Origin of the sequence: Sandarakinorhabdus rubra (assembly GCF_010994245.1) — a bacterium.
Classification (GTDB): domain Bacteria; phylum Pseudomonadota; class Alphaproteobacteria; order Sphingomonadales; family Sphingomonadaceae; genus Sandarakinorhabdus; species Sandarakinorhabdus rubra.
Map to the genome: position 1 here is coordinate 1 of NZ_WMHO01000001.1, position 56,847 is coordinate 56,847.

Consider the following 56,847-nt stretch of genomic DNA (forward strand, 5'->3'; position numbering starts at 1 on the left):
TTTGCCGCCGATGGCCGGCCGCGCAGCCTGGCCGAGGTGCATGATCTGGTGGCGGGCCGCATCCACCGCCACGGGGCCGGCACTTCGCCCGGCACGCTGCTGCCGCAGACCGGCAATCCGCTGCCGCCCGCTCAGCCGCAGCCTGACCTGGCGGCGGCGCGCGCCCGCATGGCCTATCTGATGCTGGCAGCCATGCAATGAGCGCGCTGGTTGCCCGTCTGCCTGGCGGCCTGTCGGGGCGCGCCACGCTGGTGCCGCTGGCGGTGCTGGTGCTGCTCGGCCTGATGGTGGTGCCGCTGCCGGCGGTGCTGCTCGACATCTTCTTCATCGCCAGCATTGCTGTTGCGCTGACCGTGCTGATGGTGGCGGTCAATATCCGCCAGCCGCTCGATTTCTCGGCGTTTCCGACCGTTCTTCTCTATGCGACGCTGCTGCGGCTGGCGCTCAATGTCGCCTCCACGCGCGTCGTGCTGGTGCATGGCCATGAAGGCACGGCAGCGGCCGGCCATGTGATCGAGGCGTTCGGCAGCTTCCTTGTCGGCGGTGATTTCATCGTCGGCATCTTCGTCTTTGCGGTGCTGATGATCATCAATTTGGTGGTCATCACCAAGGGGGCGGGCCGCGTATCGGAAGTGGCGGCGCGCTTCACGCTGGATGCGCTGCCCGGCAAGCAGATGGCCATCGATGCCGATCTGAACGCCGGCCAGATCACCGCCGACGAAGCCCGCGCCCGCCGGCTCGAAGTCACCACCGAGGCCGATTTCCACGGCGCCATGGACGGTGCCTCCAAGTTCGTGAAGGGCGATGCCATCGCCGGGGTGCTGATCCTCGCCATCAACATCATCGGTGGGCTGATCCTAGGCACCGTGTCGCACGACATGGCCATTGGCGATGCGGCGCGCACCTATCTGCTGCTGGCGGTGGGCGATGGCCTGGTCGCACAGGTGCCGGCGCTGCTGCTGTCGATCGCCGCTGCCATGGTGGTGACGCGGGTGGGCAAGAGCGAGGATCTCGCCGGCCAGGTCGGCAGCCAGATCGGCCGCGCCGCGCCGTGGCTGCCGGTGGGCCTGATCCTGGCGCTGATCGGCCTTTTGCCCGGCATGCCATTGCTGGTGGTGGCGCCTGCCGTGGGGCTGGCGCTGTGGCTGGCGCGGCGCCGCCCGGCGGAAACGACAACCACGGCCGAAGCGGACTCTGCCCCGGCAAACGACAGCGGCCGCATCGATTGGGCCGATGTGGCCGACACCGCGCCGGCCGCGCTGGAGATCGGCTTCGGGCTGGTGCCGCTGGTGGAAGATGTGCGCGGCGCCCCGCTGATGGCGCGCATCACCGCGGTGCGTCGCCAGCTTTCGAAGAACCTGGGCTTTGTGCTGCCGCAGGTGCGCGTGCGCGATGATCTGGCGCTGTCGCCCTTCCAGTATCGCATCACGCTGGCCGGCGTGGTGGTGGGGGAGGACGAGGTGTTCCCCGACGATCTGCTGGCGATCGCCGCCGGCCCGCTGGCCACCACGGTGCCGGGCCGCGACGCCCATGATCCGGCCTTCGGCCTGCCAGCGCGCTGGATCGATCCTGCCGACGCCGATCTGGCCGAAGCCGCCGGTTACACGGTGGTCGATCCTGCAGCGGTGATCGGCACGCACCTCAATGAACTGCTGCAGGCCCACGCCCACCGCCTACTGGGGCAGGACGAGGTGCAGGCCCTGCTCGACACGCTGGCCGATGCCGCCCCGGCGCTGGCCGCCGCGCTGACGCCCAAGCTGCTGCCGGCCTCGGTGGTCACGCAGGTGCTGGCCCGGCTGCTGGAGGAGGGGATTTCGATCCGCGACATGCGCTCAATCGCCGGCGCGCTGGTGGCGGTGGCGCCCAAGAGCCAGGACCCGGTCGAACTCGGCGAGCTGATCCGCCCGGCGCTGGGCGGCGCCCTCGTGCAGGCGCTGGCCGGGGTGAAGGGGCCATTGGCGGCCGTCGCTATCGATCCGGGGCTCGAACATCTCCTCGTGCAGGCGGTGCGCGCCAATCCGGGGGCGGCGCATCCCTTCGATCCGGCGCTGGTCACCCGCGTCGCCGAGGCGGTGGCAGCGGCCACGACGGGCCTGCTGGCTGGCCCGCGCAAGTTCGCCATCGTCACCGTGCCGCCGGTGCGCCGGGCGCTGTGGCAGCTGCTGCACGCGCGCCTGTCCGGCGTTCCGGTGCTGGCCTTTTCCGACATTCCCGAAACCCGCGACGTGGAGGTGCTGGCCGTCATTGGCGCCCCCGCCAACAATGAAGGAGCTGCCTGATGGACGCCCGTCTTGGCCTTGATCCGGCCCTCTATGCCCCGGCCCGGCTGGCCCAGGTCGATCCCGAACGGCTGATCTCCAGCCACACCGCGCTGGTGCGGCGCATCGCCTGGCATGTCCATGCCCGCGTCTCTGCCGCCATCGACATCGAGGACCTGGTGCAGATTGGCATGATCGCCCTCATCGAGGCAGCGCGCGGTTTTGAAGATCGCGGCCATGCCGCCTTTGCCACCTATGCATCCGTGCGGGTGCGCGGCGCGATGATCGACCAGCTGCGCAAGGGCGCCACGATGGTGCGCTCGGCGATGCGGCGGAAGCGCGAATGGGGCCAGGTGCGCGCCCGGCTGGAAAACCAGCTCGGCCGGCAGGCCAGCGAGGCCGAGATGGCCGCAGCGCTCGACCTGCCGCTGGCCGAGTACCGCGCCGCCATCGCCCAGACCCAGGCGGTGCAGACCGACCGGCTCGACGATGTCTATTCCGATCACAGCGACTGGTTCGCCAGCGACGATCCCGACGCGCACGACCATCTGGAGGCCGATCACCGCCGCCGCGCCATCGCGGCCGCCATCGCCGAACTGCCCGAACGCGAAGCGCAGGTGCTGCAGCTCTATTTCGTCGAGGAGCTGAACCTCGAGGAAATCGGCCAGGTGCTCGGCGTTGGCCCGGCGCGCATCTGCCAGATCAAGAAGGCTGCGCTCACCCGGATGCGCGGCAAGCTCACCGGCTGGGCTGACGAATAGGGCGGTTGCGGGCCACCTGATCGCTTGGCAGGCTTTCTGCCATGGTCGATCTCTCCTCCCTGCGTTCGGTGCTGTATCTGCCGGCGAACCGTGCCAGTGCCATCGCCAAGGCGCGCACGCTGCCGGCAGATGCCGTCATTCTAGATCTGGAAGATGCGGTGCAGCCGGATGCCAAGGCGGAGGCCCGCGCCGCTGCCGTGGCCGCCGCGCTGGAGGGTGGCTGGGGGCAACGGCTGCTGTTCCTGCGCGTCAACGGCATCGGCACGCCTTGGCACGCCGACGACATGGCCGCAGCGCATGTCGATGGCTTTGCCGGGGTCGTGGTGCCCAAGGTCGATACCGCAGCCGAAGCCGCCGGGCTGGTGGCGCGCGCTGGCGGCCGGCCGGTGCTGGCGATGATCGAAACGCCGGCCGCGGTGCTGAATGCCGCGGCCATTGCCGCCGTGCCGGGGATCGCCGGGCTGGTCGCCGGGATGGCCGATCTGGCCAAGGCGCTGCGCTGCGGCAGCGACCCGGCCCGCATCCCGTTGCTTTACAGCCTGTCAGCCATCGTGCTGGCGGCACGGGCAAGGGGAATCGCCTGTTTCGACGGCGTGTTCACCGCCTTTCGCGATGTGGACGGCTTTCGCGCCGAGGCCGCGCAGGCCAGGCTGCTGGGCTTTGACGGCAAGACGCTCATTCACCCCTCGCAGGTCGAACCCTGCAATGAGGCATTCTCGCCCACAGCCGACGAAGTGGCGCGCGCCCATGCGATGATCGCGGCCTATGAGGCGGCGCTGGCCGAAGGGCGCGGCGTGGCGACGCTGGACGGCGAGATGGTGGAGGTGCTGCACGTCGAGCAGGCCCGGCGCCTGCTGGCGCGCGCCTAGGCGGCTTTCGCTCCGCACTTGTGGCAGAAGGGCGCGAAGCTGCCCTTGCGCGCATTGCACGCCGTGCAGGCTTCATAGAGGCCGATCCCGCAGTGCGGGCAGAAATCAATGTCGGGGTTCTTGAGGTCCACGGGCCGCTCGCAGCCGGGGCAGACGCCCTTTGCCAGCCGGGCGAGAGCCTGATCATAGGCCAGCACCTCGCGGCGCACGAGATCGGGCTGGGCCTCGATGGCGCGCTGCCGGGCGAGATAATCCTGCAGGCCCAGGATCGCCCAGCGCCCGACCAGCAGCGTGATGATGACCCCGACTCCATAGCGCACATAGCCGCCATAGCTGGGCAGATAGGGCACCAGCTCGACGAAGAAGGCGAACAGCGCGAACAGGATGAAGCCCCACACGAACGGCCACCAGCGGCTCTTGCGCTGCCGCTTGAACAGGAAGCCGGCGATCACCAGCAGCGGCAGGGTGACGGCGAGGCGATACAGGAACACCCTGAGTTCGGAGGCCTGCAGGGCTCCCTCCAGCCGCTCCTGCGCGGCCTCGCGATAGGGATCGAGCGCGCGCGCCAGCCGGGTCTCGGCCTGCTGCGCATCCAGCACCGCCTGGCGCTGCGCATCCACGACGCGGGTGGCGGCGGTCTCGGCGGCCTTCAACTCGTCGAGCTGGGCCGTGCGGTTCTTTAGCTCTTCATCCTGCTCGGGCCGGCCGGTGGCGGTGCGGGTGGCCACCCAGTTGTCGAACGTCTCGCGGGCGGCGGCATAATCGCGCGCCGTGCCCTGCCGTCGCAGCTCGGCCTGGTCCAGCGCGGCCTGGGCGGTCTGCAGCGCCTGGGCCGCGGCGGCGCGCTCGACCTCCAGCGGCTTGGACGCCGGGTCCATGAACTGGTCGAGCGACAGCTCGGCTTCCACCTGCGGTAGATCGCCCACCACGGCGTTGCCCAGCCCGATCAGGAAGAAGGCAAAGGCCAGCGCGATCAGCCACAGCGCCCGGTTGAACCATTTTTCCGAGAGGCGAATGGCGCTGTTCATGGGCCACAGGCTGGCGCGGGGGCCACGCCCTGTCAAATCCGGCGATTTGCGCTTGGCAAAGCCGGCCCGATTGCCTAACCGGCGGCTCCGGCTGCTGGGGCGTCGCCAAGCGGTAAGGCAGCGGTTTTTGGTACCGCCATTCCCAGGTTCGAATCCTGGCGCCCCAGCCAACCTCCCTTCCAAGATATTGATAAGCAAGGAAGTTCGTTCCCATTTCCGGGGCTTGGCTGGGACTCTGTTACAGTGGACTGTAACAGAAGGGCGCAAATCTCAGGCATGCGGGCGGTTCCAAACACCATCCGGCGGGGCGGCGTTTTCTACTTCAGGCGCTCGATTCCGCGTGACCTGAGAACCCTACTCAACCGCGCCGAGCTGTGCTGTAGTCTCAGGACGTCGGACATCGGGGCCGCCCGTGGCCTGTCCCGATCCCTCTATCTGCGTTCGGAGGAACTGTTTGAGATTGCAAGGTCGTCACCCATGCTGAGCGAAGCCGACCTCGCGCGGATCGTGCAAGAATTCTACGCACGCGTCCTCGATCAGGACAACCAATGGCGGCTGGCCAGCGCTGGTCCGCTGGACGAGAGCATGCGGCTGGCGCTCGTTGCCAGGTACTCAGAACTGGCGGAGAGTACGCGCAAGGACCTCGCCAGAAGCAATTTCGGGGCCGTTGACGAGATCGGCCAGTGGATGATCCAGAAGCACGGGCTGTCGGGCAAGCTTGACCGAAAAGATGAGCGGCTGGTCCGGCAGGCCCTGCTGCGGGCCGGCATTGACCTCGCCGAGGCAGTTCGTGCCCGGTTCGAAGGGGACTTCAATTTCGAACCGCGCGACAAGCTTCTGAAGACGGCGATCGAGAATGCCGCGGCGGCGCCGCACCCGCAGCCCGGCATCAAGCAAGCTGCTGAACCAAAGCCGCCTCAACCAGACACTCCAATGTTCTCAGCCGTGGCGGAGGAGTTCCGCCAAACCCAAGCGCGCCTGAAGGTGTGGGAACAGCAGACAGCACTTCAGGCCCGCAAGACCTATCAGCTCTTTGCCGAGATGTGCGGGGACAAGCCGTTGTCGGCCTACACCAAGCAGGACGCGACACGCTTCAAGTCGGTCCTCCTCGAGCTGCCCGACAACTACAGCAAGGCCGTCCAGTATCGCGGCATGACCGCAGAAGAGATTGCCAACGCCACCCGATCCCAGGACTTGCCGAGAATCAGCCCACGCACGGTCAAACGTCATCTCACGGCAATGTCCGCCCTCTGGGACAGTGGGATCGAGAGCGGCGAGCTCTCAGCCAATATCTTCAGAGGGTTCAAGCTCCCGGCACAGAAGCGGGCCCAGGACCAACGGTCTATGTGGACGACCGAGGATCTCGATCGCCTGTTCGATACGCCAGTCTGGCAGGGCTGCCAGTCCGCTGCGAGGCGCTCCAAGCCAGGCAAGCACATTATCCGTGACGAGAAGTATTGGCTGCCCCTGATCGCGCTCTATTCCGGCATGCGCCAGGAGGAGATCTGCCAGCTGCATCTCACCGACATCCGCCAGATCGACGGCGTGTGGGTGTTCGACATCAATGCGGCGCCGCCCCGCCAGCTGAAGAACCAAAACGCGGTCAGGATTGTCCCGGTCCACAAGGAGCTCATCCGGCTGGGCCTTCTTGGCTACGTGGAAGACCAACGCAAGGCAGGCCATGACATGGTCTTTGACCGACTGACGCCTGGCGGCGCGGACAATCGCCTCGGGCACAATTTCACCAAGTGGTTCACCCGCTATCGCCGTGAAGTTGGTCTCTACGAACCCAAGCTGGACTTCCACTCGTTGCGACACAGTGCAACGACCTTTCTGCAGCGGGCAAAGGTGCCGGTGGCATTAATCGACGCACTCACCGGTCACAGCACTCCTGGCGAGACGGCGCGCTATAGCAAGGGCTATGAAGTGATTGATCTACAGGAAGCGATCGATAAAATTGATCCAAGACTAAGTTCGAGTACTGGACTGCGTGAGCGAATTACTCTGAAGGTCTGAATCGCTCTGGGGGTTGCGTCAAAATTGACTTGACAGCAGAGTCTCGATCCATTAAATTTAAAATTGCTACTGCATCCACTGTCTGAACTACAGTCTTGCTGAAAACTGCCTAACTATCCTTCCATCTAAATAAAATACTTACTGTCTCTTCCCCCTTTGGGGAGATTTGTAAGAGGCGGAAAATGAAATTTGATAAGCTACCAACAGCTGAGCCCAGGCCGGGTGACAGTGCTGCAATGCTCGAAGCCATCAAGGAGCTGGAGAGGCAAGGGGTCGACGTGCGACGCCCTCTCGGCAGCCCGTATCAGCTCAAGGTGGCTGCCGACTTGAGCTACTTCCCCGACAAGGGAACCATCTATCAAGACGGCGCCCGAGGGGCCATGCCTCAGCGCGGTTTGCGTTCTCTGATCGACCTGCTGAAAGCAGAAAAGCAAGGCGGGAGTAGTGTCCAGCTGTCGTTGAAGGGTTAAGTGATTTTGACGACCCCTAAGGCAGGTTTGCGAACGATGCCCGAGATCCCCTCCATCGCGGATGTCCAACGCAAGGCTTCTGCGTCTGCTTTCGGTCAACCGCTCGTCACCAATGTGCTGCGCGGCTTGGTTGCGGAGGCCATTGTTGCATTGGCTTTGGAGCCGGAATGGACCTGGTGCGGCGGCGATTATGCAAGTTGGGACTTCGTCAACCAAAACGGGCTCAGGCTGGAGGTCAAACAGTCAGCCGCGCGGCAGAGCTGGGCCGTCGGTAAGGCAACCACGGCGTGCTCGTTCGACATCGCGATCCGTACAGGTCGGTATGAAGAGACAACCTGGGTGCCAGAGGCAGGACGTGCTGCGCACCTTTATGTCTTTGCACATCACCCCGTTGCTGAAGAGACCGCCGACCATCGCGACCCCGCCCAATGGGATTTCTATGTGGTAGCGACGGATCGCCTGCCTGCCACGAAGCGTCTCACACTGAAGCGGCTGCAATCGCTGACTGAACCTGTAACCTTTGAGAAGCTGGCTGAAGCCGTCTGCCGGGTGGCCGCTCCCGCTGGACCGTGACGGGGTGGGAGATCATGCGCAGCAATGCAATGAACCCCGACATTCAGTTCCTGAGCTTCGGCACCAATGAGGCTTGGCAGGTTGGGACGTGGGCCGATTGTTCTAGTTAGCCTGCAAGCGGTCCAGCGCCGAACCTTTCCCGATGCCGAGCCACATATTCCGGCCGTGGGTGCAGGCGCCGGTCGTTTGGTAGCCGTATCCTCTCACCAGCGGCAGGAAATAGCTTCCTGAGCTCCCCTGGCACCTTGTTGTGCGAGACCAGAAGGCCAAGGTCTTCACTCAGGCTGATCAGGTGGCGATCGAACAGCCAGTGTGCTGTCGCTGACAATGCGATCCCATTCTGCACCACGTCGGGTCCGCCATCTGACACCGGCCAGATATGAGCGGCCTGTGCTTCGGCCTTGCCGCCACCATTGACGATGCGCAGTCCGGTGACCGCGCAAGTCTTGTCATACGCATCAAGGACATGCCCCCGGAAGGCCGCATCCCTGATCTTCCTGTTTACCAGCATCTGCTCAATCCGCCGTTCTGTCAGGGGCTCAGCCAGCAAGGCCGCCGTTGCTGGGTCAAGGCGCTGCACTTCCAGCTCCAGCCGAATGGCGTTTTCGGGAGCGAGTGTTTCATCCAGACCAGCCGCCACGATCGCTGCAAAATCTTCCCCGTCCACCGCCCTGACCGACAGTCCGCGCAGAGCACGGCCCGCAAAGCCTGGGTTTGCCAGCTCGCGCAAGAACCGTTCCGCAAACCGCCCGTTGTTATCTCTGTAGGGGACTGGCCGATCAAACTCGAGGAAGTCGGTCATCCGGGCATAAAAGTGACCGCGTACCGCCGGATCAGGATCGACCCTGTCTACCCGCGCAGCGCCGATATAGGCCATCCGGCCGCCATCAGCGCGGGTTTCTCGGTAGATCACCCAGTCACCGACACTGCGCTGCACGCTGGCGATATACTGGCTTGGAAAATGGTAGCGCAGTCCGATTTCATCATCATAGGCGGAGCGGCCGCTGATATCGAAGATTGCTTTCATGCTGCAATGCCAGGGCATTATGCCGTGGCTGTCAACAGCGTGCCAATTCAAGCCGAGCGGTGCCGATCCAGCCGCGTCTGAACGGCCCAATGTGCGGGCTCATAGTTCGGGCATCATCCTTGCGCATTCCGTGAATTCTCCTGGCCTCTCGTCACTGCAAGGCTTGGAGACCTCATGCTCAACAAACAGCCCAAAGACCCGATCAGCCCGCTGCCCCTCATTCCCCAGGATCTGCTGAAGAAGCACCGTGTGCTCGAGACGTTCGACACGCGCTTCCGCGCCTGCGCCCGGCTTCTTCAGGCCCTGTGGCGCGAGAGCCAGGGCTTGCCCATGGGGGTCTTCGAGCGCCCCAAGGCAGCCTCCCGGCGGATCGGGTCCCTGCTTGGGGCCACGGCTGCACGGGCGGGCCGGAACTTCCTGACGCCCGCCGTCGCACATCTTGTGCGCCATGAGGTGGCCTACCAGGAACCCGGAGCACTCATTGCCCAGGAGCGGTTGTACGGGAACCTGCTGTCCTCGATGCCGCTCGCCTTCAATCTGTTCTCGCCCCTGCGGTTCAACCTTGACCGGGCCACCAAGGTCATTCGCAGCCTGATGCCCGACCTCGATCTCAAGTGCGTTTCGGCCGTCTGGTTCGAACACTCGCCGGGCAGGTTGGACGTTGACCTGACCGGGGACCGCAGCGCCTTCGACGTTGCGATAATCTACGAACGCTCGGACGGCCGAAACGGCTTCATCGGCTTCGAGGTGAAATACTCTGAAGCCATGGGCGACAGCGGCTCGGCAGAGCGCCATTCCCGTTATGACGATCTCGCCGACGCATCCGGTCTGTTCAAGGTCCCGACGTCAGTCGTGCTACGCGTCAACCCTCTCCAGCAGCTGTTCCGCGAACATCTGCTGGCGCAAGCGGCTCTGATGCGTGGGGATTGGGCGGAGTCGACATTCGTGTTGGTTGCCCCGCGTGACAACCTGCCGGTTCAGAACGCAGCCAAGCTTTACGCGGCCCATCTGGTCAAGCCGGTGCCGGGGCAGGTGGCTTTCGTGAACATCACCCTCGAGCAGTTCATCGAGGCCATCGGCTGGGCCGGTGATGGCGACTATGCCCTGGCGCTCTATGAACGTTACTGTGACTGGGCCCGCGTCCGGGACGCCGTTGAAGCCGCCCTGCGCGCCAAAGGGCAGCAGTGGCAGCTCAAATCCGTGCGAACGGCGGCTCCGCTCCAGCTCGTTGCGAGGGCCGCGTGATGGCACGGCCGCACTTCCTGACCGAGGAGCAGTGGAACCTGCTCCTTGCCAACGGCAAACGTTCCGTTGCGGGCGACGACCTCGACCCCGCGCCAGTTGTGAAGCTCTTCACGCCTGACGCGGGCGCGACCTGGCTGCTCACCGAAGTCGACCCCGATGACGAGGATATCGCGTTTGGCCTGTGTGACCTTGGACTTGGCTGCCCCGAATTGGGGAGTGTCAGGCTCAGCGAGCTGTTGTCCATGCGGGGCCGGTTCGGGCTGCCGGTCGAGCGCGACCTTTGGTTCAAGTCCGACAAGCCAATCTCGGTGCATGCCGACTTGGCCCGCCAGGCGGGGCGCATCTGCGACAGCGACCAAGCGGGGCGCCACCTCGAATTCCTCGACATGAACAAGATCCAGGAAACCGGCGGGCGCTGGCCGCGGCGTAAGCGCCGTTCCATCGTGCCAGGACCAAAGCCGGGATCTTCCGAAGCTTCGTGATTGCTCGCTGCTCCGCTACGCAGCTTCAGCAGGCAGCACCGGGGCGATCCTGTGCAAGCAGAAGCCATCCTTGCCGACGGCCCGGTTTGCCAGATCGATCACGTGATCATGGTGGCTGAAGACGATCACCTGACTGGTTTGGGCCACCGTCGACAACGCCTGGAGCATTGCACCCGCGCGTTCATCGTCAGCCGTGATGAGGAGATCATCGCAGATCAGGGGCAGGGACCCGGTGCCGGCACGTTCCTCGATTGAACCCAAGCGCAACGACAGGAACAGCTGGTCTCGGGTGCCCTCGCTCATGCCCTGAGCATCGACCTCAGCTCCATCAGCGCGGACGCCAACGATGGTCGGGCGATCATTGCTGTCGTAAGCAATCCGCAGGCCCGCAAAAGCCCCACGAGTGACCTGAGCAAAAAGATTACCCGCACGCGCAATCAACGGTGCTTGCCGGGTCGCCCGGTGCTTGTTGATCAGCCACCGCAGCAGTGCCGCAGCGCTGGCAGCGTGAATGAACTTCTCTGCTTCCGCCGCCAGGGCTGCGCCCGCATCCGCGACGGCTTGCTGTGCTTCGGCTGCAGCGCTCGTGATGGCCGCGTCGTCCATTTGGCGATCGAGATCGTTCAACTCGCGGCCGATCGTCTCTCGCTCCGAATTGATCTCCGTTCGACGCTCGGCAATCGCCTTTAGCCTTGCGGCCGCATCATCCTCGCCCATGGCCGCAACTTCGGCCCGCAGCTGCTCGAGGTCAGCGCCAGGAGCGAGCTCGGCAAGCTCTGATTTGGCCGCTGCCTCAAGCGCCTTGAGCTCTGCCTGCTGAGCATGTGCCAATAGCATGTCATCCAGGGCGGCTTCGTCCCGAACCCCGGCCAATTTCATGAGGTTGGTGATGGTACTTGCCACCACTGTCAGGCGGCGTTTGGCATCCGCCAAGTCATCCTCATGGCCCTTCAGATCGACCTCAAGCTTGGCGAGCGACTGCTCCGCCGCAATCGCCTTTGTCAGGTCGTCTGCCAGCTGACGGGCAGCAACGGCTGGATGATCGGAGGCTTCTCTGCCAAGGTTTATGAGCAGCGCCGCGACATCCGCGCAAAAGCTGTCGGTCAATATGGTCATGCTGTCTACTTGGTGGGCCAGCTGCCCACGCTTGATGATATCGGCAGAGACAGCTTCAAGAGCAGCGCTGGCGTCTTCCAAACCGCGAAGTCCAGCCGTTTCAGATAATGCGCCTTCCTGCAGAAGCGACGAGACGGTGGCTTTTCGCTCTGCCTCGGCCTTCTCGAGATCGCCCTTTTGGCGGGTCAGTGCTTTGGCGCGTTCGGCGTAGGTGCTGAGCTTTGTCGTTAGCTCTTTGCGTTGACTGTCGATCGCCTGGAGTGATGTCAGGCGGCGCTGTGCTTCGGCAATCAACGCCGTCCCTTCACCTAGCACCTCTGTGCCACTGCCGCGTAAGGCAGCAGCGAGGGCCGCGGTCGCTGTTGTCATTTCCTGCTGCAATCTCTCCAGGCTGCGCTTGGCGACCGCAGCCGTATCGATGGCTGCCAATGCCAGTTCGCGATTTGCCAGCCAGGTCGCAAAGTCTTCAGGCAGGATCGGCTCTGCGAACCCGAGTTTCTTGAGGGCCTTGGCCCAGCTTTCTTGCTCCCGTTCGAGCGACTGGCGATGTTGCTCGAGCCGTTCCTCAGCTTGCGTCTTGAGCGTCGTGGCTGCCTTAATCGCAGCTGTCATCGTGGCATGGTCTGCAACACGAGCTGCTTCCGCTGCCCGCCGGTCGACGAGCATATCGCTCTGGGTGATGGTTGCAGCGAGAGCATCGCCAGCCGCCGGGTCATCGCTCGAGCGTTCACGTCCCAGGCGGTGGCGCACATCCTGGAGTGCTGCGTCGCGCGCACCACGGGCCGCCGCAATCGCATCGGCGGTTGGAAGGGTTTCGCCAGCTTCGAGGGTCTGTAGACGCCTCTCGGCGTCAACCAGTGCTTGTTGTTGAGCTCTTATCTCTTTCTCTTCTGCCGCAATGCCGGCCTGGGCGTCGGCCAGAACCTTGCGGACACGGTTGAGCTCGCCTTGCGCTGGCAAGATCATGGCTGCGAGCGCTTCTGCGTCCCCTTGCCAGGGCTGAAGCTTGCTCAGCTGTGCCCTTGCCTTTGTTGCCTTCTCCGCAGCATCGGCTTGTTGCAGCTGCAGATGCTTGGCGCCGTCTGAGGGGTAAGAGCGCACAGCCAGCTCAAGCGCTTCGAGGCCCATGACGGCAGGTAAACTGTCCAGCTGCGCTTGAACCTCATTCTGGTCCGCTGTCAGGCTGGCCAAATCGCGTTCGTAGCGAAGCCGGTCTTGCTTTGCATCTCGCTCCGCGCCCAAGTGATCCATCACCCGGCGGCGCCAGCCGGGCGACGGCAACGGCGCGTCTTTTGGCAGCATGGCGTCTACCCGTGCAGCGGCGATGCGTTCATCGCAGGACTTCAACTCCGCCTTGCGTCGTTGAAGATCCTCCATGGTCTTCTCGTAAACAGGGCGCCGCTCGCTCAGATCCTCAATCCGCGCTCTCGCCGCCAGCAGCTCCTTGGGCAGCTGAATCGCATCGATCGCGTCCTGCGCTTTGTCGCGAGCAGTCTCAGCCTTCACTTTGAGTTCTGTCGCGGTGTTCCGTTCCGCCCGTGCGGCCTGCAAGGTACGGCCCGCATTTTCGGGTAGGGCAGGGACGTCTCCCATTTGGGCCAGGGACAGCTGAGCCGCTTCCAGGGTGCTGAGCGGGCGGCGCGCCCTGCCAATCCGCTGGAGCTTCGCCTGTTCCGTATCGAGCTCCTTCGCTTCCTCAATCAACGCCTCGCGCCGGTCGACAGCCTTGCTGCGTGCCGCCTTCAACTCTGCCAGCTCACTGTCGCTGAGTGCACTCTGTTTGACCTCGCTTGCGGCATCGCTGCGCTCACGCATCAGTTTGTTGATCACCGGGTTCTGACCGGCTGGCTTGAACAGCGAACTTGCCAGCTCTTCGAGTGAAGTAAGTTGACTGCCGATGTTGGAAAGGCCTGTCCCGGCCTCCAGCACGATCCGTGCTGCATCGTCCTTGCCTTGCAGGATGGCTTCACCCCCCGCACGCAGCTGCGCATGATCGAGGCCGAACATTCGCTCGAAGACGCTGCGGTCAATGCCGGCAAGCAATGGGAGCAATGGATCCTGTGCAAACGGCGTGCCGTCAGGACGCAGGAGGGTGTCCTTGTTGCCCTTGCGCCTTATCACATCGAGCCTGGTGCCATCTCGCTCAAGCACCGCCCGTAGCCGCAACTGGCTGTAGTCATATCGCCAGGCATGGGGCGTCTGGCCGGCGATGCCAAAGAACAGGTCGCTGATCGCCGCCAGCAGGGTCGACTTGCCCGCTTCATTCGGGCCAACCACCAGGTGGAGGTCCGGCTTACCGGCTCCGAAATCGAGGTACCGATCCGCAAAGCCACCGTAGCGGATCAGTTCCAGTCGGGAGAAGCGCATCAGTCCTTCCCCCCAACGATTCGAGTTTCCACCGCCGCCAGTGCCGCCTGCAACAGCGCCTCATGGTCCTTGCTCTTCGCTGCTGAGAGCAGAGGTGATGCGTCACCCTCGAGGCTGAGGATGTCGGCAGGCAGCTTGGACATGAGCGGCGCCACCGCATCTGCGATGGCCGCCAGGCAATCCGGATCATCTCCCGCACCGGCAAGCAGCTCGGCAATCTCGGCAGGCAGGCCGCTTGGCCCTGCCTCGTCCCCGCTATCCTCAACCCGAATCCGCTCAACCCAGATATTGTCCGCCACGGCCTGACTGTGGCTGCGCACCTCAGCGTCGAACCATCCCGGATCGCTCGCCAGCTGGCGGGCAAGGGGCCCGTTGGCCGTAATGGTCAACCGCGCCGCCGTTGGCCGGTCACCGACGTTGGTGAGCGCCTCTCTCAACTTGCTCTGGATCTCGGCCAAGACGTCTGCGGTGTTACGGGCACCCATGGCGTCAACAGCCGCGTGAGCCCACCGGACTTCATCGCAGGCCCGATGTTCAACGCTCCTGACCTCGCCCTCTTCAACCTTCACCACCACGGCACCCTTGGCACCGGTCTCCCGGACATTGCGGCCCTGGGTGTTGCCTGGATACACAATCCACGGTTGCTGCGAACGAATGGCGTGCTCGTGGACATGTCCCAGCGCCCAATAATCATGGCCCGCCGCCTGCAGTTCGCCGACCGTGCAGGGGGCATAAGAGGCATGGCTGGGGTGCCCTTCGAGCGCTGTGTGGAGGATGGCCAAGTTGAAGAGGCCCTTCTCAGGCGGCTTGTAGGTTGAAGCGATGTTCTCGAACGTATGCGCCTCTTTGTAGCTCCGGCCGTGAACCGCCACGCCTAGATCATCGAACTTGACCGTTTCGCACTTGGCGTTGTTCAGTTTGTAGATCCCCTCAGTCGGCGTGAAATGCTTGCTGATCCGGCTTTCAGCGTCATGGTTGCCGAACGCGATCACGGCTCTGATGCCCGCTCGGGTCAGCCGCGCCAGTTGAGAGAGAGCAAACTGGCCGGTGGATTGATCCTTCCAGGAGCCATCATAGAGGTCACCTGCAATCACCACGAAGGCCGCGCCTTCCTCGATTGCGAGGTCCACCACATTGCTGAAGGCGCGGCGCGTGGCCCCGCGCACGAGCTGGGAGAAGGCCGCGTCCTTCTGCGCCAATCCATTCAGCGGGCTGTCGAGGTGGATGTCGGCTGCATGGATGAAGGTGAAGTCCTTATTCATGCTGTGCATCTTATCCCAAAGGTTGGCGCGATAAAGCTTCTAACGGGCAGTTCCAAGACGCGGTAGAAACAGCTACGGATAGAACCGGCGAGTAGCGGCAGTTTTCAATTATTCGCTTGTAGATGCCTTTAGCCTATTTATCTGCTCGAGCGTCATTTCTAACATGCAGGCTTGATAATTCACCTCGCCGCCAGGAGCTGAATCGCTGACTTCTTCAAACCGACACCAGTTCTCCCTGAACGTTAGCCAACTGCGTTGCCCAACAACTAGCCTTGCTCGCGCGGCCTGATCACTCCTTGAGCGGAGGATGCCATATACGCGATTGAGAGTCTTATCTTGCCTAGCGAGTTCGTCGGCGTAGCAAGCTGCCCATTGAATGTCCTTGCCTGCCCCGAAATTAACTGACTCCATACAGTCATCGAACATCTTCGACGCTTTCTGGCTGGCTCCACCTGTCTGCGCAATTGCACCCATCGGAGATGTCAAGGAAACGGCAACAACTAATAAAGGAACCAATTTTCTCATGACGCGCCCCCCTCGTTGTAATGAATTAGCACTCAAGCAAAATAATCAGAACCGTGGGTCCGAATAAATACTATTAGCATCCGCTCACGGGAGAAATTGAACTAATGAAAACGCCGTTTTCACGGGCTTCTGTCTGGACAATTGCATCTCCGTTGCATGCCTTGGATCCGGCACGGTAACGATAGCGCACATAATATCCACCCTCTGGCTGCTGCGATATTGAAACAAGCTTGAGCGGTTCGCTCAGGGCGCCATAAAAATCGCTCAGCGCGTCAGGCCGAAACGCAGGCCTGTTTCGCTTCTCAGGAATAATGATTTGCGATGCAGAAAACCCGTCAGCCCTTTCAAGGGCTAGGTAGAAATGTCTTACAACATCTTCTCCTTGGTCACGCAAAGGAAGCTGATTTTCAGCTTCATTGCCTGTAGAGGCGGCCTGCGTATCTGGCGTGAAAATGTCAGGGTCCATTTGATCAGTAACGGTATCCTCTTCCTCGTCGAGGCCCTTATTATCAGGCGCACTGGTAAGCGCCCCACTTTCATTGGCTCCATCGCCTATAGACCTTTGGAGCGGCTTCTCTCCCCTCGATAGCATCCCGTTGATATCGTCAGGCAGGAGATTTCTGACGTCATAGCCAAATGCTATCCTCCAATAGACACTGGAGCAGCTAATAAATGGGGGAATGTTCGGGTATTTTACCTTGACTACCTCTTCTGCAATTTCGCCTTCGCCCGAACCGCTGACAGACATTGCGGCAGCACCAATGCGGACGAGCACATTTGCATCGTCATTCAGAGCAATTTCACGAAACACTCTTTTTTCAGTTGCAGCGCATGGGCCCGATGTCGATTCGGCGAGAATCGGGTAGCCGACAAGCATCAGCAACAAGACTAGTGCACTCGAAAATATGGCCTGCACGATCGTCGATTCCCGTACAAATTGCCTGATCGTAGCTTTGGCCGCATGTGTCGCTGCATAATACGACTCTCAATAGGTCCAAAGACTGACGATTGGCGTTCTATATGTTGATGCTAAGATATCAGCAGCGCTTCCTGCAAGCGCCGATGTTTGAATGCAAATTTCGAGCTAAGTTGCCATCTTGGTGGGGCGTCTCAGCTCGCTGCGGGTGTGCTGAGAAGAGAATGGGAGCTTTTTCCGATGACCAGCCTGGTATCGCTGCCGCGGGTGCACGTGCCGATCAATCGGCCGGAAGACGTCATCCCTCATTTGGGATCTCCGACCCATTGGCAGCCCGGCCGGTCCGCGAAATGTGTCGCTGACAGCTGGTTCGGTTCAAACGCCATTCCGGCATCTGTGACGGCTGTGCTGGACGGTGACCCCGTGTTCCGGTCAGCAACATTGCTCGATGCCTTCCTTGAGCGCGGTGTTGACCTGGGTGACGGCGCAAGGCCCAGTCAGACCGATCTGATGGCGATTGTTGGGCTGGAGGATGGCATTGGCATCCTGGCGGTTGAAGCCAAGGTCGATGAACCATTTGGGCCAACCGTCCGGGAGTGGCTGCAAGCAAAGGACCGCGACGCCAGTCAGAAGTCTGAGCGCTTGGCAAGCCTATGTGCTCTGCTGGGCCTCAAGGCGGCCGACGTAGGTCAGCTGCGCTACCAGCTTTTGCACCGGACTGCGTCTGCTGTGCTCGAGGCCCGTCGCTACAGGGCCGGCCATGCCGCCATGCTCGTTCAAAGCTTCTGCCCCAAGGGCAGTTGGCACGGCGATTTTGCGGCCTTTGCGTCAGCGATGGGGATGGGCGAGGTGCACAGAGGGTCAATCAGTGCACCCAGAGACTGCGGCGGAGTGCAATTGCGCGTCGGCTGGGTTTCGGATCCTGTTGTGGGGCCATTTGTCCGGCTCAAGACCCCGCGAACCGTCAAGAGCCTGACCGAGCTGGGTCGTGAACGATTGTCGAAGTCGTTCTTCATGCGGGACATGCTCTATTCGGAAGTGGCCGCAATCCATGGGCTGAACAACGCGCCTGATGACCCACAGCTGGCCTTGGCGGCGGGCAGGGGGCTTTGCGAAATGCTGCTCGAGCCTCTCCAAGATCATTGGGGCCGGATCGCCATCCGCTCCGCATACCGCTCCTGCGAGGTGAATGGCTTCTGCAACGAGATGCAGCGGGCAGGAAAGGCGGGCTACACCTGCGCGTCCAACGAAGCCAACTATGCCAGCCATATTTGGGATCGGCGCGACGCCGATGGGTTCATGGGCGCGACCGCATGCGTTGTTGTTCCATCGTTCTGGGAGGCGCATCGGTCGCCAGGAGATTGGCGCATGTTGGCGCGATGGATCCACGAGAACCTGCCCCACGCGGGGTTATTCTTCTTCCCGACCTATTGGGCATTCAACATCAGCTGGTCGGAGAATCCGATGGCCGCGCGGACGATCAACAGCTACGCTGAGCCGAAGGGACTGTGGGTGCCAAAGTGACAGGCGATAGTCGACAGTCAGTAACTGCATGACATTTGGCCTGGAAGCCCACCCAGTAAGCTTGGAAACTGAGAGAGTTGACGCCTATGATGGGTCATCGCATTCTCTAGAAATGAAACTTCTCGATGAAACCGCGGCCTTGGACGAGGTGCGTAACCTGCTGGCCCAAACCCAGACAGCGCGCCTGGCGGTCGCATTTTGGGGCAAAGGGGCGATTGAAAGGCTCGGCCTTAGTCGTGAGGGGCTCAAGGCCGAAATTCTTTGCAATCTCGATTCTGGCGCCTGTAATCCAGCCGAGTTGCGTCGGATCCTGGGTTTGCCTGACATTACGCTCAAGTCGCACCCATCGCTCCATGCCAAGGTGTACTGGACGCCGTCGGCAGCGGTGTTGGGTTCATCCAATGCCTCTGCCAACGGCCTTGCCCTCGAAGGCCAACAAGCAACTTCATGGCGAGAGGCAAACATTCGGCTTAATGATCCCGAGGTCTTGGGCGAGATTGCAACCTGGTTCGACGGCCTCTTCAACCAAGGTTACGAGATTGGTGAGGAACACCTTGGGCGTGCCGAGCTGATCTGGAATGCGCGCGCCAGATCCGCGCCATCTGGTACCCCGCTCGTTTCCGATTTGCTGACTGCTTACGACAAGGCGCCGGCACACCCAGCGTGGTCGCAAGTCAAATTGGCTTACTGGAAAGATTATCTGGCGGAAGAGGACCAAGCTTGGCTCGAAGCCGAACACCGCAATGGCAGCTTGTCTTCCGCGGTTTCGGCCTATGGCGAGTGGAACGACTATATCTTTCCTAACGATTGGGTGCTGGATTTCGATCTCCGTGGGAGATCACCGAAATTTGGAGGTATTTGGAGCGTCCTTGCAGCTGAAGCTGCTCGGGCCGGCATGCGCCTTGTCCGTCCGGTCAAGCAGATCGAATTTGCAGCTTTGGGCGGCTTAACCCTCGCAGAAAAAGATGCGGCTCGCTTGGCCAAGCTGGGAGAAATTGTCCTCGCGCAACATTCGGTGGATGGCCGCAACGCAGTAATTGATCTGTCCACCGCTGTTGGCTTGATGCAGGCGGTTCAGGTCAGGCCGAACGAGAAGGCTTTCAGGGCCGCTATGGAGCAACTTTACAAGGATGCGCGCAAGATCGGTTACCGGTCTCCAGCCTTCCGTAAAATGCTTGACCAGCACGGCGGCGTTGATACCGCCCGGCGACTGATCCGAGGCCAAGCGACATCGGGCTTCGCAACCTTGTTGGAAAAGGGGCGGCTTGATCTTTCTGCAGAGGCGCTGATCCTCCAACCTAGATGGCGAGAGCTATTCTACCCTGAAGAGCTTGCAATGGCTGAGAAGCGCTTGCGAGAAGTCGGCTATTTTTCGAAGCCCTAGTGCGTCTTACCAAGCGTGTTTGATTGTGTGAAATCATTACACTTTTTCAGTCAGTTATTCGAACCTTTTCGTCAAGAATAGGGTTGATTTTTGGTCCCAGCCTTTGCCCGCAGCGCTTCGTACAGCTGGCCCGGCCCAAGCAGAATGTCCTTCAATCCTGCCCTTACCTTCAGACTGTCGATTGCCTTTTGGCTCATCTTCTGGTGCGCATCCATGGCATCAATGATCGCGCTCAACAGCTCAGTGTCGAGGGTAGGGGAGGCGGTGAACTGGGCTTCACTGTTCGCCATGGCCTGCTGCTGGAGATCAGCTGACTGCAGCACCTTCCCGCGGATAACCTCCATCACGTAGACGACCTGATCTTCATCCGTGGTTTCGTTGCCGAACAGGTCATTCACGCGCTGCACGATCTCCCGGAGCAGCACCTTTTGCTTCTCTTGCACAGAGCCCGATCCGACTTCTCCCACGGGTGCAATCTTCTCGGCTTCGCCCTCACCAAGTGCCAGGTTGGCTTTACCGAGAGATTTCACGGCGTGATGTGTCAAGGTGATCTGCGATAGGTCGACCGTGTCCCGCTCGCGCCCGAAATCCAACAGGCGAACCAGCTGCTTGTAGAACAGGAAGCGCTTCTCGATGTCGGTGTTCCCATAGTCGAACATCTGGCTCAGGAAAGCGTAGAGGCGGTTGAAGCCGCCAAGATCGCTCTTGAAGAGCGTAAGCGCCTCCATCTCGTCCTTGGCCTCCTGGGCGGCCGCATCATCCTTGGACGCCACGGCGGCCAGCCGCTTGGCCTTTGCTGCCGAGAAGCGCTTCAGCAGGCGGTCTGCCACCGGCGCCAAGGCCGCTTGTAACTGTCCCTGGGTCGAAGTCGGATCCATGACGACCTTGACGACCGCCTCAACCTCAAACGTGTCATACCACCCGCCACCATCCAGCTTGGCGCGCAGATCGTAAATGATGTTGGGGTCGGTTACGCCCTCGAGCTCGGCCGTCTCGTAATAGGTCCGGAAAGCCGCCAGCACTTCCTCGGCACTGTTGGCAAAATCGAGAATATAGGTGGTGTCCTTGCCCGGATGAGCACGGTTCAGCCGCGACAGGGTCTGCACTGCCTGAATGCCGGCCAACCGGCGGTCCACATACATGCCGCAAAGGAGTGGCTGGTCAAACCCGGTCTGGAACTTGTTGGCGACCAGCAGCAGATGAAACTGATCGGTGTCAAAAGCCTTGCGAATATCGCCGCCCTTGAGCCCAGGGTTCAGCTGGGTGTTCGTCTCGGTGAACGCATCGGGGCCGCTGTCCGGATCATTCACCTCCCCGGAGAACGCCACCAGGGTCCCGAGCTTGTAGCCCTTGTCCTTGATGTATTTGTCGATCGCGAGCTTCCAGCGCACCGCTTCCTTGCGGCTGCTCAGGACCACCATCGCCTTGGCCTTGCCGTCGAGGAGCGGCGCCACCGTTGAGCGATAATGCTCGACAACAATCTGGACCTTCTGCGCGATGTTGTAGGGGTGCAGGCTGACCCACTGCATGATGCCTTTGAGCGCAGCGGAGCGCTCGACCTGCTTGTCATTGAGTTCTTGGCCGCCGTGCGCCAGTTTGAAGGCCAGTTTGTAGGGCGTATAATTGCGCAGCACATCCAGGATGAAGCCTTCCTCGATTGCCTGCCGCATCGAATAGACATGGAACGGCTGGGGCAGGTTGCCCTCGCCAGGGGGGAGAGACGGGTTGGGAACGCGGCCGAACAGCTGCAACGTCTTGGCTTTGGGCGTCGCCGTGAACGCCACATAGGTGATGCCCTTCTCGCCGGCACGCGCCGCCATCTGTGCAGCCAGCAGGTCCTCCGTGTCGACCTCACCGCCATCCCTCAAGGATTCCAGCTCTTCGGCCGAGAGCACCTCTTTCAGCTTGGCTGCCGCCTCGCCCGTCTGCGAGCTGTGGGCTTCGTCGGCGATCACGGCAAACCGCTTGCCCTTGGTTGCCGCCAGCTCCTGGACAGCTTGCAGTGCAAACGGGAAGGTCTGGATCGTGCAGACGATGATCTTCTTGCCGGCTGCCAGCGCGTCCGCCAGCTGACCGCTCTTGGCGGCACCATCGTTCTTGATGGTCTCCACCACGCCAGTGGTCCGCTCGAAGTCAAACAGGGCGTCCTGCAGCTGGCCGTCGATCACCCGGCGATCGGACACCACAATCACGCTGTCGAACAGCTTCTGATTGTCGGCGTCGTGCAGCTCCGACAGGAAATGCGCCGACCATGCGATGCTGTTGGTTTTGCCGGACCCAGCGGAATGCTGGACCAGGTATTTGCCCCCAGGCCCTTCAGCCAGAACTGCGGCTTGCAGCCGGCGCGTCGCGTCCAATTGATGGTAGCGCGGGAAGATGATCAGCTTGATCGCCTTCTTGGCGTCCCGCTGTGTGACCAGATAGCGCCCGAGCAGCTCCAGCCAACTGTCGCGGGCCCAGACCTCCTCCCAGAGATAACGTGTGGGGTGCCCAAGCCCGTCCTTGGGGTTGCCCTTGCCGCCACCATCGCCCTTGTTGAACGGCAGGAACATGGTTGCCGGACCGGCCAGCCGGGTTGTCATCATCATTTCGAAGTTCGACACCGCAAAATGCACCAGCGCCCCAGACGGGAACGTCAGCAGGGGCTCTGGCTGTTGCCCCTTGGGATTGGGGTGCCTGTCGAACTTATATTGGTTCACCGCATCTTCGACGCTCTGGGTGAAGTCCGTCTTGAGCTCAACGGTCGCTACCGGGATCCCGTTCAGGAACAGTACCAGGTCAATGCAGTTCTCGTTGGACAGGCTGTAGCGCACCTGCCGAACCACGCGCAGGCGGTTGGCTTCATAGCGGCTGACGATTGCCGGGTTGAGGCCTGAAGCTGGCTTGAATTGCGCGAGCGCGATCCGTGACTTCACCCCAATGGTCTCGAACCCGTGCCGCAGGACATCGAGGGTGCCACGGTCGTCCAGAGACTTGCGCAGCCGATCGAGCAAGGTGGCTTCGGCGGCTGGACCATGGGCCTTCTGCAGCGCCTCCCACGCCTGAGGCTGGGTGGCCTGCAGCCACGCCACCAGATCGGCTGGAAACAGCGCTCGCTTGCGATCGTAGCTGGCGGCATCTCCCGGCGCATATAACCAGCCGTTTGCTGCCAGATACGCGCAGACCTCGTCCTCGAAGCTGATTTCCTTGTGGATGCTCATTTGCGTAGAGCCTGAATGCGGGGCCGCATCACCCGGTCAAGACGGATCATGGCATCAATCATGCGATCTTGAATGCCTGGCCACTCGGTGGGGTCGGACCGGTAGCCTCCATCTTGCGGAAATGAGATGCCACGGCCCAGCACACCCTGTGTTTCAGTCCATTCCAATGGCGAACCAAACTCGGCTTCGATGGCGTCCTTCTGCTCAGCCAGCTTGTCGAAGGCTGCTTTATCGTTGGCGATCCAGATGTATACGCTGTTGTTATACTGCCGCGTGGCATAACTGATCGAGAAGCCTGCAACGCCAATGCTGCCGCTGAGCCATGTGTCTTTCGTCGGTGAGCGATTGGCATGCACCGAATGGCGACCCTTGGCCCGTGACAGCAGGCCTTCCCAGAAGCGATAGCGCAGGTCATGACGCTCAACCCGGTCCTTTCGTTCCGCCTGTCGCTTTGCGCCGATCTGGGTCTGGAACTCTGTTGCCTCGGGCAGGGGTATTAACTGCTGGATGTCCATCAGCACCCGGCCGTCTTCCAACCGGTAAGGCTTCAAGCGCACGCAGCGGATATCAATCTGCCGCTCACGCAGCCAAATCACTGATGTCGTCAGTTCCTTGCTGAAATCCGCCGACGCCAGGATGATCCGTGTGTCCTTGGCGAAGTCGTCTTCAACCGGTTCGGGCCAGTTGAGAAAGGCTAGGATTTCCGAACGGGCCGCGTCGTGGTCGATGGTGCCCTTGCCGTTCTGCACGCGAAAGCGACTGTAAGCTTCAACAGCCTGATCGAAGGTCATCGCCGACACCATTGCCGCATATCGGAGTGCCTGCAACTCCATGTGCCCGCCGTCGTTGGTACGCTTCAATTCAACCACAACCAGATTGGCGTCTGTGTCGAGACAAAGCAGGTCTATGCGGCGGCTGCTATCCTGCCAGTCGCTGAATTCCTCGGCCAACACCATCAAACCGTCTTCCAGGCATTCGATACGGTCCTTGAGCAAACGCTGGATATCGCCGCGCTCGCTCAAGCGCTCCGTCTCGAAGCTGGTAGCGCTGACCGGCGTCAGACTGTCCTGGCGGACTTCGTAGATCGGCATGTGGTTCCTATGCGTCTTTCTTTGGCCGCAGTCCCAGGTTGGCCAGCGCAGCGGCCACCTCGGGTTTCATGGTCCATTTCCAAGGATGTTCCCGCTGGTCGAGATCGGCGAGGATGCCGCTCCAGAACGGCGTGTTGTCTTCCCCGTAAACTGTCGGCGGGGGCAGATAGGCCCGGCGGCGTTCGCACATCGTTCCAAAGTGCAGCTGCCATGACAAGTCCTTCCAGCCGCACGCGGCCGAAAGCTGTTCCGTGGACGATTCCGGATGATCGAGCAGAGCTTTCAACACCTTTGCCTCGGTGTCCGTCATCGGCGCGTCGGTGAAGGTGCGGATCAGCCGTTCGGGCACATCCAAACCGCTTAGTTCGCCCAAAAAGGCTACACGTTCCTGCGCTTCGCACGCGTCGATTGCCGCGATGATCGCGGCGGCTTCCGCCTGCTGGACGGGTGTGCCGTTAGCAAGGCGGTTGGTGGCATTGGCGCGCATCTGGTCGCGCTGTGCCTTTGTCTGGCCGGGAATGGCAGCGATCAGCTTTTCAGTGCTCATTCCGGCTTCACCTGAAAGCCCAGGTGCCGGAACGCCGCGACTGCCTCTGGCTTCATCGTGTAGCGGATGATGCCATCCTCGCCTCGGTCTTGCAGTGTGAGCAGGGGCAGGTTGGCGCTTTTGCCGGCAGATGGTGTGCCAGAAAGTTCATTCAGATAGGCGGCGCGTTGGGCACAGATGGCGCCAAAGCCCAGATCCCAAGTGTTGGGCGCCCAGCCTATCTTCGTGGAAAGTTCCGCGCAATTGCCTCCGGGGTTGGCCAGCAGCACCTGAATCAGGCGTTGTTCGGTCGGGCTTGGCGGGTCTATTTCGAATGCGGCCTTCACCCTTTCCGAGAGCGGCTTGCCCGCCAGAGCCTTGATGGTCGCCATATCTGCCTCAGTCAGATGCTGCTCATGGTCATCCAGTGCTGCCAGCAGCTTCTGCGCCTCGGCGATCTGCTCAGGATTAGCTGAATCCAGCTTCGCCAGCGCATGCGCTCGCATCGTCTTGCGTTCCAGCGCTGTGCGATTGGGGATGGAGGCAATGATCCTCTCGATGCTCATGCGGGCTCCTTTTGAGACTCGGCTGAAATAAAGCCACGCACGTCGATCTTGCCGGTGACGGCTGCCGAGATAATAACGGCGCGGCGTTCCTGAAGGAGATGTATGCCGCGCTCGGCCTCTTCGATCAGTGAGTCCAGCTTCTCAATCTGTTCGTCAACGAAGCGCGCGATCTCTGCCTGCTCCTTGGGGTCAGGAAGCGCTATCCTGATGTTGCCCAAGATGGTCCGACTTACTCGCTGCATGGTAGTGCCGCGAGCCAGAGTTTCGGTATGAAAAAGGTAGGATTTAGTCGAAAGGAAGTGGACTAGAAAGCCGCGATTAACAGTGTGGTCCGGTCTCACGATTACGTTGTCAACTGAAGTGACGATACGGCGACCAAGATCAGGAACTACGCAGGCCCTGCCCACAGGTGCGTTAAGCCGCGAGATCAAAACATCTCCGGGAAACACCTCGGTGCAATTGAGCTCGCGAAACTTGTCGTCGCTGATGAAGCCAGCACCCTGCTCCTTGTAGTAACCGTTCCCCACGTTTCCGGTGGTGATGTAACGGATGCCATCGTCTGAAATATCTTTGGCTTCGATCCAGTCGCCGTCGATGAACACAGTTCCCGGCTCCGTTGAAACGGCTTTTAGAGGCCTTACCTCCCAGTGCGCTGGGATGTCGCCGAGCCACTCGATACCAGACGGCTTCAGGGGGACCTGGGGGTTGAGGCCTTTGGTGACTGCGTGGGAAATCACGGCCTGCCGCTTCTCATTCAGCAGCGCGATCAGCCGCCGTTGTTCCTCCACAAGCGCGTCGGTCTTCCCAGTTTCACGGTCGAGAAAGGCGGCGATGACGGCCTGCTCGCTCAATGGCGGCACTGGGACCGGCGTGTCGGCCATATAGGAGAACTCAATACTCTCGACCGTCGCGCCGAGCTTCAACCAAAGCGGCAATAGGGTTGAATTCAGGCCCTGAATGAAACGAGACAGATAATCGGCCCTATATCTCTCAAGGTCGACCGAGATCGCCTTCATGTCTTGGTTAAGAGCAACCGGCTTAGAGTTAATGGCGACCGGTATAGTGTGACGGAGGATGCCTGAGCGGACAACAACCAAAACGGCGCCAGGGGCTAAGAGAGCGCTTGTGCTGCCCTCCAGTCCCTCAGCGGTAATGAACTCCTCGGTTTCGGAGATCAGTTCCACCTTCATGTCCTTCGGGGACACCCATGGAATGTCACCGTTCCAGTAGGCCGGCTTGTCTCGGCTGGGGGTCCCGCCTCCCGAGAACCGGGCTAGGTGCTTTAGTGGAACCACATTCCAGTGCGCTGGCACCTCCCCCAGCCAAGTCACGCCGCTGTCCTTGGTGGAAGGGTAAGGCACGCTCATTTGGCCAACCCTGCCACTTCGGCGATCACCTGAACGGCCTCCCACAGCGACTTGGGTTGGTAACGGATCAGGTCCACATCCTTGAAGCCCGGTTCGCGGAAAAGATTGTGGTTCGGTTTACTGATGTCGAACAGCCGGTGATCGAAAAACGCGTCCTCGCAGTGGGCCAGCCGATGACGCCGCACACTGTCGGCACGGACCCAGATGTTGGCCACAGTCTTGCGGCTGGGCTCGGTCGCGATTGGCGCACCTTGATGGGTGGCATACAGGTTGCAGTGCGCCGGGTGGCGGGTGCCGCTTTGAATCACGCCGGGGTGGGCCTCCACCAGCGCGGTCACCGCTGCGACGAGCTCTGCGCCGGTCATGCTGCCAGACCCTCAATCATCGCCTTGATGCGGTCGGTCACTACCAGCAAGTCGGCATCGATCTCAGGCAGCGGCCGGGGTGGCTCGAAGACGTAAAAGTGGCGGTTGAATGGGACCTCGTAGCCTACTTTGGTCTTGGCGTGGTCGATCCAAGCGTCGGGCGCATGGGGCAGCACTTCGCGCTTGAAGTAAGCCTCCACGTCCTCGGCCAGTGGAACATTCTCGGTGTCACGCAAGCTGCTATCGGCCTGTGGCTTGCCCTTGGCGGCGCCGCGCTGGCCCAGCACGATGTTGCCGCGTTCGTCTCGAAGGGGCCGCTCCACAGTTATGGTGCGATAACCGAAGGCGGTGGTGGGGAAGACGCGGGACAGCGGTGCCAGCTTCACCTTGCCGCCTGCAGGCGCTTGGGGCGGGGCTTCATCCTCCCAGATGATTTCCCGCGCAATCTCCTTGCCGTCGGCGTTCAGCACCGTCGCCAGCTGAGCTTCCTCAGCTTCACCGAACAGGCGGGTGAGGGCGGCGATGTCAGTTTCCCCAAGTTCCTTTCGCTTGGACCCAAGTGACTTGCGCATCTTCTGCCAGAAGCTGGAGCCGTCGATCAGCTGCAGCTTGCCCTTGCGGTGCGCGGGTTTGCGGTTCGAAATGACCCAAACGTAGGTGGCAATACCGGTGTTGAAGAACATGTCCGTTGGCAAGGCGATGATCGCCTCCACCAGGTCATTCTCAAGCAGGTATCGACGGATCTCGCTCTCGCCACTGCCAGCGCCGCCTGTGAACAGTGGTGAGCCGTTGAGCACGATTGCGAAGCGACAGCCGCCTTGGGCCTCCGGCCGCATCTTGGACAGCATGTGCATCAAGAACAGGAGCGAGCCGTCCGACACACGTGGCAGGCCTGGCCCGAAGCGCCCGGCGAAACCAAGCGTCTCGTGTTCCTTGCGGACCTCCTTCTCGACCTTCTTCCACTCCACGCCGAACGGCGGGTTGGCCAGCATGTAGTCGAACTGCCGCCCAACGTGCCCGTCCTCGGAGAGCGTGTTGCCAAAGGCGATGTTACTGACATCCTGGCCCTTGATCAGCATGTCGGCCTTGCAGATCGCGTAAGACTCAGGGTTCAGCTCCTGGCCGAACATGGTGAGCTGGGCACCGGGGTTCTGAGCGGTCAAATGCTCATCAGCGACCGACAGCATGCCGCCGGTTCCGGCAGTGGGGTCATAGATGGTGCGGACGATGCCCGGCTTGGTCAGCGCTTCATCGTCCTCAACGAACACCAGGTTGACCATCAGACGGATGACCTCGCGGGGGGTGAAGTGGTCCCCGGCCGTCTCGTTGGAGGCTTCAGCGAACTTCCGGATGAGCTCCTCGAACACATGGCCCATCTGCATGTTCGAGACTTTGGTGGGATGCAGATCGATGCCGGCGAACTTCTCGGCGACCAGGTAGAGCAGCTTGGCCTTGTCCAGCCGGTCAACCTGGTTGTGAAACTCGAACCGCGCAAACACGTCGCGCACCTCGGGCGAGAACCCCTGCAGATAGGCGGTGAGGTTCATGCCCACGTTGGCGGCATCGCCCAGCACAGCCTTCAGATCGAGCGGCGAGGCGTTGTAGAAGCTGACCCCAGACTTGCGGCGCAAGAAGGCGTCCGGGTTCATGCCCTGGCTCTCGCGCAGCTTCATCTCTTCAAGCACTGCCGCCTTGGTCGGCGCCAGCACGCAATCCAGCCGGCGCAGCACGGTGAACGGCAGGATGACTTTGCCATAATCCGCAGGCTTATAGTCTCCCCGCAGCAGGTCAGCGACAGACCAGATGAATGCCGACAATGACTGTTGATTCATGGAGATTCCCGAATTGCACGCGTGCGTTCTCTTTGACCGCTAATCCGACCGGCTGGCAAGCAGCTCAAAGCTTCGACGGTGCCGTCCGGCCGCGTGAACGGCGAGGTGGCGGACGAGCCCCGGCATATGCATTCTGGCAATGCGACCGGCGCCGTTTCGCGGCTCTGGTTGGAAGGTTGGCGAGCGAGCCCACGGAAGGGCCGTTCTTGGACAATGAGAGGACTTGGGGGAGGGGCGATGCGCTATTGGGTTTATGGCGACGGCAGCTTTACCGTCATGCTCGGCGACCTCATCGCCTTCGCCTGGTTAGCGCCAATGCGTGACCTGGCCGCCCAGATCGGCATGACCGATACCGGTTTGCGCAAGCTGCTGAAGGCCCAAGGCGTCATTCTTCCGGAGCAGGGCTATTGGAACAAGCTGCGGGCCGGCAAGCTGACGCCTGTGCTGCCCAAGACTCCGCCACGCCGGCCGGGAGAGTCGCAGCGCATACGGCTTGATGGCCGCTTTGCCGGCAAAGTCTCACCCGCGCCGCCGATATCAGCCGAAGGTCCGTTTGCCTCCATCGAGGTGCCCGAGGATCTCGACGCACTACTGGACCGGGAGCGTGCTGCCATTGGCCGGGTGGCTGTGCCCAGGGACCTCTCCAAGCCTGCACCGGGTTTGCGGAGGTTGCTTCAGAGTGAGGAGCGGAGGCGCCAGCGGTTCGCCAAGAGCCGCTACTCGTGGGACGCTCCACTGTTTGACGGGCCGCTTGCCCAGCGAAAGCTGCGGATCCTCAACGGGCTCTTTCATGCGCTGCACAAGCGCGGCTGCCACGGCGAGGTCTATGAACACCAGTACGAGCTGCAGGCTAGCGTCCAGGTGGGGGAGCAATGTGTCCGCCTGAGCTTCTCCACGCTGTCGTCATACAAGACAGTGATGCGCCATGGCCGCCGGGAACCTGCCGAGGAGCTATCGGCAGGTACGCCGCTCAAGCTCAGTCTGCACATCACCATGCGCCACAAGATGCAGTTGAGTTGGTCTGACACCAAGGATAGCCGTCTCGAGTCATGCCTCTCTGAGGTCGCCGCAGCCATCATCGTGGCTGGAGAAGCCGGCTACCGCGCGTCGCTCTGGGAGCATATCGAAATGCTGGAAAAGCGGCGGCGGCAAGAGGAGGCGGAGCGCCAGGCGCGGATCGCGGAGGCCAGTGCCGCGCGACTGGCAGCGCTCAAGGAGAGTGGCGACCTGTTGCGCAAGGCAGAAGACATCCGGTCGCTTATTGCCAGGGTGAAGACAGCCGTTGAGGCCGGCGTGCGCAAGGTCCCACCTCAGCAGCTGGCGGATTGGGAGGCATGGGCCAACGGTTACGCTGACAGCCTCGACCCGGTTTTGTCTGGGCATGTCCTGCGCCACATCGCGCCGTCTACACCGAACTGAGGCCAGTCATGATGGGTTGCCACTTGCAGGGTCAAGTTGGGCTAAGTCGGCTCAAGCGGCGCCGTGCGGGTTGCGGCGCTTGCCGAGGGCCGCAGGCGTGCTAGGTTCGGTCCCGGTTCTTCCTGCGGATGTCTGACTGAGCATTCGTGATCGACTCCGAACTCGCAACTCGCATTTTATGAGGTACGTAAATCGCATCTTTATCTCGGATCTTCGGCCCTCTAAATGATGTTATATATTTGATTTTTAAGCATAATTTTGACTTCTATCTGGACTTGCTCCTCCTCAAATGCCAATTGGCGCATGGCCAAAGAATCGGTGGCGACAGCCCGCTCGCGTTGCAAGTCGCCTTGAATCATCCGCAATCGGTGAAGCGCCGTCTGGCGCGCTTCGAATGCCTTGAGCTCCCAGCCGGAGAACAGCTGATCCCATCTCCGTTCCGCAAACAGTGAGCGGAAGCTTGGCAAGTCGGTTGCCATCTCTTGGCGGCTTGCCTGGCTCAGGCTTTGAGAGACGCTGAAGCGCCGCTGGCTGACGTCGCCAGCCGGCTGGCGCCAAGCATTCGGCACGTCCAGGCGGTCAATGAGCGGCACGCCGTCGACCTCAATTGATGGGTCCAGCCCGCGCCACAGCCGCCGGACCAGCTGCCACTGATGAGCAAGCGCACCCTTCGCACTCTTGGCGTGTGACACTTCAAGCCAGTCATCCTGCCAGCCGTTCCCGCCGAGCTGACGACCAGCCAAGAATTTGCGAAAAATCCAGTCTCTGGCCTTGGCTTCAACAGCGCCGTCCAGGTGCAAGAGGATCGTTGACGCGAGCGTGCCGTCGGACAAGCGTTCGTGCAGCACGACCCGGTGCAACAAAGCTTTGTCCGGGCCGCCAGGATCGTCTTTCAACCAGACATCAAATCGTTGGCCAAGCTCTTTGCCGAGGTCGGAGGTCAGCGCCACGGCCTGTTTCTCGTCACTGATCCCCAGCGCAGCGTGGTTCAGGGTCAGACGCGCGTTGAACGTCACCCCGTAGCGCTGCGCCAGGAACGTGGCGGCCGTGTAGATTTCCTCCGCTTGCCGGGCGTTCAAGTGCGTCCCTTGGTCAGCACGGCTGCTTGCATCACCGGTTCGCCAGGCTGGCGGCTTGCGGCGGCCGGCATTTGATCGATACGCGGTTCCTTCGCTTGCCCGTACAATGCGAGCTGCGATCTCGCTGCGGTCACGCTGCACCGGGCGGTCCATTGTCATCAGGTCGTGAAAGCGGACCACCTGGGCCTCAAGCACCGTCTCGTCGATCCGCAGCGGCATGTAGGACCAGAATTCCAGCACTTCATCCATCAGCGTCGCGAGCTCGATGCCCAGAACCTCGGCCCTGGCCGCCAAGCCCGCCACCAGAGCCCGGCAGTCGCCATCGTCCACCAGAAGCCCAATGTCACTGTTCTGCCGCTGAACGCGGGAGGGGCCAACCTGGGTGAGCTTGAGGTGGAGCAGCAGGTCCAGGATCCGATTGGCCAGTTCGGCTGGGCTCAGCTGCGCAGCCGCTAGCGATGCGCGTTGCTGGTCGAGATCACCTGCAACCAATGCCTGGAAATAGTCCAGCACATGTCCGACCGTGTCCCGCCGCAGCTCGGTGCGCGCGCCGTCCACAGTGATTGGACGGCCCTGTGCTGCCGTCGCCACTTGTTCCAGTGCTTGCGCAAGCTGCCGGAACGACGGCGCATAGCGAACAAATAGATCGAAGGCGGCTGGCTCACAGCTCAGCCCTTCAGATTGGCAGATCTGCTCCAGGTAGCGGCGCGCTTCGTCAGGGGTTGGTCGCCCCAACGAAAACTGATCACATCGAGCGCGCAAGGGCGCAATCAGCGCCTCCGGCTCTATCAGGGAAAAGATGTACACGATGTGCTCGGAGGTCTGCTCCAGGGGCTTCAAGAGCGCCTGCTGCGCCTTGTTCGTCAGCGTGTGCGCTTCATCAAAGTAGATGACATGCGCATCCGCATGGAACGGCTTTATCAAAAGGTCGCCTTCAACCAGGTTCCGGACTTCCTGGGTCGAGCCATCCAGAGCGCTGTTGATCTCGTGGAAGTGCGGCTGGCGGGAGGCTTCATAGAGGTCGCACGCATCGCACCTGCTGCATGGTGAGCCATTCTCAAGTGGGGCTTCGCACATCACCGCTTGGGCATAAATCTTGGCCAGCGTGGTTTTGCCGGAGCCGCTGGGACCATGCAGGATGATGCTGCCACGCCGCCTGGTTACAACCATCGAGCGTAGCTGCTCGACACACTTGCTTTGCCCAACGACGTCCTCAAACCGGTGTGGTCGGTATTTCTCGATCCAGCGCAATGATCCATCAGTCATGTGTACCCCAGTGGCGTTCCCTGGTTGTTCATGAAAAATGCGGGCAACGTGCCCAACGGTGGTGAACGTCGCACATGAAATGGAGGGTGCGGTGAAATTTTTTACTCCCCCCGGCCTATATGTCGGCTGATCTTGCAACCAAGGAAAGCGCCATGACCAGTATTCCAGATCAAAGGCAGGCAGACGACCAGGACCGCGAGGAAGCTGAGCAGGAGGAGCAGTCTGAAGCGGCGCTAGCGTATCTCCGTCAGCACCTGGAACTCGAGCTCACCTATGCGGACGGCACCCCAGTGATCGTGCACAAAGAGGACGCAAACCTCCAATTCCATATTGACCCCAAAACGTTGTGCGCCGCGCTTGTCGCGGTTTGGATGCAGGGTGAGCCCACCGCGAGCAACAAGGCATTTGACGCCATTGGTCCTGGTCGGCCTGGGCATGACGCAGACGATCACCAGACGTGCATCACCATCACGCCGAAAGCCATCCGCTTCACGTGCACTGCAGCCAGCGTGAGCTGCGAGACCGAGATCATTTTTGCCGAGCCGCTACGCCATGTCCCTGATGATGGGGTGGCCTTCCTGATTCCGCAGAGTGCGTTCAAGAAATTTTTCACACAGCCGAAGCTCATATCTAAGGAAAATAAAACGACAAAAAGGACAGAGAAAAAATGGATAGGGAAGCCTTGGCAACCAACGTCATATAAATCGATAACATACGAAGAGGGAGAGTCTCTTTTGTGTCTTGAAGACACAAAAGGCGGCATATTCAGATTTACGGTAAGAAAGGTCGTGGCGCCTGCGCCGCTTAGGGTTGGCGATGGCGCCGTCCCTACCGACGGACTGTCGTGCCAAGCTCTGGCAAGTGCGTTCAATTACTTGGGATTTATGTTCGTCTCAAGCCCCGCAGCTGTTCAACCCTCGGATGCTTCTCTTGCCGGGGGAGAAATGGTCCTAAACGGCCAAAGCAAGGGGCTGATATGCCAGAACGCCGCGCTGAAGCCATTCGAATTTGAGATGGCTCTCAGCACTGCCAAGCGAGCTCGACCACTCCTGCGTCGCTTGGCTGGTAACTGCTCGATGAGCACCGGCGACGAAAAATTGGTCTTGGTCGATCGTGTGTTCAGACTGTCTGTTCCGATCAAGACACTGAAAGTGCCTCCCGTGCACTTCAAGCAAGTGAGAAAGGCGCTTGATGGGGGTTCCTGGGCCATCAACAATCATGATTTTGACTTGTTTTGGGCCGGTGTGTACATTGTCACCAGCCCTGATACTCCTGTGTCATTGAGCCTCAAGGAGAAGGATGGAGAATACGCGCTTATTGCGGACGGTGTTTCCGCGGCAGGCAAATTTGTTTCCGAGATGAATTTGAGGCCTGAATGCGACAATAAAGTTCCGGAATTGGCAGTGGACAGTAGGCTGTCGGCGGAAGATGTCGTAAAGCTCGGCCGTCATAAAAAGTATGACGGTTTATCAATATCGTTCGATAAGAAGTTTGTTGTATTCTCTGAGGCCAAAGATGACGAACGCTGTTATTTTGTACTGTCGTTGAGAATATAATGCGCATATCGCAAACGCCTCATGCGATCATTGACATTGCCTTTCATTCAACGAGTTTGGCGTTTTCCTGAATTCTCCCAGCCTGGTTTCATTCAAACCTGTGCCTTCAGCTGGACTTCAATTCCACTGTGACCCTTCAAGCGGAGCAGATCCGTCGATGGGTTTCGGCAGTGCGAACGTGGGAAACCAGCGCACTCCCGATTGCGCAGGTGGATTGCAGCAATGGCACTTGGCTCCGGTTCTAGGGGACGCCCTACGATCAGATACGATCAAAACAGTGCAAGGACGAAGGGCAAGCCAAAGGTAATGCCAAGGATCGCTAGGCTGATTGCGAGCCAAATCAGCAAATGCACACGAGCGATGCGATCAAAGTCTGTGAGGATCTCCGGGTCTGGGTGCACAATGGGCTTTGGCGGTGTCGTTGGCCCAGGGCTACCCTGTTCCCGCCCGCCAGGCCGTTGTTCGCTGCCACCTGGACCCGGTGGGCGCGGGCTCCCTTCCAGGCCCGGCCATCCTCTGCCTCTGTCTGGGGCGCCTTTCTCTCTCTTGTTGCTGTTGCTGCGATCAGTCTGCGGGTTGCCTGTATATGCGTCCGAAAGTCGCCTCTGAGCTGCCAGCGCCTCCAGTTCAGCAGCGAGGGCATCGACGCGATTGTCGAGTGCCTGGAAGCGCTGTTGAGCAATGCGGGGACCCGCATTTGTCATTTGAGCGGAACCATGGTGAAGCGCAGGTCCACGCGGCGGTTTTCTGCGGCGGCGGGGTTCTTCGTGTCGACAAGACGGCTTTCGGCATAGCCGCTGATACCCAGCAACGGCACCTGGCTCTTATCGTCAGCGTTGAGAAGTTTGCCTAGGCCTGGCTCCGTCTGGACCAGTGTCTCACGGACGCGTGTCGCGCGGGCAGCCGAGAGCTCCCAATTGTCTTTCCAAGGGGCTTTGGCGCGCAAGCTGTTGGTATGCCCCTCGATGTAAATCGCATCGAGAACGGGCGCGCTGTCCTTTGGGCAGGCCGCAATGCGGGTGCGAGTGTAGCATGGCACCTCTGCCTGCAGTGCAGATGCAAGGCGGCGGAGCGTCGGCTCACCTCCTGGCCGCAGAGCAGCGCTGTTGTTGTCGAACAAAGTATCCTGCGGCAGCCGAATGATGCCTTGATCCAGCGCCGCCTGCTTCTTTGGATCCAGCCCGGCCCTCTTGACCACGGCTTCAAGGAGCTGAGCCCGAGCTTTTTGCTGCAGTTCGGCCGCACGCTGGAGCTTGTTCTGTTCAATCCGGAACCCGATGGCGAAGGACACCAGCAGGATGATGAAGATGAACAGGAAGCCGATCACCAGGTCGGTGACAGACGCGTAAAAGTTGTCGGCTGGTGCGGCGCGGCGGGCTCGGCTCATGGTTGCCCCTCAGCTTCTGAGGACGGCGGCTCTGGCGACGCTGGCGGCGGCGCGAATGCCTTGATTTCCGGATTTCCGGCAGTTGGTGGCGCAACGCTACTGTCAGGCTGCTCTGGTGGCGAAACGGCGCTCTGCGGTTCAGGGGGCAGGGTGGCAGCCAGGGGCATCCCGCTGTCCACAGCCGCTCGCTCAAACAGGGCATCGATCTTGTCGATCACGTTGGCCAACCCCGTGTCCAGGCCTGCAAGGCCCTGCTGCCAGGCGAGCAATGCCGGAACCACTTCAACACCAGCTCGCTGGAACAGTTTCGCAGCTTCATTGAGCGCAGCACCGGCAGGCGCGGCTTGGCGCATGGCGTCCACCACAGGCAAGGCATCCACCAGCGCTTGCCGGGCCATGCGAAGACCTTCAGCCCCATCCTCCAGCTCGCCTCGGAAGCCTTGGACCGACTTGTTGAGCCGATCATCTGCGGCAGCCACGGCAGCCGTCAGGTCGCGCAACAGCGTTTCGATCCCGCCGTAGATTTCAGCCGCGTTGTCTGCGCCGGTACGCATGCGCAGCACGCTGTCATCAACCGCTTCGGCATAGGCATTGGCAGCCGCTTCAATGGCTGGCGGCACCTCGGCAAAGCGGGTCACCGCCGTCTCCAGCTGTTCCGCAAGTGTGCGGCTATACTTCTCAATGGCAATACCAAGGTCGCGCGCGAAAGCTGCAGCCATCATCTCGATCTGCTTGGCATTCACCTCTGCAACCCGCTGCGACAGATCCGTCATCCGATCCGCAATGGGGGTCAGCGCTGCGACCAGCCCGTTTTCCAGCTCCTGGCGAACGGACGCTGCCACGGCTGCCGCCATATCTTCGTTGCGCGCCTTGGTGAGGCGGTTCTGTTCTACCGATTGCATCACCAGATCAGCCAGCAGCGATTGCTGGCTCACCTGTGGCAGGGCGCTCGCAAGCTCGTCCGCCAACTCTGCCAGGGCAGTCTCGGCACGAAGCACCCCGCGATTGCGGACGACGATGAAAAAGATCGAGCAGCCAATGCCGACGATGGAGGTCAGAAACTTGAGTGCGCTTGCTTTCAGCAATGGCACAATCGCCGAAATGGATTGTGTGTCGGACGCGTTCAGGGTGTTTACACCGACCCCAATCGTCAACGCGAGCAGCACAAAAGTGGTGGCAAGGCCGGTGCCAACGAGGATGTTCGGGTAGGCCTCAAACCGACGGAGATCGACGTCTTTCTGGTAAAGCAGGTCTGGCGAGAAGATGTCCTGAGGGCTGCGGCTCAGTGCCTGCCCATGGCTAGTCATCATCAAGCTCTGTTCCAGTTCCCGCCAGGCCAGTCCGAGCGGGCCGCCGCGACGGCTCGCCAGAAAGTCGCTCGAGAGCAGAACTGGCATGCTCCGCAGCGCGCCATCGGCTTCGGCATCGCTTTCGTCAGGGATATGATCGTTGGCGGGCAGGGCTGCCATGCGCCGCATGACCTCCCGTTGGTCGCTGTCTGCCGCCAAAGCGATGGCGTTTATCCGGGAACGGAAGGTGCCCCACGTTGACAGGGTCCAGACCACCAGCACGACGATGCCGACGATCGTAAAAGCGAGAAGAAGCGCGTACAAATCCATGTGAAATCATTACCCTCGCTGGCCTTGCCGTGATTTGGGAGTTGCCATAAAGCTCCATAACGGTCCAGTCATGTATCGGAACGGGGGTGAGTGCGTGGGCTACGTCACAAGCAAGAGGTTGTGGATATCTTTAGCCGTGCCGCTTCTCATGGCGGCGTCGCCTTCGGCTGCTGTCGCTCCACCTCCTGCGCCCGCGCTTGATGTCTACCTTGATGCATCGGGAACCATGGCTGGCTTTGTGCAGCCGCAGTTCAACGAGAAGCCCGTTGGTGACCTGCTTACGCTGCTGACCAATGGCGTTGGCACGCCGCCCAAGTCAGTTCTGAAATGGCGCTGTTTTGGTGACAAGATCGCTCCAATCACAGGGGACATCGATTCCTTCAGCAAGCCGGCGGTCTTCTCCAAGCCGACGGCTTCGCCGTGCGGCAATCAGACCAGCCGCGTTGACAAGGTTCTGGCGGAGGTTCGCAAGCAACCAGTTGGAAGCTTGACTTTGATCGTCAGCGATCTGTGGCTGGATGGCAATGAAATGGCGGCTGATCCGGCGGTCGCCCTGGGCGTGCCTCTAAAGGCGATGCTGGAAGAGGGGCGCGCTGTGGCCATTCTTGGCGTAGAGGCGCCGTTTAAGGGGAAGATAACGGGCGTTCCAGGGCTGGGCGGTGGCAGTTTTGCTGGCGCCACCAAGCGGCCCCTGTTCATCCTTGCCGTTGGTCCGGAAACCGATCTGGTCCGATTGGTCCAAGGCTTGCGCGGCAGTGGGGCGCCGTCTTTCTCAGGCAAGCGCCTCAATGTTGCGTTGTTCCGGGGGCGAGGGGGCCCGCGGAATGTGCCGCTTCCCACAACGATGGGAGGGGGTGTCTCAGGTAATCCTGGGGCCTATCAGATCGACAAGCAGCTCTTTGCCGAACAGCAAGGGCGGCTGGAGCGCGTAGTGGCAGGCAGGGAAAGGCTATTGCCGGGTACCATCTGGCAAGGCCCACTGACGGGGACCGCATTGGTCGAACTGCAGACCAAGCAAGGAGGCTGGCAGCTTCTGTCCAAGCCGCTGCCTGTTTGGTGGGAGGCGAATGATAAGCGCAGTCTGCAGTTCCGGTTGGATGCTGCTTCGCTGAAGGGGCTGCCGGCTGGTAGCTATCGGGTCACGGCGCTCATGGGCAACAAGGGGCTTGCGCGTCCAAATCCAGACACCAAGTGGCTGCGTGACTGGAGCCTGTCGCCATCGGAGAAGCCGCAGCCTGGTTTCGTGAAGGCGCTCCAGCTGGCTGTGTTGGCGGACATACTTGAAGCGGGTGACGACCAATTGGCGCGCCAGGTGCCATTTGGGAAGAAAGGCAGTGTTGAGCTGCCGTTCCGGCCGAACCAACTGTTTCAGTTTAACTTGAAGGTGAAAGAATGACCGGAAAGCACTGGGTTGTTGCCCTTCTTTCGGTTCTGCTGCTGCCGCTGCTGGCTGGGGCCGTGCTGTGGTGGGGCGTGAATGCCCAGCTGGCTGACACTCGCTGGCTCGATCCATCAGTCTTGAATAACGCGTCCAGCGTACAGCAGGCCGAGCCCGCCGACACGTCCGAAGCAGGTGATGCGGATGAGAATGAGTTTGGCGAGTCTGCCTTGCCAGAGGTTGAAGACGACGAAGGCCAAACCCAAGGCAATCAGGGCAACGTCCTGGTCGACACAATCCGCGAGCAGGTTGCGGGCCGGTTGGTAGAGGCCATTTGGCAGGGCGTCCTTGCCACAATCGTTCTGGGCATCGTGTGGACGTTCGTTGTGGCGGCGAAACTGCCATCCGTGGTTGGTCCCCAGTCAGCGCGCAGTTTGTCTGTGCCTTGGTGGGGTTTGACCCTTGTGCAGATCGTGGCCGTTGCTGTCCTGGCTTATTTGGCGACGGTGAGTGACGAAGTGGCGACTTACCTCGTTCAGGCTGGCAAGCTATGGTTCAGCGCCGCCATCGTATTGATATTGCTGATCACGTGGTGGCTGGCCAGCCTTCTGGCCACACCGCACCGTTTGCGCCCATCGGTGCCTGGCGGCAATAACGTGCCGTTCGGGATGGAGTGAGCGCCATGACCAAAGCCATCGTCATCACCATGGGCGGCACCGGTGCAAAACTCGGTGAAGCCCTCACGCATCTTGTTGCTGCCGGGATCGGCCCCAGTGACGTGCACTTGTTCCCGATCGATCAGGACAGTGGCAATGGCAACACAGCCCGGCTCGAGCGTGTTGCCAAAGCCTATGAGAATTGTCGCAAGCTATGGCGGACGCCAGGCCAGCCGCATGTCGTTACCGATGATCTCTTCGCCCACAATTTGACGCTTGCGTCCCGTTGGACGCCGCATGATGGCGGCAGCACCTTGTCCAAGTTGCTGGGGAAGCTAGACGAGGAAGACAGGGCCCTCTTCGATCTCCTGTATTGCCCTCGGACTGAGCAGGACATGGGTCTTGGTGGCGGCTATCGCGCCAGGCCCAATGTTGGGGCTACCGCGTTGACCACGGCCATCCGCGCTACGCCTCAGCCTGACTTCTGGACTGAACTCACCCAGGCAATGGCGCCAGCCCTGAACGGCAATCCTGTTCGGGTGTTGTTGATGGGCAGCCTGTTCGGTGGAACTGGAGCGGCTGGCTTTCCAACCCTAGCGCGCTTGATCCGTAACCACGCTGCCAAGATGCGCATGGGCGACAACCTGAGCATTGGCGGTGTACTGATGCTGCCCTACTTTGATTTTCGGGATCCTGATCAGGATGCTGAAGGCGATGCGGCCAACGTTGCACGGCAGGAAGAGTTGCTGCTGCAGACCCGCAGTGCACTTGAGCATTATGCCGAACTGACCTCGCCCCATGGCGCGCTGTTCAGCGACCTCTATCTTGTTGGCTCACAACCCTACACGCGGCTTGCCTACCATGCCCCGCAAGGCGATGCGCAAAGCAATCCGGCGCTTGCTGTGGAACTGGTCGCGGCCCTGGGCGGGTGTCGTTTCCTCAAAGACGGTCCGAGCGCTGACGGCCCGAAAGTGTTCGCCACAGCACTGCAGCAAGCCAACGGCTGGAACTGGTCAGATCTTCCGGAGGTCGAGGCCTATGAGAAGCTTGGCCGCTTGCTAAGGCTTGCAACGGCGTGGCGGCATTGGGAACCTCTGGCGCTCAATCCCAAGAAGCGATTGGGCTTCCTGAGGGATGCATGGGCCAAGGCGCAGAACCTTGGCAAACTGTCCGACAATACAGGCCCGCACGTGGAAGCGCTGGATCGTTATCTGGTTCATTTGGTTGAATGGGCTGCCATGGTAGAGGCCTACGCTAGGGGATCCGGGCAGTCGTTCAACCTTTGGAAAACGGACAAGCAATTGGCCGCGCCGATCAACACCAATGAACCGCCAGCGGCCGTTCAGCTGAAGGATCTGGCTGACGAGAAGGCGTACGAAGCGGCATTTAATGATTTGATCGTCCCCGCGGAAGGCAAGCTCGACCCAGGAAATGCAGCCAGTCTTCTCACGGAGATTGGTCGGGCGGGCAAAGAGGATGCGCCAGGCCTGGGCATGTTCATGACGGCGCTCCACCGTGGCTGTGCAGTTTAAGGGGAGCATCTGATGCCTCATTATCTTTTGCCCGGCCTGACCCATCAAGAGCTGGGGCAGCCTGCAGTCTCTGGGCAGTGGTTGGAACTGCCAGACCTGAAGGAGCTGGCCGCTGATCTGAATATCAGCCAGCAAGCTGATGACGCCGTCATCAAGAGTGTTCCAGATGCCTGGGCACCGGTCCGCGCGTGGCGTCAGGCGTTGTTCAACAATCGACACCAGCTGCATGCACGCACGCGTCGCCAATGGCGCGCTTTGTTGGCACTGCTGGCCTTGCAACCGCGCTTCTCCGGTGAATACACGCTCAGCCTGCGAGAGGTGCCGCTCGATGCAGGTAATCCCCGCTGGCGTGGTGTGCTTTCCGAGCTGTCGCCAGCTGAGGGCATTCATGCCGCGTCTGCACAGGAGGCTTGGTTAAGGCCGGTCCTGCTCAGGGTTGTGCCCAGGGGCGGTCAGAGCGTGGACGTGGCCATGCTGACGCCTGATACATTGTTGGCTGCCGGCCACAGCGCCACAGCTTTGCGTATCCCTGGTGTTGTCTTTGCGGAGAAAGGCCTCGCCGATCCGCTTGCCTCCGACCTTTCGGCGACAGACCTCGGCATCATTGCTGACTATGCCAACGGCATTGTGAATGCCTTGGCAGGGCAGGGGGTCAGTGGAAAGTCCTGGGATGGCCTCGCTCGCGAGCTTCAAGCCTACGCAGGCGATATCGAGGCGCTGATTGGCAGTGGCCAGCGCGGACGGCGCCTGGCCGTTCGCGCCCGCCGATTGAATTTGCCGTTTACAGGGCTGCACAGCGTCCTGGACAGCAGCTTCGAAACTGACCCAACTCAGTTCAATCCTGGCTTCTCCCATACACAGTTGGCGCTGCGACCCATGAGTGATCCGGCGCCATTTGGTGGCGTCGTGTTGATCGATGAGGATCTGCCGCGGACAATTGGAGGGTCGGCGGCATCCATTCATGTCTATCGTGAGCTCACACTCAAGGATGCGCTGAATGATCCGGCGCGCGTAAAGGCGAAAGCTGCCAAGGATGGCTGGCTGGCAATCACAGTAGACGAGCTTTGGACGCCGTGTGTTGTGGATTCTGACGGAACACCGCCTGCTGCCCATGGACCGAATTGCCCAGTTCCGCTGCCAGTAACGCCGTTGGCGCTGCTGCTGGCTGATGGCGATCGACTCCGGAGCGCTGTCCGCCTCACGGCCAACGGCAAAGACCGTGAAGCCACCTTTGAGGTCCGTCTTGAGGACGGGCGGCTGCATACGCTTCGGCGACGTTGGCAACCCGACCAGATCCAGCGTGCGGACATCGACAGCTCCATGGCTGTCTGGCCCGATTTTGCTGCGGCCGACTGGCCCTTTGATTTCCTGCAGAGCGCCGCCAACCCATTTGCCGAAGTGCTGCCTCAGGCTGCTGTCTCGCTCCGATTGCTTCAGGCAGACCTGAATGCAGCTGGGCCTGGTCGGAACGAACGTGCCGCCGGCTGGGGCTCGGGAGCAGTGTTGCGAAAGCTCTGTGCCCAGGAGACGGGCCAGCTGCCCGACCAGGGTGAGCCTTGGTTGCAGCGGATGCGTTTTGCCGACTCGTCGCAGATACGCGGCGAATGGCAAATCACGAAGATGGGCATCGAGGCCATCGCCGTGGCGGTACAAAGTGATGCCCTTGAACGGTCTTGCGGACTGGTGCTGGTTAGTCGCCGAGCACCTGCGCTGACTACCCAAGAGCGCGCAAAAGTGGCGATCGATTTCGGAACCACCAGCAGCATCGCCTACGTGGAGGCAAACCAACGGTCAGAGCCAGCACATCTGAAAGCGCGCTCGCTGCCAATTATTGCGGTTGATCCTTCACAAATGGATGCATGGGCGCAGCAGAAGTATGTGACATTGGCGGATTTCTTCGCTGGGATCGGCCTTGGTATGCCTTTCCCGACCATGTTGAAGCAGCGTGACAATACGCCAGAGGCTGCCGCTGACTGGCCAAATGCAGGGCAGGTTCTGTTTGTGCCTCCGCCCGAAGGAAAGTCTTCGCGCGAGGTGGCCAAATGGGTGGCCAATCAGACTTTGAAGGCTGGCCTCAAGTGGCAGGCCGGCCCTGGTGGTGATGGTGAGAACAACGTCGCGGCACTCAGGTTCCTTCAGGATCTGGTTCTTAGAGTGGCGGCCGAACTGCGAGACAAGGGTGTCACGCCAGAGCGCATTAACTGGCGCTTTTCCTATCCGCAGGCCTTTACCGACCGTGAAACCGCCTATTTCAAGCGGATGACTGAGCAGGTTGCACAAGCTTTATCAGCTAAGGCACGCGTCGAGCATCGTACTGAGGCAGAAGCTGCGATGACGTACTTCTGTGATGACTCGGAGCAAGCATTCACCGCGCCCACACAGCTGTCTGTGATGTTGGATATCGGCGGGGGCACCACCGACATTGCGATCTATCTACACAAGGAAGCGCTGTGGCGCGGCTCAGTGAGGCTTGCGGCAGGGGATTTCTTTTCCAACTGGTTAGAACGTAACAGCAGTCTGCTGAAAAAGGCGCCTATGGGCGGCACCGATCCCACCGCCGACCTACCCAACGATGATAGCCATCGTAAGCAACGTCGGTTGTTGATCGAGCTGGCGGCCAGCAAACCAAGTTTTAGCGATCAGCTCAAGAGGTTCATGGACACCACCGCCGGCGCTGATCCTGATTTGCAACGGCTGCAGGTTACTGCGTCAACGGCACTTGCAGGACTGCTGTGGTATACTGGCCGCGTACTCAAAAAAGTGCTGGCCGGCGGCCAAGTGGATCCCAGGCTGGCTGCGCACCCAACAATCTTGATGGCAGGCCGCGGGTCCAGCTATTTCCGGCTCTTGACGAAGCCCGACCAGCAACATTTGACGCGAATGTTAATGTTGGGTGCTGGCCTGAAAGGTAATCCGCCGGAATTGATCTTCTCGGTCAACCCAAAGCAGGAGGTGGCACGAGGCTTGCTTCACGACGCGCCGTCATCAGCAAGTAACGTGGAGGCATTTTTGCCTTTGGGGCTTGGGCTCGAGCTGCAATACGGTGGCAATCTCACTGCAGAAGCGGAACTTGCTCAGGTCACTGGCAAGAAGCCTAGTGCGATCGACATGGCAGACTTCCAGGAGTTCCTAGACGCGCTGAAGGTTGCCACGGGGATTAACCTCACGATTAGCCAGGGCGGTAGCCTGAAGGCAAAGGACAGCATTGCTCGTGGCACGATAAAAGAGATGGTCAGGGAAGCCGAGCTGACGCGGCCAGTGAAGCCGCCGTTCGTTGAGGCTCTGCATCTTTTGGTCGACATGCTGGCGCATCCAAAGGATCAGCGTGACCAGTTTCTGCGCGTTGACGTGGGCAACCCGTAATGTTCAATCTGATTTCAGCTATCGCGACTGGCCTGGCTCTATTTGCTGTAGGGCTTGCGATCGCGGCATGGTTCCGTGTGACCAAAGCTCTGCGGTTTGCCAATGAGATTGAACAATGGCGCAAGGATGCTGAGGCTTCTGGAGATGAAGCGCTTAAGCGGCTTGGTGCAACCGAAAGAGATCGGATCATTCTCCGCCGCTTGGAAGGGCAAGTGGAAGATCTGCGGGAACGCCTCTTCAAACTTGAGCGCCGAAATGATGCCGAGGCCACCATGCAACGTGCCCCGGCAAATTCTGCTACATTCTCAAGCTCAATTTCCGGTTCGGATAGATCAATTGACGTCATTCCTTCCGTCTTCACGCCGCCGTCCCCCGAATTACCGCGCGATCCCTATGCCTATCTGCTCGATAACCTGCGGAGAGATTTTAACGCAGCCGCGCTGAAGCCTTCGCCCGATAAGCTTGATGAATTGGTCGCAAAGCACCGGCTCGAGGATGAGGCCGGTGGATTGTGGCGCATGCGGTTGCCTGATGGGCGCGTTGCTATCATGCCTGGACGCGCCATGCTTGTAGGTTGGGCTCGAGAGTATCGTGGTGAAATGGCTAAGCCTCTCCGGGATGACCATTTGGCCAAATGGTACGACATGACCACAGATGACGTCCTCGCCTTGGACCGTGTCGCTGTGCGGCAGCCAAACGGGGACGATAATCGTGGTGTTTTGCGCGGCATCTGACCGACCTTCTCCGAAATGGAGGCTCGCGCTGTTAAGTAGATCCGTTATCGCATCATTGCAGGAAGTTATTAAGCTCTCTTCCTGCAAGAGGTGAGATGGCCGGGTACCCCGGTCGTTACAGCCGAGATGTCCTATGGATCAGAGCTTCAGCTCACGCGGCAGCGCGAGCGCCCCAGTCGCAGATGCGCCAACTGTCACGATCAGTCTGCGAGGCCCGAGCCATGGCCGGCGGCCGGCCGACCAGCTGGCGGCTTTTCTTCCGACGGCTGATGGCGGCGTGTTCCTGGGCGCACATGCGGATGTTCTCGGTTCATGGACTGGAATGATGGACTTCATCCTGAAGACCATGCGACCCTTCCGTGACGGTGGCCAGGCCAGAATGACCTTCTACGTCGACGGCTGGCGCGGCGCCTCGTTTGGGTTTGAGGCGCCATCTTCAGAACACCCCGATAGCTTCATCGTGGCATTCTTTGACCCTCCAGCCGATCGGAATTGAAGTCGGTCCAGACCGCCATTTACCGACTTGGCCAAGCCGCAAGAAAACTCGGTATTGTTCGGGTGACAGCGAGGCGCCGCTCTAGCGGCAAATCTTTTCGCAAGGCACCCCATCTCCATCGCCGTCCAGGGTTTTCACGCCGCACGTTTGCAGATGGTACAAGGCCTCATCGCAAGAGGTCATCTGGCGACAGACGCGTTTGGTCCCACATTGAAATGCAGAGCCGCCTGGTGAGCCAGACATCAATCCGAGTGAGGAGCCGGGCAGCGGAGTCATGGTGGTCTGCGCTGTTGTTCGGCCGCCGCCGCGTCGAGCTGCTCGCCAGTCCCAAGGCGCCATGATCTGATCGGCTTGCAAGCCCCAGAGCCCGCGGCGAGCCTGGCGGGCTTGTTCTTCCCATCGGAGGTAGCGCTGGTCTGACAGGTAACGGCGATAGGCCCAGGCGCCGCCGCGCTTCACCATCTCGGCATTGATGTTTGTGTTGCCGCGAGTGAGGACGGCGACAGCACGACCATACCGATCAATGTCGGTAACGCGGGCGCTGATTGTTTGTCCGTAGACGAGGTCTGAGAGTATCCGCTTGGACTTGCGGCCGTAGGGCTGCCCGCCTTCAGGCGCATCAATCTCTCCAAGCCGGATCTTGTACTGGCGACGACCATCAACCAGGAGCGTGATGGTGTCGCCATCAGTGACGCCAACCACCTTGCCCCGCAGTGTCTCCGCCAGGCCGGGCGCCGCCAATAGAGTGGCCGCTACGATCACCGCGGTGACGAATCGAACAACCAAAGCCAACTTCAGACAATTACCCAGCATCAGTGCTGTGTTTCACCGGGCTGAGGCGATTGCAAGTGACGGATCCGCTCCAGGATCTCTAACCAGGTCCTTTGGCCCTCCATATCGCCTTCAGCCCCGAGCTCATCAACACGTAGAGCAGCCATGACGGTGGCGGCATGCCCGTGCTGATCGATCTGTTGCCTGGCGCACGCCCAAAGCTCCCAATCCGAAATCCGCCTAGTAGGAGGCGGCGGGCGGGTCAAAGGGCCGACCGCTGTTCTGAGACGGGCGTGATTGAGTGAACGTCAAGGATATCAAAGTCTGCCCTGAAGCCGATGACATGCACTCTCTGGCCAACAAGGCGCCAAGCGGCGGTGTTGGCGTCGAGACGCCAAACACCGCCGTCGTCGCACTGAAGGATTAGGTTTGCGGGCTGGTTGTCCTTCAGTAGTGAGCCAAGCAGTTCGTATCGCTTACCCCTGGGCATCAGTTATCCTGTCTTGCGAAATCCTACATTTCAAGAGAGTTGTTTCATCGATCGTTGACGTCCGTGTTGTAGGGATCATTTGTGGCACGTCCAACAACGTTGGACTTGTTTTGATTGTCTTTTGAGGTCTCGAGCAATGAGCACGTTCAAGAAGCTATCGGCAAAGGCAGAGGAAGCAAATGCATCACTCGCACAGGCTTTCAAAGAATGGAAAGATGAAAATATTTCCCGTCGCGAACAGTTAGCAATTAATAAGGAGAATGAACTCCGCACCTTGAAAATTGATATCGATCAAAAATTGAAAGAAATTAGTGACCTTGAATCCCGAAGAGCGTTTCGAAAGATATCCTATATTTTATGCTTTATCTTCGGAGCTTTGCCAGCGTTTTTCCTGGGCCTATTGGTCAGTGATGTCGGGCCTTCGGTCGAGGGTTACGAGAGCGTAACTGCTACGCTGCCGAGCGAGGGTGGCAAAGAGGCTCCAGCGCGATCCGCTGGGTCTTCATACGACAGCTCCCCTTCTGAACTGGGCATTTGTGTTCAACGTGGGGTGGAATACTTCAAAGAGATTGGTTCGTATCCAACACTGAGGGCGCCACCTGAGGCCGGCCGTGCCGCTGAAACCGTAGCAGAAGAGAGATGCAAAAGAAGCTTGTCGGCGTTTGGCTCGCCATGACGCTGAATATCAACGGATCATTGATGCCGCTATTGAGCGTGACCTGACCCCCTGATTTTCCTCCACGATGGATTAGAGTCCGGCACATGGATGACCCTGTCCTGGGATTGTAACCGTCCAGAATGAGAGATCTGGCCCTTCAGCGGCCGGCGCCATGAACCCCAGGGATGTGCTAGGTCGGGCACGAAGATAACTTCTCTCTCGTTCTAGCGCCCTTGCTTGAGACGGTCGCGTTCTTACCTATGGCGAATGACATTCTAGGATTAGGTGGATGGGTTTCTTGTTCGATCCCTATCGAGAAGGGCACTGCTGCCTATGCGGGGTGGCCGCGCCGCTGACTGGTGAGCACAAAGTAAAGGCGTCGGCCATCCGAGCGATGTTTGGCAGTACGAGGATGGTGATTGGCCAGTTCGGGGGCGGGCGGACCTATCGCAACGCGCAGGGGCCAAAGTCCAAGGCGCTTCACCATTCCGCTGGGCTATGCGCCGATTGCAATGGAGCGCGAACGCAGCCAGCTGACAGGGAGTTCGACCGGCTGCACAAGCTGGCGTTGGGGCTCCACGCCGCCGGAGCTGACCCCAGCACAGTATTTCAAGATGAGCGGTATGTAGAGAGTGGCGAGCCCTACGCCAGCGTGTTCCGCTACTTTGCCAAACTGCTTTGCTGTCACATGGGCGATGTCCACGGCCCTCGTCCCGTACAGCTCAGCGCGTTCGCAATAGGCGAGCTCGCGCAGAACCGCGTGTTTCTGTCCATCGACAGAGATCCCAACTACCGCGATTGGTCAACCGTATCGGGCGATCACGCTTATGCGGCTCATGGGGGACTGGCCGTAATCATGGACCGCAAGACGGAGCTTCCGGCGGGCATTCGGAGTTATCTGACGTTGGGGCCAATCCGCTATCGCTACTGGATGGAGTTCGCGCCAATCGAGGCGACAGCATTGGCCTACTTCCACCAAGACTTCTGGCAGGCGGCACGCGCCGCAATGCAGAAACACATCGACAACCCATGCACCGACGAACAGCTAGAGCGTATGGGTTTCTAAATGACTGAACTCGATGGCGATTTCTAGGCTTATAGAAATCGGCCCGCTCTCGGATGAAAGGCCGCCATAGCCGTCAGACGACCCTATGCGCAAAGTCAAAGGTAGCCAAGCTAAGGTGCTGGCGCTGCGGCCATGACATCCTTCCAAGCAGTCGTCTGCTGCAGCGGGTCGCTGTCAGGCACTGTGACGCCCGGCGGGACGAGGTACCCGAGGAACCAGCCGAAATTTACGTCACCGACGATCCCGCCAGGGGACACCAAATCTTGCAGGAAAACATACCACGCGCTTTCGTCTGCGATCCCGACGATGCACCATATTCTTGCTACTAGAGCCGAACAGAAATACTTGGTCCGTTCGTCACCCTTGACACTAGAAGCGCCGTCGATAATAGCCTGCACGTTCTTCCAGTATTCATCGCGTCGAATACCAACGAACTCCAGCACCCCACGCAGATCATACCGAGTCTTGTTCGTCACTAGTTGAGCAGCGAAGTCACGAAGAATTTCTTGACGCTCCGGACCGAATCCGCACTGCGACCGGATAACGCCGATGTAGCCGCGGGTGGGAACTTTCAGCGGCGCGATCCGAACGCGGGGTACGACAGCTTCAAGGATCTTTCCATCGCCGAGATAGATGGCAGCGTGCGAATATGGACTGCTGGTTCGCCACCTAACCATAGCGGACATCACTGACGTCTTCTTGGTACGGTAGAGAAGAATGTCGCCAGCCTGAAGCTGGCTGGTATCAATCTGGTAGGGGTGCGCGATGGCTAAGGTTCGGGCAGCTCGGTATTGGCGATAGGCAACCAAACCGACGGCCGACGCGAAAGCAGCGAGGAGCCATTTGCTGTAGTTGGATCTGGCCATTCGACGAATAAGCGCACTATATCTCGCAATGTCAATACTTTGCGCCCCGCGCCGGATCGCGGCGGCAGTTAAAGCGTGCCCGAAATGAGCTGCCTTGTAGTGGCCAGAGATGCCCAATAGTCTGACCAATGCTGAAAGCCGCCTTCGGTCGACCTTGGCCAACGATTGCTCTAGGGCACGTCTAAACCGACGCCGTACGTCTGGGCTGGCGGCGCAAAGCGGAAACTTCTCCCCTAGATGATTGAACCTGCCCCCAACGGAGGGGCTGTTGATGCGTTCCATGTTTGAACTGATCACCAACCAAGTGATCGATGCGATCCAATCAGGTGCCGATGATTACCGGATGCCGTGGCACCATCCCGAAGGCCTTCGCCTGCCGTCCAACGCGATCACCGGCCGGTCCTACAGGGGCATCAACACCCTTGTCCTCTGGGCTGCCGCCGAGCGAGTTGGCTACCGCACCAACAAGTGGGCAACGTACCAACAGTGGGCCCAGAACGGCGCCCAGGTGCGCAAGGGTGAGCGCTCCACCACGGTGTTCCTGTGGAAGCCAGTAGGGCACGGGAGCGCTGCCGAGGACGACGGCGGTGACGCCCGCTCCGGTGCCTTTGTGGCCCGCGCCTTCCGGGTGTTCAATGCCGACCAGGTTGATGGCTTCGATCCGGTAGAGCCGGCAGCTGCGAAGCTGGACCCGAGCCAGCGCATCGACCGGGCCGAGGCATTCTTTGGTCGCCTACCGGCCAGCATTTGGCATGGCAGCGACAGTGCCTTCTATGACCCGCACTCTGACACGGTCTCGATGCCGTCGTTCGAGGCGTTCATCTCGCCCGACGCCTTCTATTCCGTCCTCAGCCATGAGCTGGTCCACTGGACCGGCTCCAAGCAGCGTCTCGAGCGTGACCTGTCCGGGCGGTTCGGTTCGGAAGCCTATGCCATGGAGGAACTGGTGGCGGAGCTTGGCGCGGCCTTCCTCACCGGGCATCTGGGCCTGGGATGCGAACCCCGCACCGATCACGCGCCCTACATCAAGACGTGGCTGCGGGTGCTTGGCGGTGATCCCAAGGCCATCGTAACGGCCGCCAGCCGGGCGCAGGCAGCGGCAGATTTCATCATCGCCCTGGCTGAGGAGGCGGCAGGTGAGGCGTCCAAGGGCGAGGCCTCCAACGCCAGCATGCTGACGAGGAGGGCGGCATGACCGCACTCACGTCCGAGGTCCTGTACCGGCTCTCCAAGTCCAAGCTCGCGTCATTCGAGCACTGCCCCAAGCGGCTTTGGCTGCAGATCCATCGGCGGGAAGAGGCGAGGTTCGACCCCGACACCCTTGCCCGCTTCAGGATCGGTCACGGCGTCGGTGCGAAGGCGCAGCAGTTGGTGCCCGATGGCATCATGGTCGAAGCCGTCCCGGACATTCAGGCTGCCCTTGAACGCACGGCGAGCCTGTTGGCAAACGAGCCCAGCCGGCCAATCTTCGAGGCCACGTTCCAGCGTGAGGACGTGCTTGTCCGCGCCGACATTCTGGAGCCGGACGGGCAGGGGGGCTGGCGTGCCATCGAGGTCAAGGCCAGCACCCGTGTGAAGCCCTATCAGCTGGCCGACCTGGCCACCCAGGTTTGGGTCATGCAGGGTTGCGGGGTATCCGTGACCGGTGCCTTCATAAGGCACCTGGCGGAGTCCATCATGTGGACACGGCCCGACATGTCGGCTGTGCGTTTCCGCGACACGGACGTGACACTGCCGATCAGGCGTTACCTCGAGAACCGCGCCGCGGTCGCCGCGGCTGCCCGCAAGGCCATCCGGGGGCCGGAGATCGAGCTTGAGATGGGCCGGCATTGCCAGTCCCCGTTCAAGTGTGAGTTCCAGGAGCACTGCACGAAGCGCCGCGACCTGCCGCTCCTCGCAAGGTGAAGTGTGTTTGGCCTGCGCACTTGGAAGCCGGTGCGCGCTTGCATCCCGCGCGATAACCTTGTTACAGAGAACTGTAACAGAGGGGCCAAGCCAGAGCTCTTAACTTGTTGATTATCTTGGGCTGGAAAACCTGGGTGGGAGTCCTGGCGCCCCAGCCAGCCCTTTTTGGGGGATTTTTCATGGCCGACCGCTTCCTCACCACGCACGTGGGCAGCCTGCCGCGCGCCGCCGATCTGCTGGATCAGATCATCGCCCGCGAAGAGGGGCAGGCGGTGGACGAGGCGGCGCTGGCCGCGCGCATCGAACAGGCGGTCGCCTATGTGGTGGGCAAGCAGGCCGCGGCCGGCATCGACATCATCAACGATGGCGAACAGTCGAAGCCCAGCTATGCCACCTACATCAAGGACCGGCTGACCGGCTTTGGTGGCACCGGCACCTCCTATGTGTTCCAGGACATCGAGGATTTCCCCGGCGTCAAGCAGCGCATCTTCGGCGATGAAGGCCGCAAGCACCGCAAGACACCCGCCTGCAACGCGCCTATCACCGTGAAGGACATGGAGGCGGTGAAGCTCGATGCCGCCAACCTGAACAGCGCGCTCAAGGCCCACCCCGGCCGCCAGGCCTTCATGTCGGCGGCCTCGCCCGGCGTCACCGCGCTGTTCTTCCGCAACGATTTCTACGCCACCGATGAAGACTATGTGATGGCGCTCGCCGAAGGGCTGCGCCACGAATATGAGGCCATCGTCGGCGCCGGCATCCTGCTGCAGGTCGATTGCCCCGATCTCGCCATGGGCCGCCACACCCAGTTCCGCGAGCTCGATCTGAACGGCTTCCGGGCGAAGATGGAATTGAACATCGCCGCGCTCAATCACGCCACCCGCAACATCGCGCCCGAACAGATGCGCATGCACCTGTGCTGGGGCAATTATCCCGGCCCGCACCATTGCGATGTGCCGCTGCAGGACATCATCGATCTGGTCTGGAAGGCCCGCCCGCACGCCATCCAGTTCGAAGCCGCCAACCCCCGCCACGCGCACGAATTCGCCATCTTCGAAGCCGTGAAGCTGCCCGAGGGCAAGAAGCTCATCCCCGGCGTTGTCGAATGCCAGAGCCCCTATATCGAACATCCGGGCCTCATCGCCCAGCGCATCGCCCGCTATGCTCACCTCGTCGGGCGCGACAATGTGCAGGCCGGCATCGATTGCGGCTTCTCCATCCACGCCGGTTCGGGCGGGGTGGATCCGGATGTCGTCTGGGCCAAGATGGCCGCCATGGCCGAAGGCGCACGTATCGCGAGCGCCCAGTTCTGGCCCTGAGCGCCCGTCGGCCTAGGGGCGCAGCGTCAGCTTCTGCAGCCGCCAGTTGAGCAGCTCGGCGACATAGAGCGTGTTCTCGGACGGGCAGGCGATTTCGTGGATCCAGCCGAACTGCCCCACCTGCTTGCCCGAACCGCCGAGCCAGCCCAGCACCTTGCCATCCAGTGACAGCTTGTAGATGCGGCCCGGCCACGCATCGGAGGCATAGAGAAATTGCCGGCCCGCAGCATCGCGCGGGGTGATGCACAGCGCCCATGGTGCGCCCGGCATCATCGTCTTGTTGGGCGCGGCGTCCGGGCCATCGGCAGGCACCACCGGGCGGTTGCCGATCGCCACCGGCGCATCGGCGGGCGCGGGTACATTGATCTGGATGATCCTGAGCAGCGTGCCCTTGGTGTCGAACACCTGGATGCGCCGGTTGCCGCGATCAGCGACATAGACCTGGTCCTGAGCGTCGACCGCGATCGAATGCAGCGTGTTGAACTGGCCGGGCGCGCTGCCGAAACTGCCCCACGATCCCAGCCAGCGGCCATCGGGCGCCACCTTGGCAACGCGCGAATTGATGTAGCCATCGCTGATATAGGTGTTGCCCTGACTGTCCCACGCCATGTCGGTGACCTCGCGGAACTGGCCATCGACCGGCGGCAGCGGCGGCTTGGGATGCTCGAGCGGGCGGGCATTCTCGTCGCTCGCCTCCGGCTTGCGGCCGAACACCATGGCGACCCGGCCGGTGAGCGCGAACTTCACCACCATGTTGGAGCCCTTGTCGGCCACCCAGATGTTGCCGCCGGCATCGACCCGCGTCGCGTGGGCATAGGACCAAGCGTAGAGATTGTGCCCGATCTCGCGCACATAACGCCCGTTGGCATCGAATTCGAGCAGCTGGGCCGCCGCCGCCGCATAGGCCGGCCCCTGCGTGTTGCCGCGCTGGAACACATAGACCTGGCCCGCCTTGCCCAGCGCCACGCCGGCCACTTCGCCCATGTGCAGATCCGCCGGCGGCTTCAGAAAATCGACCGCGTCAAAGCGGATCTGGGGCGCCTCCTGCGCCGCGCCGGCCGATGCCAGCATCACTGCCAAAAGCCCGATTGCACGCCGCATGGTTTTTCCCCCCTGAGTTTGGCGAAGGATACTGCCGGCCCGCCCCTTGCGGAAGGCCGCATCGCATGCGGTCATGCCGGGCTTCAGCCGCCCAGTTCCGCCCGCACGATGGCGGCGCCGGCCACCATTGCCTGCATCTTCCCGAAGGCGGTCTCGCGCGGGAGATATTTCATGCCGCAATCGGGCGCGATGATGACGCGCGTCGGATCGACATGGGGCAGGGCGCGGCGGATGCGGGCGGCGACGGTTTCGGCGGACTCCACGGCTGGGTCCGACAGGTCGATGACGCCCAAGATGATGGTCTTGCCGGTCAGGGACGTCAGGATGCTGGTGTCGAGGTTGGACTGGGCGGTCTCGATGCTCACGGCGCCCACGGTCGATCCGGCCAGTTCCGGCAGGAAATTGTAGCCGGCCGGGCGTTCGTGTATGATCGCGGCATAGCCGAAGCAGATGTGCAGCGCGGTGTCGCCGGTGATGCCCTCCAATGCGGCGTTAACCGCCTCCAGGCCATATTCGCGGGCCTTTTCCGGGCGGGCCTGCATGTAGGGCTCGTCGATCTGCACCACGTCGGCACCGGCCGCAAAGAGGTCACGGATCTCGGCGTTCACGGCCGCCGCATAGTCCAGCGCCATTTCGCGCTCGCTGGCATAGAAATCATTCTGGGCCTGGCAGCTCATGGTGAAGGGGCCGGGCACGGTGATCTTGATGCGGCGGTCGGTGTTGGCGCGCAGGAACTTCACGTCGCGCACCTCCACCGCATGGCGGCGGCGGATGCGGCCCGTGACGCGCGGCACCGGGTTGGGATGGCCGGACCGGTCGAGCGCGGTGCCGGGATTGTCGAGATCAACGCCATCCAGCGCGGTCGCAAAGCGGTTGGAATAGCTTTCGCGTCGCATCTCGCCATCGGTGATGATGTCCAGCCCGGCGCGCTCCTGGTCGCGGATGGCGATGATGGTGGCATCGTCCTGCGCCTGGGCCAGATGGTCGGGCGCCACGCGCCACAGTTCCAGCGCGCGCACCCGGGGCGGGAAGCGCCCGGCCAGCTTCTCGCGGTCGATCAGCCAGTCCGGCTGCGGATAGCTGCCCACCAGTGACGTTGGAAACAACATGGCCTGATCCCCCTCTTTCCTTGGGGACCAGTTGATTGGACGGCCGCGGCCGGCTGTCAACAGCGCTTACGGGCCGTCATAGCCGATGGCTGCCGCCGCCGCGCCCGACATGATGAAGCCGATCGGGCGCTCAGTTTCCTCCTGCAGATGGCCGATCAGGCTGGCCGTGCGGGCGAGAAGGGAAATGCCCTTCAGGGCGGCGAGCGGGAAGCCGACATCGAGCATCACGGCCGGGATGGCGCCATTGACGTTGATCGGCAGCGGGCGGCCGATGGCTGCGGGCAGGGCGGCCTGGATGTCGCGCAGCGCCTTGATGTGCGGGCCTTCGATTCCATGTTCGGCGGCGAGCTTCAGCAGCAGGTTGGCGCGCGGGTCGCCTTCGCTGTGCTGGGGATGGCCGAAGCCGGGGATGGCCTTCCTGTGCTCGCGCAGGGTCCGCACTTCGGCGGCTGCGTCTCCGCTTTCCACCACCTGCGCCAGGAAGCGGCCGGCGACTTCGGCCGATCCGAGGACGACACTGCCGCAGCCCAGCAGTCCCGCGGCGACCGCGCCGTGGAAGGCCTCGGGGGCGGCGGCATAGGTCATGCGCGCGGCGACCACCGAGGGCACCAGGCCATGTTCGGCAATGGCGCACAGGACGGCATTGGCAAAGAATTTCTGGGTGTCGGTGGGCACCTGGCCGGTCACCAGCATCCAGAAATAGGTGGTGAAATCGGTGTTGCCGATGATTTCGCCCGTCAGGTCTTTCCCGCGCACCTTGATATGGTGGGTGTCCGATGTGCAGATGGCGGTGAAGGGGGCGTCCTGCTTGCCGATGCGCATGGGCCTGAATCCTCTGAGTATGGGCTAAAGTTTCGAAATACGAACTTGCCTTCGATATGCGAAAAGAATAGACGGGGCAAGCCGGTGAGGCAGGGGCGTGCCTGTTCAAGCCGGGGCCGGTGTGCGTGGCAACGGTCGGCAATCGGGCGGGCGAAACCAGCGCGTTTTGGGCTCCGGATCGCGCCAATTGGCCGCGAAACTGGTGCAAAACCGGGCGCAAACGGTGAGTTTCCGGTGCCGGACGGGCAAATTCAAGGCTGGGAGGACGCGACAGATGCAGGATCAGGCAAGTGCACTGCCGCTGGCAGGGGTGACGGTGCTGGAAATGGGCACCTTCATCACCGGGCCGTGCGCCGGCATGTTGCTGGCCGATCTGGGCGCCCGGGTGATCAAGGTGGAGCAGCCCGGCAGTGGCGACCCGTTCCGGGCCTACAAGGGCTCGCTCTACAGCCCGCACTTCCAGACCTACAATCGCAACAAGCAGTCGATCACCCTCGACACCCGCGGCGCGGATGACCTGGCGGCCTTCGATGCGCTGGTGGGCGAGGCCGATGTGTTCATCCAGAATTTCCGTCCCGGCGTGGCGAAAAAGCTGGGCGTCGATTTCGAGCGCCTGAAGTCCATCAACGAACGGCTTGTTTACGCGAGTATTTCGGGCTTTGGCGCAAGCGGGCCCGATGCCGACCGGCCGGCGTTCGACACCGTGGCCCAGGCCGCCAGCGGCTTCCTGCGCCTGCTGGTGAACCCTGAACATCCGCGTGTCGTCGGCCCGGCGATCGCGGATGCCATGACTGGCTTCTACACCGCGCAGGGCGTGCTGGCCGCGCTCTATCGCCGGCAGCAGACCGGGCAGGGCGGGCTGGTTGAAACCTCGATGTTCGAGGCCATGGCGCACTTCAACCTCGATGATTTCACACATCTTTTCGCCGCTGACCAGGTGATGGGGCCCTACAGCCGCCCGCACGTCTCGCAATCCTATGTGTTCCAGTGCAGCGACGGCCTGTGGCTGGCCCTGCACATGAGCTCGCCGCCCAAGTTCTGGGAAAATCTGGCGCTGGCCGTGGAGCGGCCGGACATGCTGGCGCAACCGGCCTTTGCCAGCCGCGATGCCCGGATCGCCCATTATGAAGACGTGGTCGCCTATCTGGCGCCGATCTTCGCGGCGCGCACGCGGCCGGACTGGCTGGCCCGCCTGCGCGAACTGGAAGTGCCGTCGGCGCCGGTGGCGACCACTGTGGAAGTGCTTGAGAACGAACAGGCGAAGCATCTCCAGCTGGAGGTGCGGACCAGCGGCCCGATGGGCCTGTTCCGCACCATCCGCTCGCCGCTCTCCTTCGATGGCCAGCGCAACCTGGCGGTCACCGCACCGCCGCTGCTGGGGCAGGACAACGAGGCGGTGCTGGGCCGACCGGCTCAGGCCGCGGAATAGTTGACCGCGCCGGCCTCTCCCTGCCAAGCCATGCCAATGGCTGTGCCCAAGGACCCCGA

The 56,847-nt window shown here is 61.2% G+C and carries 48 protein-coding genes, 1 tRNA gene and 1 pseudogene (1 of these 50 only partly in view); 28 read left to right on the forward strand and 22 right to left on the reverse strand.

The features are described from left to right. The 4 genes from GJV64_RS00005 to GJV64_RS00020 all read left to right on the forward strand — a co-directional run. Nucleotides 1–201, forward strand: a 201-nt coding sequence (locus GJV64_RS00005) for a hypothetical protein (RefSeq protein ID WP_408014958.1), incomplete at its 5' end; no start/stop codon positions are given. Beyond that, a complete protein-coding gene (flhA, locus tag GJV64_RS00010) occupies nt 198–2,279 on the forward strand; it encodes a flagellar biosynthesis protein FlhA (RefSeq protein WP_164155248.1) in 2,082 nt (693 codons plus the stop codon). The genes GJV64_RS00005 and flhA, both read left to right, overlap by 4 nt. Then, complete coding sequence (gene fliA, locus GJV64_RS00015; RefSeq protein ID WP_164155249.1) at nt 2,279–3,019, forward strand: RNA polymerase sigma factor FliA; 741 nt, start codon at nt 2,279–2,281, stop codon at nt 3,017–3,019. Before flhA ends, fliA begins: the two co-directional genes overlap by 1 nt. A gap of 41 nt (nt 3,020–3,060) precedes the next feature. Further along, on the forward strand, nt 3,061–3,888 hold the full coding sequence (locus GJV64_RS00020; protein ID WP_164155250.1) for an HpcH/HpaI aldolase/citrate lyase family protein: 828 nt from the start codon (nt 3,061–3,063) through the stop codon (nt 3,886–3,888). On the opposite strand, the gene GJV64_RS00025 is transcribed toward GJV64_RS00020, so the two are convergent. Next, nucleotides 3,885–4,916, reverse strand: a complete 1,032-nt coding sequence (locus tag GJV64_RS00025; RefSeq protein ID WP_164155251.1) for a zinc ribbon domain-containing protein — start codon at nt 4,914–4,916, stop codon at nt 3,885–3,887. The two genes, GJV64_RS00020 and GJV64_RS00025, sit on opposite strands and share 4 nt — an antisense overlap. 95 nt (nt 4,917–5,011) lie before the next feature. On the opposite strand from GJV64_RS00025, the gene GJV64_RS00030 reads away from it, so the two are divergent. From GJV64_RS00030 to GJV64_RS00045, 5 genes and pseudogenes are all read left to right on the forward strand, one after another. Further along, nucleotides 5,012–5,086, forward strand: a tRNA-Gln gene (locus GJV64_RS00030). Between the two features lie 106 nt (nt 5,087–5,192). Next, nucleotides 5,193–5,372: pseudogene (locus GJV64_RS15740) on the forward strand (DUF6538 domain-containing protein); the annotation flags it as partial. Between the two features lie 21 nt (nt 5,373–5,393). Continuing rightward, nucleotides 5,394–6,932, forward strand: coding sequence for a site-specific integrase (locus tag GJV64_RS00035; protein ID WP_164155252.1), 1,539 nt, complete (start codon nt 5,394–5,396; stop codon nt 6,930–6,932). A gap of 182 nt (nt 6,933–7,114) precedes the next feature. Next, the gene (locus GJV64_RS00040) at nt 7,115–7,402 is read left to right on the forward strand and encodes a hypothetical protein (RefSeq protein ID WP_164155253.1); all 288 of its coding nucleotides are present in this window, start codon (nt 7,115–7,117) and stop codon (nt 7,400–7,402) included. Nucleotides 7,403–7,438: 36 nt separating this feature from the next. After that, nucleotides 7,439–7,975 carry a hypothetical protein gene (locus tag GJV64_RS00045; protein WP_164155254.1) on the forward strand — a complete coding sequence of 179 codons (537 nt, stop codon included), beginning with the start codon at nt 7,439–7,441 and terminating at the stop codon, nt 7,973–7,975. Nucleotides 7,976–8,081: 106 nt separating this feature from the next. Here GJV64_RS00045 and GJV64_RS00050 read toward each other — a convergent pair whose 3' ends face one another. After that, nucleotides 8,082–9,002, reverse strand: coding sequence for an HNH endonuclease (locus tag GJV64_RS00050; RefSeq protein ID WP_164155255.1), 921 nt, complete (start codon nt 9,000–9,002; stop codon nt 8,082–8,084). 174 nt (nt 9,003–9,176) lie between these two features. Between GJV64_RS00050 and GJV64_RS00055 the strand changes: the two genes are divergently transcribed. Both GJV64_RS00055 and GJV64_RS00060 read left to right on the forward strand, forming a co-directional pair. Next, complete coding sequence (locus tag GJV64_RS00055; protein ID WP_164155256.1) at nt 9,177–10,247, forward strand: PGN_0703 family putative restriction endonuclease; 1,071 nt, start codon at nt 9,177–9,179, stop codon at nt 10,245–10,247. Further along, nucleotides 10,247–10,729, forward strand: coding sequence for a DUF2958 domain-containing protein (locus tag GJV64_RS00060; RefSeq protein ID WP_164155257.1), 483 nt, complete (start codon nt 10,247–10,249; stop codon nt 10,727–10,729). The genes GJV64_RS00055 and GJV64_RS00060 overlap by 1 nt, the downstream gene beginning before the upstream one ends. A 15-nt stretch (nt 10,730–10,744) precedes the next feature. Here the strand turns inward: GJV64_RS00060 and GJV64_RS00065 are convergent, their stop codons facing one another. The 4 genes from GJV64_RS00065 to GJV64_RS00080 form a co-directional block, all read right to left on the reverse strand. Then, nucleotides 10,745–14,212, reverse strand: coding sequence for an ATP-binding protein (locus tag GJV64_RS00065; RefSeq protein ID WP_164155258.1), 3,468 nt, complete (start codon nt 14,210–14,212; stop codon nt 10,745–10,747). Then, entirely contained in the window at nt 14,212–15,474 is a 1,263-nt protein-coding gene (locus GJV64_RS00070; RefSeq protein ID WP_164155259.1) for a metallophosphoesterase family protein, read from the reverse strand. The genes GJV64_RS00065 and GJV64_RS00070 overlap by 1 nt, the downstream gene beginning before the upstream one ends. 108 nt (nt 15,475–15,582) lie before the next feature. Beyond that, complete coding sequence (locus tag GJV64_RS00075; protein WP_164155260.1) at nt 15,583–15,999, reverse strand: lysozyme inhibitor LprI family protein; 417 nt, start codon at nt 15,997–15,999, stop codon at nt 15,583–15,585. 73 nt (nt 16,000–16,072) lie between these two features. Next, the gene (locus GJV64_RS00080) at nt 16,073–16,882 is read right to left on the reverse strand and encodes a hypothetical protein (RefSeq protein ID WP_164155261.1); all 810 of its coding nucleotides are present in this window, start codon (nt 16,880–16,882) and stop codon (nt 16,073–16,075) included. Between the two features lie 273 nt (nt 16,883–17,155). Here GJV64_RS00080 and GJV64_RS00085 point away from each other — a divergent pair, with 273 nt between their 5' ends. Together GJV64_RS00085 and GJV64_RS00090 are read left to right on the forward strand one after the other, a co-directional pair. After that, nucleotides 17,156–18,439 (forward strand): DUF6946 family protein, encoded by a 1,284-nt coding sequence (locus tag GJV64_RS00085; RefSeq protein ID WP_164155262.1) that lies wholly within the window; start codon nt 17,156–17,158, stop codon nt 18,437–18,439. Nucleotides 18,440–18,467: 28 nt separating this feature from the next. Next, a complete protein-coding gene (locus tag GJV64_RS00090; protein WP_164155263.1) occupies nt 18,468–19,823 on the forward strand; it encodes a phospholipase D family protein in 1,356 nt (451 codons plus the stop codon). Nucleotides 19,824–19,894: 71 nt separating this feature from the next. Here GJV64_RS00090 and GJV64_RS00095 read toward each other — a convergent pair whose 3' ends face one another. The 7 genes from GJV64_RS00095 to GJV64_RS00125 are packed head-to-tail and all read right to left on the reverse strand — an operon-like array spanning nt 19,895 to nt 28,755. After that, a complete protein-coding gene (locus tag GJV64_RS00095; protein WP_164155264.1) occupies nt 19,895–23,023 on the reverse strand; it encodes a type I restriction endonuclease subunit R in 3,129 nt (1,042 codons plus the stop codon). After that, nucleotides 23,020–24,114 carry a DUF4268 domain-containing protein gene (locus GJV64_RS00100; RefSeq protein ID WP_164155265.1) on the reverse strand — a complete coding sequence of 365 codons (1,095 nt, stop codon included), beginning with the start codon at nt 24,112–24,114 and terminating at the stop codon, nt 23,020–23,022. Before GJV64_RS00100 ends, GJV64_RS00095 begins: the two co-directional genes overlap by 4 nt. Before the next feature lie 7 nt (nt 24,115–24,121). Next, on the reverse strand, nt 24,122–24,661 hold the full coding sequence (locus GJV64_RS00105) for a hypothetical protein (RefSeq protein WP_164155266.1): 540 nt from the start codon (nt 24,659–24,661) through the stop codon (nt 24,122–24,124). Then, nucleotides 24,658–25,206: a hypothetical protein gene (locus GJV64_RS00110; protein ID WP_164155267.1), complete on the reverse strand. Its 549-nt coding sequence runs from the start codon at nt 25,204–25,206 to the stop codon at nt 24,658–24,660. Before GJV64_RS00110 ends, GJV64_RS00105 begins: the two co-directional genes overlap by 4 nt. Beyond that, nucleotides 25,203–26,573, reverse strand: coding sequence for a restriction endonuclease subunit S (locus GJV64_RS00115; RefSeq protein ID WP_164155268.1), 1,371 nt, complete (start codon nt 26,571–26,573; stop codon nt 25,203–25,205). Before GJV64_RS00115 ends, GJV64_RS00110 begins: the two co-directional genes overlap by 4 nt. After that, nucleotides 26,570–26,938 carry a hypothetical protein gene (locus tag GJV64_RS00120; RefSeq protein ID WP_164155269.1) on the reverse strand — a complete coding sequence of 123 codons (369 nt, stop codon included), beginning with the start codon at nt 26,936–26,938 and terminating at the stop codon, nt 26,570–26,572. The genes GJV64_RS00115 and GJV64_RS00120 overlap by 4 nt, the downstream gene beginning before the upstream one ends. Continuing rightward, the gene (locus GJV64_RS00125) at nt 26,935–28,755 is read right to left on the reverse strand and encodes a type I restriction-modification system subunit M (protein WP_235927522.1); all 1,821 of its coding nucleotides are present in this window, start codon (nt 28,753–28,755) and stop codon (nt 26,935–26,937) included. Before GJV64_RS00125 ends, GJV64_RS00120 begins: the two co-directional genes overlap by 4 nt. 252 nt (nt 28,756–29,007) lie before the next feature. Between GJV64_RS00125 and GJV64_RS00130 the strand changes: the two genes are divergently transcribed. Then, nucleotides 29,008–30,189 carry a hypothetical protein gene (locus tag GJV64_RS00130; RefSeq protein WP_164155271.1) on the forward strand — a complete coding sequence of 394 codons (1,182 nt, stop codon included), beginning with the start codon at nt 29,008–29,010 and terminating at the stop codon, nt 30,187–30,189. Nucleotides 30,190–30,410: 221 nt separating this feature from the next. Here GJV64_RS00130 and GJV64_RS00135 read toward each other — a convergent pair whose 3' ends face one another. Further along, nucleotides 30,411–32,534, reverse strand: coding sequence for an AAA family ATPase (locus GJV64_RS00135; RefSeq protein ID WP_164155272.1), 2,124 nt, complete (start codon nt 32,532–32,534; stop codon nt 30,411–30,413). Nucleotides 32,535–32,686: 152 nt separating this feature from the next. Between GJV64_RS00135 and GJV64_RS00140 the strand changes: the two genes are divergently transcribed. After that, nucleotides 32,687–34,090, forward strand: a complete 1,404-nt coding sequence (locus GJV64_RS00140; protein WP_164155273.1) for a flagellar basal body L-ring protein FlgH — start codon at nt 32,687–32,689, stop codon at nt 34,088–34,090. 700 nt (nt 34,091–34,790) lie between these two features. On the opposite strand, the gene GJV64_RS00145 is transcribed toward GJV64_RS00140, so the two are convergent. After that, entirely contained in the window at nt 34,791–35,477 is a 687-nt protein-coding gene (locus tag GJV64_RS00145; protein WP_164155274.1) for an OmpA/MotB family protein, read from the reverse strand. Further along, nucleotides 35,474–37,096, reverse strand: coding sequence for a hypothetical protein (locus GJV64_RS00150; protein ID WP_164155275.1), 1,623 nt, complete (start codon nt 37,094–37,096; stop codon nt 35,474–35,476). Before GJV64_RS00150 ends, GJV64_RS00145 begins: the two co-directional genes overlap by 4 nt. Nucleotides 37,097–37,322: 226 nt before the next feature. Here GJV64_RS00150 and GJV64_RS00155 point away from each other — a divergent pair, with 226 nt between their 5' ends. From GJV64_RS00155 to GJV64_RS00180, 6 genes are all read left to right on the forward strand, one after another. Further along, nucleotides 37,323–38,492 carry a hypothetical protein gene (locus GJV64_RS00155; protein WP_164155276.1) on the forward strand — a complete coding sequence of 390 codons (1,170 nt, stop codon included), beginning with the start codon at nt 37,323–37,325 and terminating at the stop codon, nt 38,490–38,492. Then, entirely contained in the window at nt 38,489–39,151 is a 663-nt protein-coding gene (locus tag GJV64_RS00160; RefSeq protein WP_164155277.1) for a hypothetical protein, read from the forward strand. Before GJV64_RS00155 ends, GJV64_RS00160 begins: the two co-directional genes overlap by 4 nt. 5 nt (nt 39,152–39,156) lie before the next feature. Then, a complete protein-coding gene (locus tag GJV64_RS00165) occupies nt 39,157–40,662 on the forward strand; it encodes an FtsZ/tubulin family protein (protein WP_164155278.1) in 1,506 nt (501 codons plus the stop codon). Nucleotides 40,663–40,674: 12 nt separating this feature from the next. Continuing rightward, nucleotides 40,675–44,025 carry a hypothetical protein gene (locus tag GJV64_RS00170; RefSeq protein ID WP_164155279.1) on the forward strand — a complete coding sequence of 1,117 codons (3,351 nt, stop codon included), beginning with the start codon at nt 40,675–40,677 and terminating at the stop codon, nt 44,023–44,025. After that, entirely contained in the window at nt 44,025–44,759 is a 735-nt protein-coding gene (locus GJV64_RS00175; RefSeq protein WP_164155280.1) for a hypothetical protein, read from the forward strand. Before GJV64_RS00170 ends, GJV64_RS00175 begins: the two co-directional genes overlap by 1 nt. 133 nt (nt 44,760–44,892) lie before the next feature. Next, a complete protein-coding gene (locus GJV64_RS00180; RefSeq protein WP_164155281.1) occupies nt 44,893–45,255 on the forward strand; it encodes a hypothetical protein in 363 nt (120 codons plus the stop codon). A gap of 81 nt (nt 45,256–45,336) precedes the next feature. Here GJV64_RS00180 and GJV64_RS00185 read toward each other — a convergent pair whose 3' ends face one another. Together GJV64_RS00185 and GJV64_RS15535 are read right to left on the reverse strand one after the other, a co-directional pair. Continuing rightward, on the reverse strand, nt 45,337–46,068 hold the full coding sequence (locus GJV64_RS00185) for a thermonuclease family protein (RefSeq protein WP_164155297.1): 732 nt from the start codon (nt 46,066–46,068) through the stop codon (nt 45,337–45,339). A 220-nt stretch (nt 46,069–46,288) separates the two neighbouring features. Beyond that, nucleotides 46,289–46,516, reverse strand: a complete 228-nt coding sequence (locus GJV64_RS15535) for a DUF5818 domain-containing protein (protein ID WP_235927523.1) — start codon at nt 46,514–46,516, stop codon at nt 46,289–46,291. Between the two features lie 136 nt (nt 46,517–46,652). Here GJV64_RS15535 and GJV64_RS00190 point away from each other — a divergent pair, with 136 nt between their 5' ends. Both GJV64_RS00190 and GJV64_RS00195 read left to right on the forward strand, forming a co-directional pair. Beyond that, on the forward strand, nt 46,653–47,192 hold the full coding sequence (locus GJV64_RS00190; RefSeq protein WP_164155282.1) for a hypothetical protein: 540 nt from the start codon (nt 46,653–46,655) through the stop codon (nt 47,190–47,192). Nucleotides 47,193–47,463: 271 nt separating this feature from the next. Next, nucleotides 47,464–48,240 carry a hypothetical protein gene (locus GJV64_RS00195; RefSeq protein WP_164155283.1) on the forward strand — a complete coding sequence of 259 codons (777 nt, stop codon included), beginning with the start codon at nt 47,464–47,466 and terminating at the stop codon, nt 48,238–48,240. A 110-nt stretch (nt 48,241–48,350) separates the two neighbouring features. On the opposite strand, the gene GJV64_RS00200 is transcribed toward GJV64_RS00195, so the two are convergent. Further along, a complete protein-coding gene (locus GJV64_RS00200) occupies nt 48,351–49,268 on the reverse strand; it encodes a C40 family peptidase (protein ID WP_164155284.1) in 918 nt (305 codons plus the stop codon). 109 nt (nt 49,269–49,377) lie between these two features. Here GJV64_RS00200 and GJV64_RS00205 point away from each other — a divergent pair, with 109 nt between their 5' ends. From GJV64_RS00205 to GJV64_RS00215, 3 genes are all read left to right on the forward strand, one after another. After that, nucleotides 49,378–50,301 carry an ArdC family protein gene (locus GJV64_RS00205; protein WP_164155285.1) on the forward strand — a complete coding sequence of 308 codons (924 nt, stop codon included), beginning with the start codon at nt 49,378–49,380 and terminating at the stop codon, nt 50,299–50,301. After that, entirely contained in the window at nt 50,298–51,011 is a 714-nt protein-coding gene (locus GJV64_RS00210; protein ID WP_164155286.1) for a hypothetical protein, read from the forward strand. The genes GJV64_RS00205 and GJV64_RS00210 overlap by 4 nt, the downstream gene beginning before the upstream one ends. A gap of 179 nt (nt 51,012–51,190) precedes the next feature. Next, nucleotides 51,191–52,327 carry a cobalamin-independent methionine synthase II family protein gene (locus tag GJV64_RS00215; protein WP_164155287.1) on the forward strand — a complete coding sequence of 379 codons (1,137 nt, stop codon included), beginning with the start codon at nt 51,191–51,193 and terminating at the stop codon, nt 52,325–52,327. 12 nt (nt 52,328–52,339) lie between these two features. Here the strand turns inward: GJV64_RS00215 and GJV64_RS00220 are convergent, their stop codons facing one another. From GJV64_RS00220 to GJV64_RS00230, 3 genes are all read right to left on the reverse strand, one after another. Next, nucleotides 52,340–53,428 carry a peptidyl-alpha-hydroxyglycine alpha-amidating lyase family protein gene (locus tag GJV64_RS00220; RefSeq protein ID WP_164155288.1) on the reverse strand — a complete coding sequence of 363 codons (1,089 nt, stop codon included), beginning with the start codon at nt 53,426–53,428 and terminating at the stop codon, nt 52,340–52,342. An 83-nt stretch (nt 53,429–53,511) separates the two neighbouring features. Then, nucleotides 53,512–54,537, reverse strand: coding sequence for a uroporphyrinogen decarboxylase family protein (locus tag GJV64_RS00225; RefSeq protein ID WP_164155289.1), 1,026 nt, complete (start codon nt 54,535–54,537; stop codon nt 53,512–53,514). Between the two features lie 66 nt (nt 54,538–54,603). Further along, entirely contained in the window at nt 54,604–55,359 is a 756-nt protein-coding gene (locus tag GJV64_RS00230; protein ID WP_164155290.1) for a citryl-CoA lyase, read from the reverse strand. Between the two features lie 274 nt (nt 55,360–55,633). Here GJV64_RS00230 and GJV64_RS00235 point away from each other — a divergent pair, with 274 nt between their 5' ends. Both GJV64_RS00235 and GJV64_RS00240 read left to right on the forward strand, forming a co-directional pair. Next, on the forward strand, nt 55,634–56,788 hold the full coding sequence (locus GJV64_RS00235) for a CaiB/BaiF CoA transferase family protein (RefSeq protein ID WP_164155291.1): 1,155 nt from the start codon (nt 55,634–55,636) through the stop codon (nt 56,786–56,788). Between the two features lie 36 nt (nt 56,789–56,824). After that, a protein-coding gene (locus GJV64_RS00240) for an IclR family transcriptional regulator domain-containing protein (protein WP_164155292.1) crosses the window boundary here: on the forward strand, nt 56,825–56,847 show its start. Its footprint extends 778 nt past the window's final position; 23 of the gene's 801 nt are visible here — the first part of the coding sequence; its start codon is at nt 56,825–56,827; its stop codon lies off the right edge, out of view.

What these genes read in the sequence shown, in the direction of transcription:
- flhA (WP_164155248.1), top strand. Translation starts at nt 198, where the DNA reads ATGAGCGCGCTGGTTGCCCGTCTGCCTGGCGGCCTGTCGGGGCGCGCC.
- fliA (WP_164155249.1), top strand. Translation starts at nt 2,279, where the DNA reads ATGGACGCCCGTCTTGGCCTTGATCCGGCCCTCTATGCCCCGGCCCGG.
- GJV64_RS00020 (WP_164155250.1), top strand. Translation starts at nt 3,061, where the DNA reads ATGGTCGATCTCTCCTCCCTGCGTTCGGTGCTGTATCTGCCGGCGAAC.
- GJV64_RS00025 (WP_164155251.1), bottom strand. Translation starts at nt 4,916, where the DNA reads ATGAACAGCGCCATTCGCCTCTCGGAAAAATGGTTCAACCGGGCGCTG.
- GJV64_RS00035 (WP_164155252.1), top strand. Translation starts at nt 5,394, where the DNA reads ATGCTGAGCGAAGCCGACCTCGCGCGGATCGTGCAAGAATTCTACGCA.
- GJV64_RS00040 (WP_164155253.1), top strand. Translation starts at nt 7,115, where the DNA reads ATGAAATTTGATAAGCTACCAACAGCTGAGCCCAGGCCGGGTGACAGT.
- GJV64_RS00045 (WP_164155254.1), top strand. Translation starts at nt 7,439, where the DNA reads ATGCCCGAGATCCCCTCCATCGCGGATGTCCAACGCAAGGCTTCTGCG.
- GJV64_RS00050 (WP_164155255.1), bottom strand. Translation starts at nt 9,002, where the DNA reads ATGAAAGCAATCTTCGATATCAGCGGCCGCTCCGCCTATGATGATGAA.
- GJV64_RS00055 (WP_164155256.1), top strand. Translation starts at nt 9,177, where the DNA reads ATGCTCAACAAACAGCCCAAAGACCCGATCAGCCCGCTGCCCCTCATT.
- GJV64_RS00060 (WP_164155257.1), top strand. Translation starts at nt 10,247, where the DNA reads ATGGCACGGCCGCACTTCCTGACCGAGGAGCAGTGGAACCTGCTCCTT.
- GJV64_RS00065 (WP_164155258.1), bottom strand. Translation starts at nt 14,212, where the DNA reads ATGCGCTTCTCCCGACTGGAACTGATCCGCTACGGTGGCTTTGCGGAT.
- GJV64_RS00070 (WP_164155259.1), bottom strand. Translation starts at nt 15,474, where the DNA reads ATGAATAAGGACTTCACCTTCATCCATGCAGCCGACATCCACCTCGAC.
- GJV64_RS00075 (WP_164155260.1), bottom strand. Translation starts at nt 15,999, where the DNA reads ATGAGAAAATTGGTTCCTTTATTAGTTGTTGCCGTTTCCTTGACATCT.
- GJV64_RS00085 (WP_164155262.1), top strand. Translation starts at nt 17,156, where the DNA reads ATGACCAGCCTGGTATCGCTGCCGCGGGTGCACGTGCCGATCAATCGG.
- GJV64_RS00090 (WP_164155263.1), top strand. Translation starts at nt 18,468, where the DNA reads ATGACATTTGGCCTGGAAGCCCACCCAGTAAGCTTGGAAACTGAGAGA.
- GJV64_RS00095 (WP_164155264.1), bottom strand. Translation starts at nt 23,023, where the DNA reads ATGAGCATCCACAAGGAAATCAGCTTCGAGGACGAGGTCTGCGCGTAT.
- GJV64_RS00100 (WP_164155265.1), bottom strand. Translation starts at nt 24,114, where the DNA reads ATGCCGATCTACGAAGTCCGCCAGGACAGTCTGACGCCGGTCAGCGCT.
- GJV64_RS00105 (WP_164155266.1), bottom strand. Translation starts at nt 24,661, where the DNA reads ATGAGCACTGAAAAGCTGATCGCTGCCATTCCCGGCCAGACAAAGGCA.
- GJV64_RS00110 (WP_164155267.1), bottom strand. Translation starts at nt 25,206, where the DNA reads ATGAGCATCGAGAGGATCATTGCCTCCATCCCCAATCGCACAGCGCTG.
- GJV64_RS00115 (WP_164155268.1), bottom strand. Translation starts at nt 26,573, where the DNA reads ATGAGCGTGCCTTACCCTTCCACCAAGGACAGCGGCGTGACTTGGCTG.
- GJV64_RS00120 (WP_164155269.1), bottom strand. Translation starts at nt 26,938, where the DNA reads ATGACCGGCGCAGAGCTCGTCGCAGCGGTGACCGCGCTGGTGGAGGCC.
- GJV64_RS00130 (WP_164155271.1), top strand. Translation starts at nt 29,008, where the DNA reads ATGCGCTATTGGGTTTATGGCGACGGCAGCTTTACCGTCATGCTCGGC.
- GJV64_RS00135 (WP_164155272.1), bottom strand. Translation starts at nt 32,534, where the DNA reads ATGACTGATGGATCATTGCGCTGGATCGAGAAATACCGACCACACCGG.
- GJV64_RS00140 (WP_164155273.1), top strand. Translation starts at nt 32,687, where the DNA reads ATGACCAGTATTCCAGATCAAAGGCAGGCAGACGACCAGGACCGCGAG.
- GJV64_RS00145 (WP_164155274.1), bottom strand. Translation starts at nt 35,477, where the DNA reads ATGAGCCGAGCCCGCCGCGCCGCACCAGCCGACAACTTTTACGCGTCT.
- GJV64_RS00150 (WP_164155275.1), bottom strand. Translation starts at nt 37,096, where the DNA reads ATGGATTTGTACGCGCTTCTTCTCGCTTTTACGATCGTCGGCATCGTC.
- GJV64_RS00155 (WP_164155276.1), top strand. Translation starts at nt 37,323, where the DNA reads ATGGCTGGCTTTGTGCAGCCGCAGTTCAACGAGAAGCCCGTTGGTGAC.
- GJV64_RS00160 (WP_164155277.1), top strand. Translation starts at nt 38,489, where the DNA reads ATGACCGGAAAGCACTGGGTTGTTGCCCTTCTTTCGGTTCTGCTGCTG.
- GJV64_RS00165 (WP_164155278.1), top strand. Translation starts at nt 39,157, where the DNA reads ATGACCAAAGCCATCGTCATCACCATGGGCGGCACCGGTGCAAAACTC.
- GJV64_RS00170 (WP_164155279.1), top strand. Translation starts at nt 40,675, where the DNA reads ATGCCTCATTATCTTTTGCCCGGCCTGACCCATCAAGAGCTGGGGCAG.
- GJV64_RS00175 (WP_164155280.1), top strand. Translation starts at nt 44,025, where the DNA reads ATGTTCAATCTGATTTCAGCTATCGCGACTGGCCTGGCTCTATTTGCT.
- GJV64_RS00180 (WP_164155281.1), top strand. Translation starts at nt 44,893, where the DNA reads ATGGATCAGAGCTTCAGCTCACGCGGCAGCGCGAGCGCCCCAGTCGCA.
- GJV64_RS00185 (WP_164155297.1), bottom strand. Translation starts at nt 46,068, where the DNA reads ATGCTGGGTAATTGTCTGAAGTTGGCTTTGGTTGTTCGATTCGTCACC.
- GJV64_RS15535 (WP_235927523.1), bottom strand. Translation starts at nt 46,516, where the DNA reads ATGCCCAGGGGTAAGCGATACGAACTGCTTGGCTCACTACTGAAGGAC.
- GJV64_RS00190 (WP_164155282.1), top strand. Translation starts at nt 46,653, where the DNA reads ATGAGCACGTTCAAGAAGCTATCGGCAAAGGCAGAGGAAGCAAATGCA.
- GJV64_RS00195 (WP_164155283.1), top strand. Translation starts at nt 47,464, where the DNA reads ATGGGTTTCTTGTTCGATCCCTATCGAGAAGGGCACTGCTGCCTATGC.
- GJV64_RS00205 (WP_164155285.1), top strand. Translation starts at nt 49,378, where the DNA reads ATGCGTTCCATGTTTGAACTGATCACCAACCAAGTGATCGATGCGATC.
- GJV64_RS00210 (WP_164155286.1), top strand. Translation starts at nt 50,298, where the DNA reads ATGACCGCACTCACGTCCGAGGTCCTGTACCGGCTCTCCAAGTCCAAG.
- GJV64_RS00215 (WP_164155287.1), top strand. Translation starts at nt 51,191, where the DNA reads ATGGCCGACCGCTTCCTCACCACGCACGTGGGCAGCCTGCCGCGCGCC.
- GJV64_RS00220 (WP_164155288.1), bottom strand. Translation starts at nt 53,428, where the DNA reads ATGCGGCGTGCAATCGGGCTTTTGGCAGTGATGCTGGCATCGGCCGGC.
- GJV64_RS00225 (WP_164155289.1), bottom strand. Translation starts at nt 54,537, where the DNA reads ATGTTGTTTCCAACGTCACTGGTGGGCAGCTATCCGCAGCCGGACTGG.
- GJV64_RS00230 (WP_164155290.1), bottom strand. Translation starts at nt 55,359, where the DNA reads ATGCGCATCGGCAAGCAGGACGCCCCCTTCACCGCCATCTGCACATCG.
- GJV64_RS00235 (WP_164155291.1), top strand. Translation starts at nt 55,634, where the DNA reads ATGCAGGATCAGGCAAGTGCACTGCCGCTGGCAGGGGTGACGGTGCTG.